Annotated in this window: 52 protein-coding genes and 1 pseudogene; 26 read left to right on the forward strand and 27 right to left on the reverse strand. The window is 59.2% G+C overall.

Annotation, left to right across the window (positions count from 1 at the left end; all coding sequences use genetic code 11):
• The 3 genes and pseudogenes from BLR16_RS15435 to BLR16_RS15445 all read left to right on the forward strand — a co-directional run.
• Positions 1-1,815: pseudogene (locus BLR16_RS15435) on the forward strand (hypothetical protein); the annotation flags it as partial.
• Positions 1,812-2,495 carry a hypothetical protein gene (locus BLR16_RS15440; RefSeq protein WP_003432856.1) on the forward strand — a complete coding sequence of 228 codons (684 nt, stop codon included), beginning with the start codon at positions 1,812-1,814 and terminating at the stop codon, positions 2,493-2,495. The pseudogene BLR16_RS15435 and the gene BLR16_RS15440, both read left to right, overlap by 4 nt.
• Positions 2,496-2,552: 57 nt before the next feature.
• On the forward strand, positions 2,553-3,128 hold the full coding sequence (locus BLR16_RS15445) for a GNAT family N-acetyltransferase (RefSeq protein WP_003367325.1): 576 nt from the start codon (positions 2,553-2,555) through the stop codon (positions 3,126-3,128).
• 70 nt (positions 3,129-3,198) lie between these two features.
• Here BLR16_RS15445 and BLR16_RS15450 read toward each other — a convergent pair whose 3' ends face one another.
• Positions 3,199-4,767: a TerC family protein gene (locus BLR16_RS15450; RefSeq protein WP_046270366.1), complete on the reverse strand. Its 1,569-nt coding sequence runs from the start codon at positions 4,765-4,767 to the stop codon at positions 3,199-3,201.
• A 648-nt stretch (positions 4,768-5,415) separates the two neighbouring features.
• Between BLR16_RS15450 and BLR16_RS15455 the strand changes: the two genes are divergently transcribed.
• The 5 genes from BLR16_RS15455 (at position 5,416) to BLR16_RS15475 (ending at position 8,316) form a co-directional block, all read left to right on the forward strand.
• On the forward strand, positions 5,416-5,697 hold the full coding sequence (locus BLR16_RS15455; RefSeq protein ID WP_002553776.1) for a hypothetical protein: 282 nt from the start codon (positions 5,416-5,418) through the stop codon (positions 5,695-5,697).
• A gap of 137 nt (positions 5,698-5,834) precedes the next feature.
• Positions 5,835-6,176, forward strand: a complete 342-nt coding sequence (locus tag BLR16_RS15460) for an FKBP-type peptidyl-prolyl cis-trans isomerase (protein ID WP_003432857.1) — start codon at positions 5,835-5,837, stop codon at positions 6,174-6,176.
• A gap of 129 nt (positions 6,177-6,305) precedes the next feature.
• Complete coding sequence (locus BLR16_RS15465; RefSeq protein ID WP_003317903.1) at positions 6,306-6,533, forward strand: hypothetical protein; 228 nt, start codon at positions 6,306-6,308, stop codon at positions 6,531-6,533.
• Between the two features lie 50 nt (positions 6,534-6,583).
• Complete coding sequence (locus BLR16_RS15470; RefSeq protein WP_032609373.1) at positions 6,584-7,288, forward strand: YoaK family protein; 705 nt, start codon at positions 6,584-6,586, stop codon at positions 7,286-7,288.
• Between the two features lie 65 nt (positions 7,289-7,353).
• Positions 7,354-8,316 carry a class I SAM-dependent methyltransferase gene (locus BLR16_RS15475; protein ID WP_074808104.1) on the forward strand — a complete coding sequence of 321 codons (963 nt, stop codon included), beginning with the start codon at positions 7,354-7,356 and terminating at the stop codon, positions 8,314-8,316.
• 45 nt (positions 8,317-8,361) lie between these two features.
• Here the strand turns inward: BLR16_RS15475 and BLR16_RS15480 are convergent, their stop codons facing one another.
• A complete protein-coding gene (locus tag BLR16_RS15480) occupies positions 8,362-9,201 on the reverse strand; it encodes an IclR family transcriptional regulator (protein ID WP_074808107.1) in 840 nt (279 codons plus the stop codon).
• Positions 9,202-9,442: 241 nt separating this feature from the next.
• Between BLR16_RS15480 and BLR16_RS15485 the strand changes: the two genes are divergently transcribed.
• From BLR16_RS15485 to moaA, 9 genes are all read left to right on the forward strand, one after another.
• Positions 9,443-10,471 (forward strand): ABC transporter ATP-binding protein, encoded by a 1,029-nt coding sequence (locus BLR16_RS15485; protein WP_058416664.1) that lies wholly within the window; start codon positions 9,443-9,445, stop codon positions 10,469-10,471.
• Positions 10,468-11,340: an ABC transporter permease gene (locus tag BLR16_RS15490; RefSeq protein WP_092194345.1), complete on the forward strand. Its 873-nt coding sequence runs from the start codon at positions 10,468-10,470 to the stop codon at positions 11,338-11,340. Before BLR16_RS15485 ends, BLR16_RS15490 begins: the two co-directional genes overlap by 4 nt.
• Positions 11,341-11,343: 3 nt before the next feature.
• Positions 11,344-12,138, forward strand: coding sequence for an ABC transporter permease (locus BLR16_RS15495; RefSeq protein WP_058416662.1), 795 nt, complete (start codon positions 11,344-11,346; stop codon positions 12,136-12,138).
• 17 nt (positions 12,139-12,155) lie between these two features.
• The gene (locus BLR16_RS15500) at positions 12,156-12,446 is read left to right on the forward strand and encodes a (2Fe-2S)-binding protein (RefSeq protein ID WP_003407557.1); all 291 of its coding nucleotides are present in this window, start codon (positions 12,156-12,158) and stop codon (positions 12,444-12,446) included.
• Positions 12,443-13,834 (forward strand): FAD/NAD(P)-dependent oxidoreductase, encoded by a 1,392-nt coding sequence (locus tag BLR16_RS15505; RefSeq protein WP_074808110.1) that lies wholly within the window; start codon positions 12,443-12,445, stop codon positions 13,832-13,834. The genes BLR16_RS15500 and BLR16_RS15505 overlap by 4 nt, the downstream gene beginning before the upstream one ends.
• Complete coding sequence (locus tag BLR16_RS15510; RefSeq protein WP_092194347.1) at positions 13,831-15,015, forward strand: NAD(P)/FAD-dependent oxidoreductase; 1,185 nt, start codon at positions 13,831-13,833, stop codon at positions 15,013-15,015. The genes BLR16_RS15505 and BLR16_RS15510 overlap by 4 nt, the downstream gene beginning before the upstream one ends.
• The gene (locus BLR16_RS15515) at positions 15,012-16,064 is read left to right on the forward strand and encodes an ABC transporter substrate-binding protein (RefSeq protein WP_074808117.1); all 1,053 of its coding nucleotides are present in this window, start codon (positions 15,012-15,014) and stop codon (positions 16,062-16,064) included. The genes BLR16_RS15510 and BLR16_RS15515 overlap by 4 nt, the downstream gene beginning before the upstream one ends.
• Positions 16,065-16,213: 149 nt before the next feature.
• A complete protein-coding gene (locus BLR16_RS15520) occupies positions 16,214-17,560 on the forward strand; it encodes a cation:proton antiporter (protein ID WP_092194349.1) in 1,347 nt (448 codons plus the stop codon).
• Positions 17,561-17,825: 265 nt separating this feature from the next.
• On the forward strand, positions 17,826-18,824 hold the full coding sequence (moaA, locus tag BLR16_RS15525) for a GTP 3',8-cyclase MoaA (protein ID WP_003317890.1): 999 nt from the start codon (positions 17,826-17,828) through the stop codon (positions 18,822-18,824).
• 39 nt (positions 18,825-18,863) lie between these two features.
• Here moaA and BLR16_RS15530 read toward each other — a convergent pair whose 3' ends face one another.
• The 7 genes from BLR16_RS15530 to BLR16_RS15560 all read right to left on the reverse strand — a co-directional run bounded on the left by BLR16_RS15530 (position 18,864) and on the right by BLR16_RS15560 (position 27,785).
• Complete coding sequence (locus BLR16_RS15530) at positions 18,864-19,397, reverse strand: DUF3833 domain-containing protein (protein WP_003367296.1); 534 nt, start codon at positions 19,395-19,397, stop codon at positions 18,864-18,866.
• 17 nt (positions 19,398-19,414) lie between these two features.
• A complete protein-coding gene (locus BLR16_RS15535; protein WP_058416658.1) occupies positions 19,415-19,933 on the reverse strand; it encodes a chalcone isomerase family protein in 519 nt (172 codons plus the stop codon).
• Between the two features lie 214 nt (positions 19,934-20,147).
• Positions 20,148-20,465: a hypothetical protein gene (locus BLR16_RS28615; RefSeq protein ID WP_003367294.1), complete on the reverse strand. Its 318-nt coding sequence runs from the start codon at positions 20,463-20,465 to the stop codon at positions 20,148-20,150.
• Positions 20,466-21,083: 618 nt separating this feature from the next.
• Positions 21,084-23,045, reverse strand: a complete 1,962-nt coding sequence (locus tag BLR16_RS15545) for a methyl-accepting chemotaxis protein (RefSeq protein WP_074808120.1) — start codon at positions 23,043-23,045, stop codon at positions 21,084-21,086.
• Between the two features lie 372 nt (positions 23,046-23,417).
• Positions 23,418-25,136 carry a ubiquinone-dependent pyruvate dehydrogenase gene (gene poxB, locus BLR16_RS15550; protein ID WP_074808123.1) on the reverse strand — a complete coding sequence of 573 codons (1,719 nt, stop codon included), beginning with the start codon at positions 25,134-25,136 and terminating at the stop codon, positions 23,418-23,420.
• 156 nt (positions 25,137-25,292) lie between these two features.
• The gene (gene mrdA, locus BLR16_RS15555; RefSeq protein ID WP_044308376.1) at positions 25,293-27,182 is read right to left on the reverse strand and encodes a penicillin-binding protein 2; all 1,890 of its coding nucleotides are present in this window, start codon (positions 27,180-27,182) and stop codon (positions 25,293-25,295) included.
• A gap of 138 nt (positions 27,183-27,320) precedes the next feature.
• Positions 27,321-27,785 (reverse strand): winged helix-turn-helix transcriptional regulator, encoded by a 465-nt coding sequence (locus tag BLR16_RS15560; protein WP_072364800.1) that lies wholly within the window; start codon positions 27,783-27,785, stop codon positions 27,321-27,323.
• An 88-nt stretch (positions 27,786-27,873) separates the two neighbouring features.
• Here BLR16_RS15560 and BLR16_RS15565 point away from each other — a divergent pair, with 88 nt between their 5' ends.
• The 3 genes from BLR16_RS15565 (at position 27,874) to BLR16_RS15575 (ending at position 30,139) form a co-directional block, all read left to right on the forward strand.
• Positions 27,874-28,731: an SDR family oxidoreductase gene (locus BLR16_RS15565; protein ID WP_054081802.1), complete on the forward strand. Its 858-nt coding sequence runs from the start codon at positions 27,874-27,876 to the stop codon at positions 28,729-28,731.
• Positions 28,732-28,828: 97 nt separating this feature from the next.
• The gene (locus BLR16_RS15570; protein ID WP_003367279.1) at positions 28,829-29,137 is read left to right on the forward strand and encodes an RcnB family protein; all 309 of its coding nucleotides are present in this window, start codon (positions 28,829-28,831) and stop codon (positions 29,135-29,137) included.
• Between the two features lie 168 nt (positions 29,138-29,305).
• Entirely contained in the window at positions 29,306-30,139 is an 834-nt protein-coding gene (locus BLR16_RS15575; protein WP_003367277.1) for an AraC family transcriptional regulator, read from the forward strand.
• A 9-nt stretch (positions 30,140-30,148) separates the two neighbouring features.
• Here BLR16_RS15575 and BLR16_RS15580 read toward each other — a convergent pair whose 3' ends face one another.
• Positions 30,149-30,733 (reverse strand): LysE family translocator, encoded by a 585-nt coding sequence (locus BLR16_RS15580; protein WP_161437861.1) that lies wholly within the window; start codon positions 30,731-30,733, stop codon positions 30,149-30,151.
• 210 nt (positions 30,734-30,943) lie between these two features.
• Between BLR16_RS15580 and BLR16_RS15585 the strand changes: the two genes are divergently transcribed.
• The 3 genes from BLR16_RS15585 (at position 30,944) to BLR16_RS15595 (ending at position 32,051) form a co-directional block, all read left to right on the forward strand.
• Positions 30,944-31,432 (forward strand): hypothetical protein, encoded by a 489-nt coding sequence (locus BLR16_RS15585; RefSeq protein ID WP_003432881.1) that lies wholly within the window; start codon positions 30,944-30,946, stop codon positions 31,430-31,432.
• Between the two features lie 63 nt (positions 31,433-31,495).
• A complete protein-coding gene (locus BLR16_RS15590; RefSeq protein WP_003367271.1) occupies positions 31,496-31,699 on the forward strand; it encodes a hypothetical protein in 204 nt (67 codons plus the stop codon).
• A gap of 154 nt (positions 31,700-31,853) precedes the next feature.
• Positions 31,854-32,051 (forward strand): hypothetical protein, encoded by a 198-nt coding sequence (locus BLR16_RS15595; protein WP_003367267.1) that lies wholly within the window; start codon positions 31,854-31,856, stop codon positions 32,049-32,051.
• 6 nt (positions 32,052-32,057) lie between these two features.
• On the opposite strand, the gene BLR16_RS15600 is transcribed toward BLR16_RS15595, so the two are convergent.
• Both BLR16_RS15600 and BLR16_RS15605 read right to left on the reverse strand, forming a co-directional pair.
• Positions 32,058-33,509 carry an MFS transporter gene (locus tag BLR16_RS15600; protein WP_074808125.1) on the reverse strand — a complete coding sequence of 484 codons (1,452 nt, stop codon included), beginning with the start codon at positions 33,507-33,509 and terminating at the stop codon, positions 32,058-32,060.
• Between the two features lie 61 nt (positions 33,510-33,570).
• Complete coding sequence (locus tag BLR16_RS15605; protein WP_161437878.1) at positions 33,571-34,878, reverse strand: Nramp family divalent metal transporter; 1,308 nt, start codon at positions 34,876-34,878, stop codon at positions 33,571-33,573.
• A gap of 315 nt (positions 34,879-35,193) precedes the next feature.
• Between BLR16_RS15605 and BLR16_RS15610 the strand changes: the two genes are divergently transcribed.
• A complete protein-coding gene (locus BLR16_RS15610) occupies positions 35,194-36,612 on the forward strand; it encodes an MFS transporter (RefSeq protein ID WP_074808130.1) in 1,419 nt (472 codons plus the stop codon).
• A gap of 22 nt (positions 36,613-36,634) precedes the next feature.
• Here the strand turns inward: BLR16_RS15610 and BLR16_RS15615 are convergent, their stop codons facing one another.
• The 5 genes from BLR16_RS15615 to BLR16_RS15635 form a co-directional block, all read right to left on the reverse strand.
• Positions 36,635-36,859, reverse strand: a complete 225-nt coding sequence (locus BLR16_RS15615; protein WP_054081804.1) for a DUF6555 family protein — start codon at positions 36,857-36,859, stop codon at positions 36,635-36,637.
• A 737-nt stretch (positions 36,860-37,596) separates the two neighbouring features.
• Positions 37,597-39,423 carry a glycoside hydrolase family 15 protein gene (locus BLR16_RS15620; protein WP_003367261.1) on the reverse strand — a complete coding sequence of 609 codons (1,827 nt, stop codon included), beginning with the start codon at positions 39,421-39,423 and terminating at the stop codon, positions 37,597-37,599.
• Entirely contained in the window at positions 39,416-40,216 is an 801-nt protein-coding gene (locus BLR16_RS15625) for an SDR family oxidoreductase (RefSeq protein WP_058397301.1), read from the reverse strand. The genes BLR16_RS15620 and BLR16_RS15625 overlap by 8 nt, the downstream gene beginning before the upstream one ends.
• A 66-nt stretch (positions 40,217-40,282) precedes the next feature.
• Complete coding sequence (locus BLR16_RS15630; protein WP_003367259.1) at positions 40,283-41,320, reverse strand: NADP(H)-dependent aldo-keto reductase; 1,038 nt, start codon at positions 41,318-41,320, stop codon at positions 40,283-40,285.
• 97 nt (positions 41,321-41,417) lie between these two features.
• Entirely contained in the window at positions 41,418-43,229 is a 1,812-nt protein-coding gene (locus BLR16_RS15635) for an ABC transporter ATP-binding protein (RefSeq protein ID WP_003367258.1), read from the reverse strand.
• A gap of 88 nt (positions 43,230-43,317) precedes the next feature.
• On the opposite strand from BLR16_RS15635, the gene BLR16_RS15640 reads away from it, so the two are divergent.
• Positions 43,318-43,743 carry a DUF1810 domain-containing protein gene (locus BLR16_RS15640; protein ID WP_058397302.1) on the forward strand — a complete coding sequence of 142 codons (426 nt, stop codon included), beginning with the start codon at positions 43,318-43,320 and terminating at the stop codon, positions 43,741-43,743.
• Between the two features lie 7 nt (positions 43,744-43,750).
• On the opposite strand, the gene BLR16_RS15645 is transcribed toward BLR16_RS15640, so the two are convergent.
• The 9 genes from BLR16_RS15645 to BLR16_RS15695 form a co-directional block, all read right to left on the reverse strand.
• A complete protein-coding gene (locus BLR16_RS15645) occupies positions 43,751-44,821 on the reverse strand; it encodes a DUF1615 domain-containing protein (RefSeq protein ID WP_074808643.1) in 1,071 nt (356 codons plus the stop codon).
• A gap of 87 nt (positions 44,822-44,908) precedes the next feature.
• On the reverse strand, positions 44,909-45,817 hold the full coding sequence (gene glsB, locus BLR16_RS15650; RefSeq protein ID WP_003367254.1) for a glutaminase B: 909 nt from the start codon (positions 45,815-45,817) through the stop codon (positions 44,909-44,911).
• A 70-nt stretch (positions 45,818-45,887) separates the two neighbouring features.
• The gene (locus tag BLR16_RS15655; protein ID WP_074808134.1) at positions 45,888-46,709 is read right to left on the reverse strand and encodes a class II aldolase/adducin family protein; all 822 of its coding nucleotides are present in this window, start codon (positions 46,707-46,709) and stop codon (positions 45,888-45,890) included.
• A gap of 593 nt (positions 46,710-47,302) precedes the next feature.
• A complete protein-coding gene (locus BLR16_RS15665) occupies positions 47,303-49,705 on the reverse strand; it encodes a TonB-dependent receptor plug domain-containing protein (protein ID WP_024661348.1) in 2,403 nt (800 codons plus the stop codon).
• 281 nt (positions 49,706-49,986) lie between these two features.
• Positions 49,987-50,388: an ExbD/TolR family protein gene (locus BLR16_RS15670; RefSeq protein ID WP_003432892.1), complete on the reverse strand. Its 402-nt coding sequence runs from the start codon at positions 50,386-50,388 to the stop codon at positions 49,987-49,989.
• A 1-nt stretch (position 50,389) separates the two neighbouring features.
• Entirely contained in the window at positions 50,390-51,118 is a 729-nt protein-coding gene (locus BLR16_RS15675) for a MotA/TolQ/ExbB proton channel family protein (protein ID WP_054081809.1), read from the reverse strand.
• 130 nt (positions 51,119-51,248) lie between these two features.
• A complete protein-coding gene (locus BLR16_RS15680; RefSeq protein WP_074808140.1) occupies positions 51,249-52,082 on the reverse strand; it encodes an energy transducer TonB in 834 nt (277 codons plus the stop codon).
• A gap of 393 nt (positions 52,083-52,475) precedes the next feature.
• Complete coding sequence (locus BLR16_RS15690; RefSeq protein ID WP_074808144.1) at positions 52,476-52,970, reverse strand: copper chaperone PCu(A)C; 495 nt, start codon at positions 52,968-52,970, stop codon at positions 52,476-52,478.
• Positions 52,964-53,569 (reverse strand): SCO family protein, encoded by a 606-nt coding sequence (locus tag BLR16_RS15695; protein ID WP_003367246.1) that lies wholly within the window; start codon positions 53,567-53,569, stop codon positions 52,964-52,966. Before BLR16_RS15695 ends, BLR16_RS15690 begins: the two co-directional genes overlap by 7 nt.
• A 390-nt stretch (positions 53,570-53,959) precedes the next feature.
• Between BLR16_RS15695 and BLR16_RS15700 the strand changes: the two genes are divergently transcribed.
• On the forward strand, positions 53,960-56,458 hold the full coding sequence (locus tag BLR16_RS15700) for a TonB-dependent receptor plug domain-containing protein (protein WP_092194351.1): 2,499 nt from the start codon (positions 53,960-53,962) through the stop codon (positions 56,456-56,458).
• 17 nt (positions 56,459-56,475) lie between these two features.
• On the opposite strand, the gene BLR16_RS15705 is transcribed toward BLR16_RS15700, so the two are convergent.
• On the reverse strand, positions 56,476-57,030 hold the full coding sequence (locus BLR16_RS15705) for a TetR/AcrR family transcriptional regulator (protein ID WP_003367243.1): 555 nt from the start codon (positions 57,028-57,030) through the stop codon (positions 56,476-56,478).
• Positions 57,031-57,034 lie beyond the last annotated feature (4 nt).

Here is a 57,034-nt window from a genome sequence, read left to right on the forward strand (position 1 = left end):
CCGTGGATGAAGGCGCTGAAACAACCCGTTCAGGACACCTTCAAAGCTCTCGGCCAACTGGCCAGCAGCGCAGGCAAGGCGACGTTCGAAAGCATCCTGCTGGCCTGGGTGCCCATCGACAGCCGCCTGGCGGTGGGCAAGCAGCAGAACATCGTTGCACTGATACGCACGCTGTTGATCGGCCAGATCCTGCTCGATTCGAAGGCGCGTATTGCGATCGATCACAACATGCTCGCGAAGCTGAAAACCTGGATCAGTGAGTGGCAGGTGCTCAACAAACAGATCAGCGACACCCGTCGCAGCTGGCTCTACCCAACCGCTTACAACCCCCGCAAAAGCATCGCCAGCCACCTGCGCACGCTCGAGCAAAAGCTTCGCCTGCACGAACTGAGCATGCCCGCCCTGCTCGACTTTCAGAACAACGAGTACGCCAGGCAGTTGCAGGATGAGATTCGCCTGCACTTCCAGTCCGGCAAAGCCATCGCCAAAGACTGGCTGGCGACCGCCAAACGCTGGCTCGATGGGCTGGGAGGGATTGCCGGCTCGATCACCTGGAGCGTGATCATGCTCAACTTCATCAACACCGCCTTCACTTATCGCGACCTTACTCGGGATGGAGACTTCAGCGCCAAGGACATCGGCAAGGTGACGTATGGGTTGGGGTATAGCTTTAACTTGTTGATGGCGGTGTTTGTTGAAGCGCCGTGGGCAATTATCAGGGATGCGACGCCGGTGCTGATCGATGGCAAGAATGTCGGGATTCTGGATCGCTCTGCGGGTTATTGGAGGGCGAAGGGAAATGCGGCGTGGAGTGATGCGATACGTGGGTTCAGGGTTTCGATGGTGGCTATGGGTGGGTTTGGGCTGGCGGCGGTTACGCTTGAACTATTTGATGTTACAAATGATTTTTACGCAGCGAAAACATCAGAGGAAAAAAACGCAATTATTGTAAAGGGCATTTCTATATTCGCAATGGGAGTAGGCTCAACTTTTCAATTGATGACAGGATTGTCCCCTGCAAGCACCTTTACAGTTGTTGCGATGAGTCCATGGTTCAGTGTGGCGCTGCTCGTAATAGGATCTATATATCTTTTTACTACGCTGGCTTTGAGTTATTTCAAGCAAGACAGTGTGGGCTGGTGGCTACGCAAGTGCTGTTGGTCGAGAACCCTGGACTATCGCTACCCCGAGACTGCCAAAGGCGAGAGTGAAGAAGTACGCGCATTGATGGAAATTCAATTGTCTCCACAGATTCATGTTAAAAGCACCGTGCATTATGAGAATCGTTATCTTGGCAAAGGCGATTACTACAGCGTAGCGGTACAAAATGGCGCTGGAGTGCAAGTACGCTTGCCAAAGCTGGTACGCGGGGAGTCCGTGCACTTCAACATCGTCAGCAGCAAGCGACCATGGGGAGTGCTACCTGTAGAAAAAATAGACGACCCGCTGCATCAAACATTTCTGGACAGCGGGCAATTCAGGAAGGCCGAACAGTTCGGGACGCTTACCAACAAGCCAGCTGGAAAGGCGAGTGAAGATTTCACCTATCCACTCATGCCACCTGAAAATGAAGACCTCATCTGGGAAACGTGGGTGCCGCTCCACAAGGACGCAACATATCTTGAGCTGCAAATCTGGTACCCGGCCAATCTGATCAATCCTGGCGAGGACGATAGAAGCTATCTGTTTCAAATGGAGCTTGGCACAAGAGGCGATACTACTATCGATGGTTTGGCTGCTGTGGAGCTTGAAGTGAAGGCATCAAGCAGGATTGGCACACTGACTCTGGAAGTAGCAGAGGGTACACCTGTATGAATCAACAAGAAAAAGCCTTGTATCTGCCGAAAAGTAAAGACGTTCTGAACTGGAAGATCAAAACATTTGCTAGATCGCCTAGAGAAATGAAGATAACTCAGTCCATATTCATTGCAGTCTACATGACAGGAAGTACACTTTACATGTGGGGAGGCTGGATAATGTTTTCAGACAGTCTCTACTCATTAGTGGGCACGATACTCGCGCTTGCCGGAATTCTTGCTTATTACCTATGCCTACTCATCCGCCAAAAAACCATCTACAACTACACCATCAAAACCGACAGAGCCCACCTTGAGTACTACCTCCACTACCCCGACTTCGCCTCCTCCTTTTTCAAAGGCATCGCCATAGCCGTCATCCTGTTGTTCGTCATGGTAGCCATCCTAACCGGCTCACTGCTCTTCCTGATCGGCCCCGTGGCCATGGCATTCATCGCAGCCATCAAGCTACTCAACTGGGAAAACCCCATCCACCACGAAAAAAGCCTGCCATGGGGCGAGTACAACTTCGTCACTGTCGACCGCAAACGCTTGATGATCATCACGCACCGCACTGACATCACACTCGGCTTCGAAGCCCGATTCCAGCACGAGCTACTGTTCAACAAGTACCTGAATTTTCTGCACACCGTGCTCCCGTCCACGGCCGAGTTCACCGAAAAAGCCTGGAAGTGGTAGCACACCCACGCTAACGTACACGCCGGAATTTCAAGCCCTACCCACCAAGGCCTCACCATGATCCAGATCCGCCCCATGACACCGGAAGATTTCGAGCGCTTCTGGCCCACTTTTCAGGCTGTCGTCATCGCTCAGGAAACCTACGCCTACGACCCTGCCCTCACTCAGGAGCAGGCCCGCGATCTGTGGATGAAGGCGCCCTTGCACACGTTGATTGCCGAGGAAGATGGCCAACTGTTGGGCAGCTACTACCTGAAGGCTAACGCGGCAGGTCCGGGCAATCATGTCTGCAACTGTGGCTATATGGTGACGGACGCGGCGCGGGGTCGTGGTGTGGCGCGGTTGATGTGCGAGCATTCGCAGCAACTGGCGCGCGACAGCGGGTTCCTGGCGATGCAGTTCAATTCGGTGGTCGCCAGCAATGAGGTGGCGGTCGGGTTGTGGAGCAAGCTGGGTTTCGAGACGGTCGGGCGGTTGCCCAAGGCTTATCGTCATGCCCGATTGGGCCTGGTGGATTGTCTGGTGATGTTCAAGTGGCTGGCTGATGAGCCGGTGGCTAAAGAGCCTGCGCAGCCCAAGTTGATTGGCCGCAAGAATATCGAATCCGTGGTGTCGCGTCCGCGTCGAAAATAAGCGCGACGCACACATGAAAACGGGGCCTGCTCAGCATGAGCAGGCCCCGTCTTGTATTACAGCTCGGTGCTTATTTGCCAGAACCCATATCGGGCTGTTTCTGCAGCAACACCCGAGTCACTCGACGCTCTTCCACGCCGACGACGTGCAGGTTCCAGCCCTGCCAGCTGAGGCTGTCGCCGGTAGACGGCAGGCGATCCAGCAGGCTCATGACCAGTCCGGCCAGGGTCTGATAATCCTCGGTCGCCTTGGCCTGGAAGCCAGTGCGCTCGCGAATCAGGCTCAGGTTCAAGGCTCCCGATACCACGAAGTCCTCGCCCTGCTCGACGATGTCCGGGCCTTCCACTTCGCTGGCGTCAGGCAGCTGGCCAGCGATGGACTCGAGAATGTCGGTCATGCTCAACACACCGATGAAGTCACCAAACTCGTTGACCACGAAGGCGATGTGCGTCGATTCCTTGCGCATCTGCTCCAGGGCATTGAGGATGGTGAAGCTTTCCAGCAGGTTGATGGCCTTGCGCGACATCAGTTTCAAGTCGGGCTCGTTGCCGGACAACAGTTCCTTGAACAACTCTTTCTTGTGCACGAAGCCCAGCGGCTCATCGATACCGCGCTCGCCAATCAACGGCAGACGCGAGTAGGACGAATGCATCAGTTTCAGACGGATCTTCTCGGCGCTGTCGTTCAGGTCGATACAGTCGACTTCGGCCCTCGGCGTCATCACCGTGCGAATCGGCCGCTCTGCCAGCTGCAGTACGCCGCTGATCATCACCCGCTCACGACGGTCGAACACCGGCTCGCTGCTTTCCCCATCCAGCATGTCGGTGATTTCCTCATCGACGTCACCAGACTCCAGCTTGCGACCGCCCAACAGGCGCATCACCGCATGAGCCGCACGCTCGCGGCGCGGCAGGTGACCATGGGCCGACTTCTTGCTGCGCTTGCGGGCGATCTGGTTGAACACCTCGATGAGGATCGAGAAGCCGATGGCCGCATACAGATAGCCCTTGGGAATATGGAAACCCAGGCCTTCGGCGGTCAGGCTGAAACCGATCATCATCAGGAAGCCCAGACACAGCATGATCACCGTCGGGCGGCTGTTGACGAATTTGGTCAGCGGCTTGCTGGCAATCATCATCAGGCCGATGGAGAAGATCACCGCGATCATCATCACCGACAGGTGCTCGACCATGCCGACAGCGGTAATCACCGCATCCAGCGAGAACACCGCATCCAGTACCACGATCTGCGCAACGATAGGCCAGAACAACGCATAGCCCGCATTACCGGCGCGCTGGGCGACGTGGCCTTCCAGCCGCTCGTGCAGTTCCATGGTGGCCTTGAACAGCAGGAACACACCACCAAACAGCATGATCAGGTCGCGACCGGAGAACGTCTTGCCGAATATTTCGAACAACGGCTCGGTCAGCGTCACCATCCACGAGATGCTCGCCAGCAGGCCAAGGCGCATGATCAACGCCAGCGACAGGCCAATGACACGCGCCTTGTCGCGTTGTTCAGGGGGCAGTTTGTCGGCCAGGATGGCGATGAACACCAGGTTGTCGATGCCCAGCACCAGTTCCAGCACGATAAGGGTCAGCAGGCCAAGCCATGCCGTGGGATCAGCGATCCATTCCATGGTTTATGCAGCCTCACGATAAAAATGGCAGGGGTGGGTATGGGTCACTGTAGACCAGACGCCATCGCTGAACGTCAGGCATGGCTTTGCAGCGTCAGAACGCGAAGGTCTGCCGGAATCCATGCAGTGCAAGAGGTTAAGTGGAGAGACGTTCGAATGAAGCGGCCTGCTCGGTAACAGTGAGATCACCGGCCAGCCATACGCGATGGAAGGAGGACAACTCGGAGGCTCCTGGAGGGTATTCATACAGTCCTGAAAATCAATACGGGCGCTGATCGTACAATACCCATAGATGTTTCGTACGTTGGGAAAGTATTACAAGACTTGACCACCGAGCGTGCTGCTTGCCGAGCAGTAAATGAGCATGGGGCGACGTTTTGTCACACCTCAAGGCACTACCAGTTGTCTGACAACAGAATGGCGCGGGTAGATGCGCCAATCCATTTGTTTTAAAATGTTTCCATAACGTCAGGCATACGCAGTGCTTCCCGCGATCCTTATTCAACGTCGCCCTTCACTGCTCGCCTGAACAGAATCATAAAAAGAAAGCCCGTCATAGACGGGCTTTTTTCGTTTTCAGCTTTTGCATTCGATGCCCTCGACGGCATCCCGGCAACCCGTTTTCTTAACCTTTGAGGTGATTTACCCATGCTGCGCATCGTTGTTGTTCATTTGTTTCAGTGGCTCAAGCGTCTGTCGTCTGCGCTGTTCTTCCGCAGCGCAGAGGACAACTATTCGCGCAGCTTCACACGCGAAAACGATGACGAAGGCCGCTGGACGTTTGTTTCGATCGTCATCGTTCTGACCCTCAGCCTTTATTGCCTGGCTGGCCTGGGTTACTACGCCAAGACCAATATTTGGGACGGCTTCACTCAAGAGCAGAAAGAGAACATCGCGCAGGCCATGGTGGTCAGCTCGCAGAATCTCTGACAGTTACTGGGTTCGACCAAACGGGGGAAGCAAAAGCTTCCCCCGTTTTTGTTTGACCGGCTTGTCAGGAAGCGGCTTTTCTGCGAGAAAGCCCGCTCGCGCCAATCACAGAGCGCGCTGCAACCGGAAGCATGGCAATGAGCAAAGAATTACAGATTACCGATCTGCACCCCGGCGAGGGCAAGGCAGCGGTAAAGGGTGCGCTGATCACCACGCATTACACCGGAACCCTGGAGGATGGCACGGTGTTCGATTCCTCCCACGAGCGTGGCAAGCCGTTCCAATGCGTGATCGGTACCGGGCGCGTCATCAAGGGCTGGGACCAGGGCCTGATGGGCATGAAGGTCGGCGGCAAGCGTAAATTATTCGTCCCCGCCCACCTGGCCTACGGCGACAGAAGCATGGGCGCACACATCAAGCCCGGTGCCGACCTGACATTCGAAATAGAACTGCTGGAAGTGCTGACCCGCGACGATTGAGCAGCTTGCCTTGCAGATCAGCCTGCGTCGGCCGATACCCTGACGCACGGGCACACGCCTGATTGCTTGTTATCGCAGAAAAAGCCATGCTCCGGGTATGGAATTCAAGGTCTTGTCACAGGAACACGTATGGCGCTCAATAAGTCGACTCAGGAGCTGAAGCGACACCTGAAAGGGACAGCAACCAATCTGGAAAACACGGCGGAAGAAATTCTCAAACTCGCCTCACAAATGAACGATGTGGATGTCACCGCAGTGCTGCAGATGGTCAACCGTCTTTACAGCGACGCCGACCAGCTCAAAGCCTATGCTGATGAGGTCAAGGCCAAGCGGATCGTGCGCGCCAAGCCGCTGTAAATCGCTGCACCCGAGTTCAGACGCGCTTTCTTCGCTCCAGAGGGCCTTCGATGCTGCCACAGCCCGCCACTTCCAGCGTCAGCCCCAGGCACCTGAACATGCAGAAATGGCGTGGCCGGGTCGGCATGGGCCTGGTCGCTAGCCTGTCGGTTCTGGCCGGCATGACCGATGCCATCGGCTTCATGGCCACCGGCGATTTCGTTTCGTTCATGAGCGGCAACACCACCCGGCTTGCAGTCGCAATCAGTGATGGCGACCTGAGCGTGACGGTGCGTCTGACCCTCGCAATCCTTGCCTTCATTGCCGGCAACGCGCTGGGCGTGGTGGTTGCGCGCCTTGGCGGGCGACGTGCCCTGCCCTTGCTGCTGGGCATCGCTACGCTGCTGTGTGCGGCTGCCGCATGGCCGCTGGAAAGCAACATGCTCGCACTGATCTGGGCGATTCTGGCAATGGGCATGCTCAACGCCGCCGTCGAGCAGGTCAACGGGCTGCCGGTCGGCCTGACTTACGTGACCGGCGCGCTGTCGCGCTTCGGTCGTGGCCTGGGTCGCTGGATGTTGGGGGAACGCCGGGACGGCTGGCGCGTGCAACTGGTCCCCTGGGTCGGCATGTTCATCGGGGCCGTGATAGGCGCGCTACTCGAGCATCGTCTGGGGCTCAACGCTCTGTTGATCAGCGGCAGCCTGTCGGCGTTGCTGGGGCTGGTTTCGCTGAAAATCCCGCACCGCTGGCAACGTCAATACATGCCACGCTGAACCCTGCGATGCCCATCTGCTGAAATACGTTTACCATACGCCGTTTTTCCTGACCGATCTGCGCCATGACCCCTGAAGCACTCGCGATTCTGCAACAGCACCTGATCGACGCGTTGAACAACGTCCCGAATGAAACCCGCCGCCTGTTTCATGGCCGGAGCCGTGTGTGGCCGGGGCTGGAGCACATCACCGTCGACTGGATGCAGGGCGTGGTGCTGGTCTCGGTGTTCAAGGAGCCTCTTGAATCCGAGCTGGCAGCATTGATGCAGCTGTTGCACGCGTTGATCGACACGCCCCAGTGGCAGCAGAGTCAGGCTCACACCTTGCTGCTGCAACACCGCTATCTGCCACAGAGCACCACGCAATGGCTGACCGGCGAGGTCGTGGATGAATGGGTGATCACTGAAAACGGCCTGCGCTACAAAGTCGATTTCGGCAAAAAGCAGAACAGCGGCCTGTTTCTGGACATGCGCTACGGCCGTGAATGGGTGCAGGCTCAGGCCAAGGGCAAGCGCATCCTCAATCTGTTCGCCTACACCTGCGGCTTCTCGGTCGCCGCCCTGGCCGGGGGTGCCGACCACGTCGTGAATCTGGACATGGCCCGCGCTGCATTGAATCGCGGCCGCGAGAATCATCGCCTCAATGATCAGGACCTCAGCCGCGTGACCTTTCTGGGCCATGACCTGTTCAAGTCCTGGGCCAAGGTCACCCGTTGCGGCCCTTATGACCTGATCATCATTGACCCGCCGTCCTTCCAGAAAGGCAGTTTCATGCTCGACAAGGACTACCAGCGTGTCCTGCGTCGATTGCCGGAGTTGCTGGACGAGAACGGTTCGGTACTGGCGTGCATGAACGATCCCGCACTGGGACCGGACTTTCTGATTCAGCACACCGCAATCGAAGCGCCCTGCCTGCGCTTCGAACAGCGCCTGGAAAACCCGCCGGAGTTCCCCGACGCTCGCGTTGAGGGCGGCTTGAAGGCGCTGGTGTTCAAGGCAGAAGGCCTGAGCCGCAGCGGATGGGCATAACGAACGACGACCGACAGCCGCTTCGGAGCTGAACAGGCATGCAGCCTATTCAACCTGCCCAAACACCTGGCTGGGCCGCCGCAGCGACGGGTCGAACGGGTTGATTCTGGCGCTGATGGCCGTGGCTTCACGCTTGAGCAATTCAACTACGGTCATCAGGCGATCGGGCCCCAGCCGGTCGGAGATGGTCGCCACACTGAGCGCAGCCACTGCACGACCGTTGCGGTCCAGGATCGGCACTGCCAGCCCGGCCATGCCCGGTAACGCGCCGGTGTTTCGCCCGGCGTAGCCCAGACGCCGCACGTTTTCCACCTCCGAACGCAGAAACACCTCGTCGTACAGGTGAAAATCCTTGAGCCGTGGCAGGTTGTAGGCAATGACCGTTTCCCGCTCGTCCTCGGGCAGAAACGCGAGAATCGCCAGACTGCCCTGCCCCACGCCCAAGGCAACACGACCGCCGATGTCGCCGGTGAACGTGCGGATCGGGTACGGGCCTTCGCTGCGGTCCAGGCAGATCGCATCGAAACCGCTGCGTGCCAGCAGAAACAGCGAGTCACCCAGTGACGCAGACAGGCGCAACAGGCTGGGGCGCACCACGTCACGCAGGTTGCCGGTATTACCCGCCTTGGCCGCCAAGGCGAAAAACTCAATGCTCAACCGGTAACGTTTGCTGAGCAGATCCTGCTCGACCATGCCCTCATCCATCAGGCTGCGCAGCAAGCGGTGCGTGGTGGGTTGCGACAGCCCGACACGCTGGGCGAGTTGCGTGACCCGCTCGCCGCCTTCATCACACTCGCCCAGGCAGCGCAGTACCGCGAACAGACGGGAAACGGCTCCCACACCGACTTCAGCTTTCGCAATATTCCGATCAGTGGAATTATCCATGACAATATCTCTTTATATTTCCACCAAAAGAATTAATTCAAAGAAAGATGTTATTCAGTGAAATTCCTTGTTGAGCCCATCCTAGCCTTCGCCCTACTCTCAGTCCACCGGGGCGATTTGAACAATCATCGGTAGCCGACTCAGAGCGAGCGCCAACGTCCACAGAACTGCATGACTTCACTTCGCATCTGCCCATGACAAACGCGTGCTTCGGCGCGCATGCACAAAGGTGGAAGCAGGCATGGCATTTCTGCAGCTCGAAGGTCTCTCCAAACGCTACGGCTCCATTGACGCGGTCGTTGCCACCAACCTGGCCGTCGACAAGGGCGAATTCGTTTCTCTGCTCGGCCCTTCCGGCTGCGGCAAAACCACCACCCTGCAAATGATCGCCGGCTTCGTCGAAGTCAGTGACGGACGCATTGTGCTCGACGGGCGCGATATCACTCACGCCAAACCCAGCAGCCGGGGCCTTGGCGTAGTGTTCCAAAGCTATGCGCTGTTTCCGCACATGACCGTGGCTGACAACGTTGCGTTTGGCCTGCGTATGCGCAAGGTGCCTGCCGCCGAGTTGCACCCGCGTGTCAAACGGGTGCTGGAGCTGGTGCGCCTCGGTCAGCATGCCGAGCGCTATCCGCGCGAGTTGTCCGGTGGGCAGCGCCAGCGGGTCGCATTGGCCCGCGCACTGGTCATCGAGCCGCCAGTACTGCTGCTCGACGAGCCGCTGTCCAACCTGGATGCCAACCTGCGCGAAGAGATGCAGTTCGAAATCCGCCGCATTCAGAACGAAGTCGGCATTACCACGCTGATGGTCACCCATGATCAGGCCGAAGCCCTGTCGATCAGCGATCGGGTGGTGGTGATGCAGGCCGGTCGTATCACCCAGATCGACGAGCCTTACAAGCTCTACGAACACCCGCGTACACGCTTCATCTCGGGTTTCGTCGGCAAGGCCAACATGTTGCAGGGAGATCTGGACAGCAGCGGCATCCCGCAGATTCGCCAGGTGCCCGGCGATGGCAGCCTGACCCTCAGCCTGCGTCCCGAGAAGATCGATCTGGTGTCACCTGGCTGCGGACGACTGTCCGGGCGCATCGTCACCCGTTACTTTCTTGGCAGCCAGTGGCTGTATCGCATCCAGACCAGCATTGGCGAAGTGACGGTAGTACGTCGCAACGACGGCCAGGCGCCGCTGGAACAAGGCGCGGCGGTCGACATGGACTGGCCCACCGAGTTGCTGCGCGTGCTGGATGCCGACGAGGTGCGCGCATGAGCCTGCTGAGCGAAATGCGTCAGGGCGGTCGCGGCTATTGGCTGTCGGCTCCGGCGCTGGCGCTGTATATCGGCTTGCTGGTGTTGCCGCTGGGGCTGACTCTGGTGCTGTCGTTCAACGTGTTCGACTATCAGGTCGGGGTGAAAAGCGACAGCTACACGCTGGCCAACTATATGGCCGTGGTCACCGACTCGTATTTCTATGAAATCTTCCTGCGCACCTTCTGGGTCAGCGCGCTGGTCACCCTGCTGTGCGTGCTGATCGGCGTCCCCGAAGCCTACATTCTCAGCCGCATGGGCACGCCGTGGCGCTCGATCTTCCTGATCCTGATTCTCACGCCGCTGCTGATCTCGGTGGTGGTCCGGGCGTTCGGCTGGAGCCTGCTGCTGGGCGCGGACGGCCTGATCAATCAGGTCATCCAGTTCATGGGCGGTCGCCCGGTGAAACTGCTGTACACCCCGTTTGCCGTGGTCATTGCGTTGGTCCACGTCATGTTGCCGTTCATGATCATTCCGGTCTGGACCTCGCTGCAGAAGCTCGACCCCACCGCCGAGCAGGCCGCGCTGTCGCTGGGCGCCAGCCAGACGAAAGTCATGCGCCTGATCGTGCTGCCGCAGGTCATGCCCGGCGTGCTGTCCGGCTCGCTGATCGTGTTCGGCCTGGCCGCCAGTTCGTTCGCCATTCCCGGCCTGCTCGGCGGACGACGTCTGAAGATGGTCGCCACGGTGATCTACGACCAGTACCTTTCGGAGTTGAACTGGCCGATGGGCGCGACCCTTGCCGTGGCGCTGCTGTTGGTCAACCTGCTGGTCATGCTGTCCTGGAACCGCATGATCGAAGGCCGTTACAAAAAAACTCTGGGGGAATGATCCATGTCCAAGAACGGTCCGTTGGCCCTCTCGTTTCATGCGCTGGTGGTGATCTTCATGATGGCCCCGCTGGTGGTGGTGTGCCTGGTGGCGTTCACCCCGGAAAACACCCTGAGCCTGCCCACCACCCATTTCTCGCTGCGCTGGTTCAAGGCCGTCTTCGAGCGCGCCGACTTTATCGATTCGTTCTACAACAGCCTGACCCTGGCGTTCGTATCAGCGACGCTGGCCACGCTGATCGCGGTACCTGCCGCACTGGCAATCACGCGTCATACATTTCCCGGTCGCAATTTTTTCAACGCCCTGTTTCTCTCGCCGATCATCATTCCTCATTTGGTACTGGGGGTGGCGATGCTGCGCCTGTTTGCGCTGATGGGTGTGAACGGCAGCTTCACCTGGCTGATCTTCGCCCATGTGCTGGTCATCACGCCTTACGTACTGCGCCTGGTACTGGCGGCGGCAATCGGCATCGACCGCAGCGCCGAGCACGCCGCCGAGTCCCTGGGGGCCGACCGTTTCACGCTGTTTCGGAAGATCACCCTGCCAATGATTCTGCCCGGCGTGGCAGGCGGCTGGTTACTGGCGTTCATCAACAGTTTCGATGAAGTCACGCTGTCGATCTTTGTTACATCGCCCGCGACGCAGACCCTGCCGGTGCGCATGTATGTCTACGCCACCGAATCCATCGACCCGATGATGGCCGCCGTATCGGCACTGGTCATCGCCCTCACCGCCGCCACCATGATCCTGCTCGACCGGGTCTACGGGCTGGATCGCGTGCTGGTCGGCAAACACTAATCCGGAGCTTTCACGTTATGGCATTGCTGAAACGACTGACCGAACATGATCGCCCGGTTCTGCCCTTCACCCTTGACGGCCAGCCGGCCAGCGGTCTGTTGGGCGATACCTTGCTGACCGCGGTACTGACCGCCAGCGAACACTTGCGCGGCAGTGACTTCAGCGCCGAACCTCGCGCCGGTTTCTGCATGATGGGCGCCTGTCAGGACTGCTGGGTGAGGCTGGGTGACGGTCAGCGCGTGCGTGCCTGTTCGACGCTGCTGGAGGCCGGTCAGGCGGTGATTCGTGAACCGGGGCGCTGCGTATGAGCGATCAGACAATTGCCATTGTCGGCGCAGGACCGGCCGGCATTCGCGCCGCCCAGACGCTACTGGCCCACGGCATCAAGGCCTGCCTGATCGATGAAGGGCTGCGCGGCGGCGGCCAGATCTACCGTCGCCAGCCGGACAACTTCCAGCGCTCGGCCAAGGCGCTCTACGGCTTTGAAAGCGCCAAGGCGGTCGCGGTGCACGACGCGCTCGACACGCTGGCCGCGCAGATCGACTATCGGCCGCAGACGCTGGTCTGGAACGCCGAAAATCACCAACTCGATACCCTGCAAAACGGTACCGCCGCCACTGTTGATTTCAGCCACCTGATCGTCGCCACCGGTGCCACTGACCGAATTCTGCCGGTGCCCGGCTGGACCCTGCCCGGCGTGTACAGCCTTGGCGCAGCGCAGATCGCGCTCAAATATCAGGGCTGTGCGATTGGCCAGCGCGTGGTGTTTTGTGGCAGCGGCCCGTTGCTGTATCTGGTCGCTTACCAGTACGCCAAGGCTGGCGCGAAGGTGCTGGCGGTGCTCGACAGCGCGCCGTTTTCGGCGCAATGCAAAGCATTGCCGGCGCTGCTGGGCCAACCGGCAACGCTGGCCAAAGGCATGTATTACCGGGCGTGGCTGAGTGCACACGGCATTCCCGTGCATCAAGGTGCGCAGCTCACACACATCGACGGGGAAAAACGCGTAGACGGCATTCAATGGCAACGCAACGGTAAGTCGGGCCACCTGGCTTGTGACGCGGTCGCTTTTGCCCATGCGCTGCGCAGCGAGACGCAACTGGCTGACCTGCTGGGCTGTGAATTCGCCTGGAGCGCGCTCAACCGCGCGTGGCTGCCGACCCGCGACGACTGTGGACGCAGCAGCGTGTCAGGTATCTATCTGGCGGGCGACGGTGCGGGAATCATGGGCGCAGACGCTGCGGAAATGGCCGGAGAACTGGCCGCGCTCGGGCTGCTGCAAGACATCGGTGTGGTGGCAGACACCGCCCGTACCGACACGCTTAAAAGTGCCTTGCGACGCATCGAACGCTTCCGCCACGGGCTGGAAACCGCGTTTCCGTTCCCTGAGGACTGGGCCGCCAACGTGGCGGATGACACGCTGGTGTGCCGCTGCGAAGAAGTCTCTGCAGGCGAGATTCGCAGTACCGTGCAGGATGGCCATTGGGAGATCAACCGGGTCAAGGCCATGTGCCGGGTCGGTATGGGGCGCTGTCAGGGCCGGATGTGTGGTCTGGCCGCGGCCGAAATCATCGCCCGCGAGAGAGGCCGGTCCGTCGAGCACGTCGGCCGCCTGCGCGGCCAGGCACCGATCAAGCCGCTGCCCTTCGGTCTGGGGATGCAGCCCATGGAGAAGCAATCGGTGGAGACGCAACCATGAGCACACTGATTGAAACCGATGCGATTGTCATCGGAGGCGGCATTGTCGGCGCCTCGGCAGCCTTGACGCTGGCCCTGAAGGGCAAGCGGGTCGCCTTGCTGGAACGCGATTTTTGCGGGTCGCACTCCAGCGGGGTCAATTACGGCGGCGTGCGGCGTCAGGGCCGTCCGTTGTCGCAGTTGCCCTTGTCGCAACGGGCGCATCAGATATGGGGCAACCTGCGTGAGCTGATCGGCATCGACGGCGAGTACCAGCGCTCGGGCCACCTCAAACTGGCGCGCAGCGAACAGGACATGAATGCCTTGCGCGCCTACGCCGAAGCCAGCCAGGGATTCGGCCTGAATTTGCAGCTGCTTGATCGCGATCAGCTGCGCGCGCGTTATCCCTGGGCCGGCGATGTCGCTGTCGGTGCATCGCTGTGCGCCGACGACGGACACGCTAATCCACGTCTGGTATCGCCGGCCTTCGCCCGCGCTGCTCGTCGGGCAGGCGCACAGGTGTTCGAGCAGGCGCCGGTCAGTGAAGTCAGCCACGACGGCAACGTGTTCGTCGTCACCACCGCCAGCGGCCTGACACTGCGCGCCACCTGGCTGCTCAACTGCGCCGGGGCGTGGGCCGCAGCGCTGGCAGCACAATTCAACGAACCGGTGCCGATGTATTCAGGGCACCCGGCAATGCTGGTGACAGAACCGCTGCCGATGTTTATGGACGTTAGCACCGGTGTCGAAGGCGGCGGCATTTATGCCCGGCAAGTGGCTCGCGGCAATTGCGTTCTGGGCGGCGGACAAGGCTTTGCCCTCGACCCGGCACGCACCAGACCGGGACAGGCAGCGGTGCTGGATATCCTGCGCAACGCCGTCGAACTCTACCCGCCACTCGCCGGCGCTCAGGCCATTCGCACCTGGAGCGGCACCGAAGGCTATCTGCCGGACCGTGAACCGGTGCTGGGTCCAAGCCTGACCCGTCCAGGTCTGCTGCACGGCTTCGGCTTTGCCGGGGCGGGCTTTCAGATCGGTCCGGCAGCGGGTGAAGCGCTGGCCGAATGGGTCTGCGAAGGCGCCTCACGGATTTCGCTCGATGCCTTTTCCATCGGCCGCTTTCAGCAAATCGCCCTGCAAACCCCTGCCATCGAACTTGTTACGAACGTCATCCCATTGCACAGAGGAAGGTCGTCCCTATGAAAAGTACCAAACGTCTCGCCCTCACCGGGCTGTCCTGCCTGCCGCTGGCCGTCGCACTCCTGTCCACGCCTGCCATGGCCGAAACCACGCTGTACCTGGGCATGAACGGTGGGACCATGGAGCGCCTGTATGCCGATCAGGTGCTACCGGCTTTCGAGAAGGCCAACAACGTCAAGGTGGTGATCGTGCCTGGCACATCGGCCGACATCCTCGCCAAGGTTCAGGCGAGTAAGGACAACCCGCAGATGCACGTCATCTTTCTCGACGACGGCATCATGTACCGAGCTATTTCCATGGGCCTGTGCGACACGCTGCAGCCCAGCGCCAGTCTGGCCGACCTGCCTGCCAAGGCCAAAATCAAGGAACAGGCAGCAGCCGTCAGCCTGGGCGTGACCGGCCTGGCCTACAACACACGGATGTTCAAGGAGCAGGGCTGGAGCGCGCCCACCTCGTGGATGGACCTGGCCGATAAACGTTTCAAGGACAAGGTGGTGTTCCAGTCACTGGCCTCCTCGACCTTCGGCCTGCATGGCTTTCTGATGTTCAACCGTATCCAGGGCGGCAGCGAGAAAGACGTCGAACCCGGCTTCAAGGCCTGGCCGAAGACCATCGGCCCGAACGTACTGGAATACATCGCCAGCTCGGCCAAGATCTCGGAAATGGTGCAGACCGACGAAGCCGCCCTGTTCCCACTGACACCCACCCAGGTCACCGCGCTGAAGATCAAGGGTGTACCGGTGGAATATGCATCGCCCAAGGAAGGCGGCGTGGTGTTGAACGTGGCTGAATGTGCCATAGCCAATAACAACCAGCCGGAGCTGGCCCAGAAGCTGGCGGCCTACCTGCTGACACCAGAAGCACAGGCGCCTGCGCTGGAGTTCGGTGACCAGATCCCGTCGAACCCGAAAACCCCGACCACTGACAAGACACGCAGTCAGGTCGAGGCCATGGAGAAGTACCTGGAAACGGCGGTGACCATCGACTGGGATCAGGTCAATCAGATCCGTCCCGAGTGGAACGCACGCTGGAGCCGCAGCATCGAGCGCTAGAGGTCCACGGCGACGCCGAAAGGCATCGCTGTGCGTAAAAGACGCATGCTGATTGCCATCCGGCAAATTATTTCAACTTATTACCGTGGACGGGAGTCCCACCGTTACGCCCTCTGCTTCGGGCGCATTTTGACGGTGGTTCTTTCTCTATGAGTTTTATTGTCTGCATGGGCGTGCTTGGCGTGCTGTTGATGCTATTGGCGCTCACTTCCTCTTACCTGCGCTGGATGCCAGTGACCACATCGGCCGTGTGCCTGGGATTCGGCTTCGGCATCGGCCCGATGGGCCTGGATATCGTCGATCTGGATTTCGAGAAATCCTACGAGTGGCTGGAACGCCTGACCGAAGTGGCGGTGCTGTTTTCGCTGTTCGGTACCGGCATCAAGTTGCGCCTGCCCTTGCGCGGCAAAGCCTGGCATTCAGCCTATTGGCTGGCCGGGCCGGTGATGCTGGCGACCATCGCTGGCGTGACGGTCGCGGGGCACTACATCATTGGCCTGGACTGGGGCGTGTCGTTGTTGCTCGGCGCGATGCTGTCGCCGACGGACCCGGTACTGGCCGGGATGGTCCAGGTCAACAATGCCCGGGATCAGGACCGCCTGCGCTTCGGCCTGTCCGGCGAAGCGGGCCTCAACGACGGAACCGCGTTTCCATTCGTGATTTTTGCCTTGCTGTACCTGAGTTCCGGGGGCGCGATGGGCGACTGGGTCCAGGGATGGCTGATCAAGGATTTGATCTGGGCGGTGCCGGACGGTCTGTTGATTGGTTACGGGATGGGCCGCGGGGTCGGCCATCTGATGATCTTTCTGCGCATCAAGAACGCCGACAGCACCACCTCGCCCAATGACTTTCTGGCGCTGGCACTGATCGCCCTGGCTTATGTCGTTGCGCAAAGCGTGGGTGCCTTTGGCTTTCTTTCGGTATTTGCCGCCGGATTCGGGCTGCGTCAGGCTGAGGTACGTGTCACGCGGTCAGAGCTGCCGTCCGAGCATGTCGCGCAGCCGGTCCTCGGGCATATGACGTCCTCCCTTGAGCAGGGCACGGTCGCGCAGGTCGACGACATGAGCGACTCGCAACTGGCTGCCGGCGTGATGATGGGCGATATGCTGGCGTTCGGTAGTCTGGTGGAGCGCGCCATGGAAGTCCTGCTGATCACCCTGCTGGGCGCGGCGCTGGCGATGTACTGGGACTGGCGAGCCATTGGCCTGGGTATCGCGCTGTTCTGCGTGATTCGTCCTGCCAGCGTCTGGTTGCTGGTGAGTCGTCGCCTGCTCAATGTCCGACAAAAAGCACTGGTTGGCTGGTTCGGTATTCGTGGGATCGGCAGTCTTTATTACCTGTGTTTTGCCTTGTCGCATGGTCTGGCACACGATGTCGGCCACGTCGTCGTTGGCATGACCCTCTCGGTCGTCGCCCTGAGCATTCTGGTACACGGCATCAGTATCCAGCCTTTGCTGGAGCGTTACGAGCGCAGTTCCGCCGCCAGGCCTGATTGATCAGTCATCAAGGCAAAGCGCCATAGAGCGTGTCGATGAGCGTATTGGAACAAGCAATTGGACTGCGGCATTTCGACTCGGTTAGCGTGGCGTCATCCGGCCAGTGCAAACCGCAATGCGTGCGGCTACTATGTTTATACGCACAAGGCACTTTGCCAGCCTGCGATCAGGTGTGAAATTGGCGCATTACAAATTGGCTGAACCCTTGTCACGCACTGGCCTCCAAACCCGGTAATACAGCCCACTCGATTATTTAGAAGGTGAAATGTCAGAACCCGTCCTGATGGACCGCTTTGCACGTAAGGTCGATTATCTGCGCATGTCGGTCACCGACCGCTGCGATTTTCGCTGCGTGTACTGCATGGCCGAAGAGATGACGTTTCTGCCTCGGCAACAGATTCTGTCGCTGGAGGAGATCCTCCAGGTGGCCGAGCGCTTCGTGGCACTGGGCACGCGCAAGATTCGTCTGACCGGTGGTGAACCGCTGGTACGCGCAGGTGTGGTCGGGCTTTGCGAGAAGATCGCCGCCCTGCCCGGCCTGCGTGAATTGTGCATGACCACCAACGGTTCGCAGCTGGACAAACTGGCTGCCCCGCTGTTCAAGGCCGGCGTCACGCGCCTGAACATCAGCCTGGACAGCCTCGATCCACAGCGTTTCCGCGAGCTGACCCGCACAGGCGATCTGCACAAGGTGATTGCCGGCATCGATGCCGCCAACGCCGCCGGTTTTGTGCACACCAAGCTCAACTGCGTGGTGATGCATGGTCGCAACGATGATGAGATCAACGACCTGCTGGCGTTCGCCATCGATCGCAACCTGGACGTTTCGTTTATCGAAGAAATGCCGCTGGGCATCATCAGCGAACACAGCCGCGCCGAATCCTTCTACTCCAGCGATCAGGTGCGCGAACGCATTGCCGAACGTTACACGCTGGTGCCTTCCACTGACTCGACTCAAGGGCCATCGCGCTACTGGCGCCTGGCCGAGGCACCGGGCATTCGCATCGGCTTCATCTCGCCGCACAGCCACAACTTCTGCGGCACCTGCAATCGCGTGCGCATGACCGTCGAAGGTCGCTTGCTGCTGTGCCTGGGCAACGAGCATTCCGTGGATTTGAAGGCGGTATTGCGCGCCAATCCCGGCCAGCCGGAAAAGCTGGAAAAAGCCATCATCGACGCCATGCAGCTCAAGCCGTGGAGCCACAACTTCACCCACGACGATGGCGTGCAGGTGGTGCGCTTCATGAATATGACGGGCGGCTGACAGCCGCCCTGAAGGATGACGCCTCGTATGAGGCGTTATTTATTTACCGGCCTTGCGAAAGAACAAGGTGATCTGCCCGACTTCGACACCCAGCTTGGTCATCGACGAACGATTGGCCATGGTCTGCTTGTCGATCAGGTACATCCAGTCATCCAGGCTCACGTCATACTCGGTGCCATCCACCGGCAACCTGAGCACATAGTTCCAATGGAAGCTGTTGCCTGACACTTCGCCATAGGCCTCGCCAACCACGTCACCTGCCGTGCCCTTCCAGCGCCCCGGACCATCGGGACGCAAGCGCCACTCCCGGACCTGTTTGGTGCCATCGCTGTAGCTGAAGGCCTCGTGCATGACCAGCACTTCGCCTTCACTGTGCCCGTCGATCACCACGGTAAAGCGCTTGGTGACTTCACCGGAGCGCTTTTGAAACATTCCCCAGGCCTCGACACGCCCGGTGAAGTACTGTCGCAGATCGAGCTTGGGCTCTTCCTGACTGTAACGGGTTACCGGCACACCGCCGCAGCCGCTCAGTACAAGCCCTGCACACAACATCAACATCCACTTTCTCAGCATGCGCCCTCCTTGATGGGTCATGAGCCGGTACTGCCGAGCAACTGCTCGCGAAGCTCCGGGTTACGGGTTTTCGGGTCAAGCCAGATGGAAAAGAAAGCCTTGGCGAACTGGCTGTCGGGCACCACATGCTGGAGCTTGTCGCCAACATAAAACCGCGCTTCGCGGCCAGGCAGGTACACACCGGTAATCTTCATGCCCGGCTGGACGTCGACAAATGACTGGTTCATCTGCTGGCGCCATTCAGTCAGTTGCTGTTCGTTCACCTTCGCACCGGAAATACGCTTGATCTCATCGATACTGGCATCGACGAGGTCTTCACGATCAATGGCTCGGTGGTAAGTCAGCTCAAGGGCCAGCGGTGCATCCGCGACGAAAGGCTTGGCGGGGCTGAGCAACCTGGCCGTATAGATGCGAAAACCGAACAGACTGAGGTCACCGCCACCGACGACCTGAGCATTGGGCAATGCCTCACGCCAATCCGCCGAAGCGCCAGCGCTGAGCAACATCATCAACCATAACCATCGTGGCGCACGCATCGGCAACCTCTGTTTATGTCATGTGCAGGCACTGCCGTGACAGTCACCACAGTCAGCGAGTGAGAAGAGTCAGAATCGCTGACTCATGGCCGGAATCTATACCACCAAAAACGCTTTGTACAACCTGTAGGCCCTCGCCGTCCCGGTGACGAAAACCAAAAAGCCTGTTCCCGATCAGTATCGGGAACAGGCTTCAGGACCTGCGATGCCCTACTCAGGCAACCTGCGAGTGCGCCTGCCGACGGGTCTTCTGCCACTCACCTTTCAACGCCTGCAGCGTGTTCTCCATGTAGGCACGATCGGCAGCGGCTTTCTTGCCGACATAACCCTGGCCACGACGGAACATCTTCAGGGATGCGCGCAGTTGCGGGTGCGCATCACGAAACTCGTGCTCTTGCGTGAACGGCGACATGGCGTCGACGCGAACTTCACCCGACTCGGCCACCCAGGCGATATGATTATCCAGCGTGTCTTTGCACGCAGCAAACAGACGAGCCAGTTCATCAATAGTCGGTTGTGTGTTGATATTCATGTTGATGCCCCTTCGCTCGTAGACTGTTCAATAATTGATACATCAAGTTCATGCGCCAGAACTTCAGCAATGCACACGATTGAGTGTGCGTCGAATACCGTTCCAGCCCTCAAGGACATGCAGGTAGCCTTGATGAAGAGCCGCTACACAGCGGCATCAGCGTAGAGAGAAGAAGTCACGAAACCCAAAGACCCGGCCCAGGATCGGCAATCGATCCGTTACAAGCATCATGAGGACATTTCGCCAGCTTCTCGCCCTTATCGACGACAAATGCCAGTTCAGCTCCATCAATCTGCCTTGTGGGCAGCCTACATCCGGGAACATCTCGACGGCTTGCCGAGCCTGTTCATCACACCTTTTGCAGCGCTCCCGATCGGGGAGACAGCTGCATAATGCAAAAGGAAAATGGGCACGTCAACGATTATGTAGTGATTATTTTTTATCACTACATAATCGTATGAGGGACGTGGGGTTACGTAAAAAGGTGACTGAATGGTCATGGGGGTACAGGTTATCAAGGGTGGTCAGGGACATCGGCACGACGGCCTCTGAAGACCAGCAAAAAGGCCTGAAAGCGTTCGCTTCCAGGCCTTTTCACAACACACAAACAGCTGACTGTCAGCTCACCTTGAAGCGCCCCACCAGGCCCTGCTGCTGCTCCGCCAGACGCGCGAGTTCGCGGCTGGTGACGGCGGTCTGCTCGGCACCTGCACTCACCTGAATGACCAGCGAGTTGATGTCGTCGACGTTGCGGTGGATCTCTTCGGCCACCAGGCTTTGCTCTTCAGCGGCCGAAGCGACCTGGATGTTGCGGTCGCTGATGGTCGCAATGCCTTCGGCGATCTCTTCCAGCAGTTCACCAGCGCGCACGACGTTGCTGGCACCCTCCTGCGCCTTGCCCAGGGTTTCCTGCATCGACGCGGCAGCGCGTTCCGAGCCGGACTGCAGGTTGGCGATCATTTTCTGGATGCTGACGGTAGAGTCCTGAGTCTTCTTGGCCAGATTGCGCACTTCGTCGGCAACCACCGCGAAACCACGCCCCTGCTCGCCGGCACGTGCAGCCTCAATGGCTGCGTTGAGCGCCAGCAGGTTGGTCTGGTCGGCGACGCCACGAATGACATCGAGCACCGAGGAGATCGAGTTGCTCTCGCCCTTGAGCTCGTCAATGATCCGTGAAGTCTCTTCTGCCTGCACCGAGAGCCCCTGAATCAGGCCGATGGTGTTGTCGATTTCGGTCTTGCCCTGCAGGGTGCTGTTGTTGACGCGCTGCGACATCTCGGCCGCGTCAGTGGTGCTGCGTGCTACATCCTTCACCGTGGCACTCATCTCGCTGATGGCAGTGGCGACCTGATCAGTGCCCTGGCGTTGTTGCGCCACGTTCTGATTGGTTTGCAACGCCACTGCGGAAGACTGCTCGGCGGCGGTGGCAACCTGTGCCGTGGCGCTGCCGATGTCGCGGATGACATCACTGATCTGTTGCGCCATGTTGTCCAGATTGCGCGAGATCTCGCCGAACTCGTCCTTACCGACATAACGGGTCCGGGCCGTCAGGTCACGTGTGGAGAGTGCCATCAGCGTGCGGTTCACATCGACAACCGCAACCTTGATGTTGCGGATGATCACCGACGCCAGCCACAGCACCACGATCAGCATCAGAACGACAGTGGCAACAGCCACGTACAGGCTGCTTTGAGCGGAGCTACGCGCATCCGTTGCCAGGCCGACGACGTTCTGGCCAAGCTCTGCTTCTACATTGGCCATCATGTCGATACGCGCGGTGGAAAGGTTGAACCAGTCTTCCGGATTGACGTTGAGCGGGTCACCCAGCGGAGTATCGAAGCCCAGACGCTGCAAGCGCGCCACTTCGAGCGATCCTGGTTGCTGCAAAACGGCATTGAGTTTGGTTTTGAAGGCTTCAGGTGACCAGCGCTGGAACGCTTCGAAATACCCCGAGAACTCGCCCAGGTTGCGGCTGAAGCGTGATAACAGTGCGGCGTCAAACCGGTTCTGATTGAATGCCAGACCAAGCAATACACGCTCGCGACCGGCACGTTCCTTCATATCCACGAACTGATTGAGCGAGCTCAGGCCGCGCAATATTTCCGGATCCTCGATACTCGATTCCATTGAGTAAGAGAAGCCTATGAGTGTCTTGATAATGTCGGTGAAGCGCGTACCGGATTCTGTATTGTTGATCCCGAGCGAATCGACCTTGAGGCGCAGAGCGATCAGCTCCTCGAATGCGCGGTTGACCTTATCAGGTCCGGGAATACCGTCGGTGGACTGGGCGCGCATCTCACTTATCGCCTTGTCGGTTTCCTGACGAAACGTTTTCAGCTTGTCCTGCATGGACTTGCCGCCGCTACCCAGAAATACGCCGCTGGCGCCACGTTCGCGCTGGAGAGTGGTGACTACGTCACTCACTTTCTGTGCGGCGCTGGTGGCTGTCACTGCGCGCCTCATATCACCGAGGTTTTCACTTTTGTCAGCGACGAACAAACCTGCAAAGGCAAGGAAGCCCAATAGGGGGAATATTAAAATAAGCAGCAGTTTCATACTCAAAGGAGCATTTCTAAGCATTGCAGACCTCATGACGTGCAGACTTTTCTATAAAGAATATCCAGGGCGTAACGTTCTGTAGCGTCGACGTTTTTTTTCGCCAGGGACTGTTCGGTAATCAGCCTGCCGTAGCCGATCTTGCTTCCGTATCACTGTCTCGGCTGTCTTCCGGGAAGCTTTACCCACTATTTGAATTTGTTAGTTCAAACAGCGAACTCAATAAAGCACAGGGTGCAAGAAGTTTGGATCCACAAAGAAATGACCGCCTTGGGCGGTTATGATGAGAAGAGAAATATAAATCCACCGAGAGCGTCACCTGTAACGGCGAAGACAATCTCGATGGATAGAAGTTGCAACTTTTTTCTATTCAACCCATACGTTTTTTATAACTGATTAACGCAGGTTGGTTTTCGCCAGCTCCAGCACTTCACTGCCGCGCCCGCTCATGATCGCGCGCATCATGTACAGGCTGAAGCCCTTGGCCTGGGCCAGCTTGATTTTCGGTGGGATGCCCAGCTCCTGCTTGGCAGTGACAACGTCGATCAGCACCGGACCGGGATGATCGAACGCCTTGCGCAAGGCGGCAGGCAACTCTTCGGCGTTCTCGACACGCAGGCCCAGAATGCCTGCGCCCAGGGCAATCCCGGCGAAGTTGGTTTCATGCAGGTCAGTGCCATGCGGCACGTAGCCGCTGGCTTTCATTTCCATGTCGACGAAGCCCAGCGAGCTGTTGTTGAACACCACCATCTTGATAGGCAGGTTCAACTGACGAATGCTGAGCAAGTCGCCCAGCAACATGGACAGACCGCCGTCGCCACACAAGGCTACGACCTGACGATCCGGATGTTCAGCCTTGGCCCCCAGAGCTTGTGGCAAAGCGTTGGCCATCGAGCCGTGGTTGAACGAGCCGAGCAGACTGCGCCTGCCATTCATGTGCAGATAGCGTGCAGCCCACAGCGTCGGCGTACCGACGTCGACGGTAAAGATCGCATCGGCATCCGCCTGCTCGTCGACCAGTCGAGTGAGGTACTGCGGATGAATCGGCGTACCATCTGGCGTCGGGGTGGCCAGTTCGTCCAGTTCCTCACGGGCCTTGGCGTAGTGCTTCAGGGCCTTGTCGAGGAAACGGCGATCGGTGTGCGGCCTGAGCTTTGGCTGAAGCGCCTCCAGGGTTTCCCGCACCCCGCCCACCAGACCCAGCGCCACCGGCGTGCGACGCCCTAGCTGGGTCGGATCGAGATCGATCTGGATGATGTCGGCTTTTTCGGGGTAGAAATTCCGATAGGGGAAGCTGCTGCCGAGAATCACCAGCGTGTCGCAGGACAGCATGGCGTGGTAGCCGGAGCTGAAGCCGATCAGGCCGGTCATGCCGACGTCGAAGGGATTGTCGTATTCGACATGCTGCTTGCCGCGCAATGCGTGAACGATCGGCGCGCCCAGCGTATCCGCCAACGCCAGAACCTGCTCGTGGGCACCCTCGCAACCCGCACCGCACAGGAGTGTGACGGCTTTGGAATCGTTGAGCATGTCGGCCATCGACTGCAGATCGTTTTCGGCAGGCACCACGCTGGGCGCTGTAGCCTCGATCCATTTTGCCGCGACATCCGGCGCAGCGCTGAGCGCCACGTCGCCCGGCAAGACGATTACCGCCACACCTTTCTGACTGATCGCAGCACGCATGGCACGTTCCAGCACACGCGGGAACTGCTCGGGATTGCTGACCAGTTCGACGAAGTGGCTGCACTCCTTGAACAGCTCCTGCGGATGAGTTTCCTGAAAATAATCCAGACCGATTTCCGAAGACGGAATATGCGCAGCAATTGCCAGAACCGGCACCCGGTTGCGATGGCAGTCGTACAGGCCATTGATCAGGTGCAGGTTGCCCGGTCCGCAGCTGCCGGCGCAGACCGCCAGCTTGCCGCTGGACGCCGCCTGCGCACCGGCAGCAAAGGCTGCGACTTCTTCATGACGGGTGTGCATCCAGCGAATCGAATCGGTGCGTTCCAAGCTGTCGGTCAGGCCGTTGAGGCTGTCTCCGGACACCCCCCAGATGTGCGAAACACCCGCCGCTGCGAGGGTTTGCGCGAGATGGTCGGCAATGGTCTTGGACATTCCGGGTTCCTTGTCGAGGCAATGATAATGAGTTCGGTAAAACGCGCGCAGCGCTCTGCCACGCCTGTTGTGGTCGACCCGATGCATTCTCGACAGTTCAGAAAACCTGAGCCCTGTTCAGGGCTCGGTCGTTCGGCAAGCGTTTTAAAACGCTGATCAGGCGTGCGGGTTGCCCGGCGCCTTGGTGGGTGTGGCGTACTCAGGCTTGAGCTTGCCCTCGCTGTCCAGCAGCCAGGCATCGAGAATCTCCCGCACCACGGGGCCTGCTACCCGGCCACCCGCCTCGCCGTTCTCGATTGTCACCGACACGACGATTTTCGGATGGTCGGCCGGCGCGAAACCGACGAACAAGGCGTTGTCGCGGTTACGCTCAAGGGTCTTCAGACGGTTATAGCGCTCACCCTGCTTGATCGCCACCACCTGCGCCGTACCACTTTTGCCGGCGATGCGGTACTGAGCGCCCTTGGCCGCATCCCGCGCAATGCCGCGGGGATCGTGCATGACCATCTGCATGCCGGTATTGACCTGATTCCATTCATTGGGATCGCGCAACACGATATTTGGCATCGGATGCTCGTCGACGGGTGCCTTATCACCGACTTCCATCGCCAGATGCGGTCGATGCCAGACACCCTTGCTGGCAATCAGTGAAGTGGCCTGAGCCAGTTGCAACGGCGTGACCTGCATGTAGCCCTGGCCAATGCCGAGAATCACCGTTTCGCCGGGGAACCATGCCTGGCGACGCGTGGCCCGCTTCCATTCGCGGGACGGCATAAGCCCTGCAGACTCCTCGAACATGTCCAGCGACACCTTCTGGCCGATACCGAACATGGTCATGTAGTCGTGCAGGCGGTCGATGCCGAGCTTGTGCGCCACCGTGTAGAAATAGGTGTCATTGGAACGCATGATCGCCGTGTCCATGTCCACCCAGCCATCGCCACTGTGGTTCCAGTTACGGTATTTGTGGTCGAAGTCCGGCAACTGGAAGTAGCCGGGATCGAAGACCTTTGTCGAGGCGGTCATCACGCCGCTGTCGAGACCGGCAATCGCCACTTCCGGCTTGACCGTCGAGCCCGGTGCGTACAGGCCACGCAGCACTCGGTTGAACAGTGGCCGGTCAATGGAATCGCGCAGCGCCGCATACTGTTTGAAGCTGATGCCGGTGACGAACAGGTTGGGGTCGAAGCTTGGCTTGCTGACCATCGCCAGCACGTCACCGGTTTCCGGGTCCAGTGCAACCACGGAGCCGCGTCGATCACCCAGCGCGTTTTCCGCCGCAGCCTGCAAATGCGCGTCCAGCGTGAGGGTAATGTTCTTGCCCGGCACCGGGTCAGTGTGTTTCAGCACGCGCAGCACGCGGCCCTGGGCGTTGGTTTCGACCTCTTCATAGCCTACGTGGCCGTGCAGCTCAGACTCGTAGAAGCGCTCGACGCCGGTCTTGCCGATGGACTGCGTGCCGCGATACTCGTTATCGAGATGGGCCGCTTCCTTTTCGTTGATGCGGCCGACGTAGCCGATCGAATGCGCGAAATGGGCGCCCAACGGGTAATGGCGAACGAACTGCGCCGCCACGTCCACGCCCGGCAGCAGGTACTGATTGACCGCTAGAATAGCGATCTGCTCTTCGGTGAGTTCATAGAGCAATGTTGCCGGTTCGAACGGATGACGGACCTGCTTCAGTTCTTTGTCGAACAGAATCCGGTCTTCGTCGGGCAATTCCAGCAGGGTCATCAGTTCGTCGATCACCTTGTGCCAGTCGCCGGCGCGTTCACGGGTCAGGGTCAGGTTGAAACTGGGGCGATTGTCGGCAAGCACTTCGCCATTGCGGTCAAAGATCAAACCGCGCTCGGGCGGGATCGGCAGCACGTGAACACGGTTGTTTTCGGAAATGGTCGAGTGATAGTCGAACTCGGTGACTTGCAGGAAATACATGCGCGCGACCAGACAGGCAGCCAGCAGGCCGACCAGCACCGCGCAGGCAATCAGGCGCTGATTGACCAGCCGCGTCTCTTTTTCGTGGTCTTTCAGGGGAATTGGATTGGGCATTTCTACAGCTTCTCGGTGAAGGGCAAACGGCGCAACTAAACGTGTATATAAAGATTTCGGCGCGCACCATACCAAGAAGCGGCTGATTACAGGCGATCAAGCCGACAATCACAGGATGAAAAATCTGTCAGAAAAGACTCATTCGGGCGTGATCTGCAGCGTATTCGACGCTTCGCGGGCCTGCATGATGCGCGGCAGATTGGTCTCGATCCAGGTGACGAGGGTTTCAACCTGCAAGGCGACCTCTTCGCCCATTGGGGTCAAGCGGTACTGAACATGCGGAGGCACTATCGGCAACGACTTGCGGCTGACGAAACCATCATGCTCCAGATGTTGAAGCGTTTGCGCGAGCATTTTCTCGCTTACCCCGCCGATCTTGCGGCGTACTTCGCTGAAGCGATGCATGCCACCCCGCAACACCACCAGCACCAGCACGCCCCAACGGCTGCAGACATGATTGAGCACCACCCGCGAAGGACAGTCAGTGGCCAGCACCTGGCCCTGACGGACCAGCGCCAATAGCGTCTCGGCCGCTTCCGGCGGGAAGCCTTGCTGCATAACACCTGATTGCCGGGTACTTGATTGCGAAGCGGATTCGCTCATGACACTTACCTTTTTGTACGTACTCACTAAAGGTAAGCATCATGACTATGCTGGCGCTTCCTTTCAACCTGATTCAAGGAATCATTCCATGATCGTTGTCACCGGTGCCACAGGCCAGCTTGGCCGCCTCGTCATTGAACAGTTGCTCAGCCGCGTACCCGCTTCGCAAATCATCGCCGCCGTGCGCAGTCCGGAAAAGGCCGCCGATCTGTCCAGGCAGGGTACTCAGGTTCGTCAGGCCGACTATTCACAGCCTGCGACACTCGACAGTGCATTTGCCGGTGCCGACAAAGTGCTGCTGATTTCCTCCAGCGAAGTGGGTCAGCGCCTGCCGCAGCACAAGGCGGTGATTGATGCGGCCAAGCGCGCCGGGGTCAAGCTGCTGGCCTACACCAGCGTTCTGCGTGCCAAGACCTCGGCATTGAGCCTGGCCAGGGAGCACAGCGAAACCGAAGAGTACCTGAGCGCCAGCGGCCTGCCGTTCGTGTTGCTGCGCAATGGCTGGTACACCGAAAACTACACCGCAGGCATTCCGGGCGCACTGACCCATGGCGCGGTCATGGGCAGTGCCGACGAGGGTCGTATCAGCTCTGCTTCGCGTCTGGATTACGCCGAGGCGGCCGCAGTGCTGCTGACATCGGAAACGACACAGGCTGGTAAGGTGTATGAGCTGGCAGGCGACGAGTCCTACACGCTGTCCGAATTTGCAGCGCAGTTGTCGACGCAGAGCGGCAAGTCCCTGCCTTACGTCAACCTGCCACAGGCCGAATTCGAAGCCGCGCTTATCCAGGCAGGCCTGCCTGACTTCGTGGCCCGGTTGCTGGCAGATTCCGATGCCGCTGCTGCCAAGGGCGCCCTGTTCGATGACAGTCGCCAGTTGAGCGCGCTGATCGGCCGCCCGACCACCCCGCTTTCGGCAACCATCGCCGAGGCACTGAAAGGCTGAGCACAGCAAACCCGATCGAATGATTTGCCACGGTGAAGGTCCGAGTTATTACGAGGCATTAAGCCATCGCCTGATACCAAAGACTGGGAGTCTTCACATGAACAGCAAATCGTTGATCGCCTGCATGACCTTGCTCGGCTGCTTTTCCGCCGTCACCCTGCCCGTTCACGCGGCAGAGACGGCGGACCCGAAAGTCACCGAATCCAAGGACAACGTCCATGAGCTGGAAGTAGGCTCCCGCGTTCCGGAAAAATATCGCCGCAGCGACCTGGAAGTGAAGGACTGGAAAAGCAAAGGCCTGGAAACACCCGCCAAGGAAAGCGAATGGGTAAAGATTAACGACAAGTACGTGCGTTTCCAGAAGGTCAATGGCCAGATCATGGACATCGTGCCGGTCAAGAAGTAAGGCGCAGCCTGCTTCGCCAGTGCTCTGCGTGAACATGTCCGAGCGCCGCAGGGCGCCGTGCAGGGCATGCCAGCGCAGAGTTCGTCTCGACAGGCCAACATCGCATGAGCGATGGCCAATATCGCTCAGCATCCGGTACTCTCGTCGCTCTGCCGACGGGATATCAGCATGAACCGCAACGAACCCAGCAAATCGACCGCAACCCCTTTTTTCTGGCGCGATGAGCACCTTTCGTTCATCGAAGCCCGTTCTGTAGAGGATGGCCGACGGGTCTGTTACGCGCCTCACTCGCATGAAATCTTTTCCGTCGGCGCGATCACTGCTGGACAGAGCACCTATGTGCATGAAAAGACCTCACAGTGCGTCACGTCAGGCACTGTAGTGTTGATGAATCCGGGCGACGTGCATGCCTGCAACCCGATCAATGACCAGGCCTGGTCGTATCTGATGCTCTATGTGGACAGCGGCTGGCTGGGCGACATTCAGGGCGAAACGGGGTTGAATGCCGGGCACGGTTTTCAACCATTGCCCCATACGCACAGCGATGATTCGATCCTGTTCGCTGCATTGACTGCGCTGTTCCAGACGCTGACTGATACGAGAATCGATACGCTGCAAAAACACTGCTCAGCCGTGGCCTTCTTTACCCTGATGCTGGAGTCACTCGGCACGGCACCGGCACGGCCCCGCCCACCATCACCTCGCGTTGCCCGAGCCGCCGAATACATCAACGACAATTTCACCCGGCCCATCAGGCTTTCCGACATTTGTGCCGCAGCCAATCTCTCGGCGTCCTACCTGATTCGCTCGTTCGAACAGCGCTATCATCTGACTCCGCATGCCTACCTGCTCAATCGGCGGATCCAGCATGCCCGCAGACAGCTGAAAAGCGGCAAGATGATCGCCGATGTTGCTCAGGAGGCAGGCTTTGCCGATCAGGCGCACTTTCAACGTGAGTTCAAAAAGCATCTGGCAGCAACGCCAGGGCAGTATCGGCTGTGATGACACGGGTCAGATCAGCAGATATACCGCGCAGCCAGCCAGTAGTAGCGCCATGATGCGGTTGAAGACGCGCACACTTGCCGCGCTGCGCAAGCAATGCCCAAGAAAGCTTCCGGCAAAGACCCAGCAGCCCAGCGACAGATAGCACACCACGCAGTAGATTCCTGCGAATTGCCAGATCAAGGCAGCCTCGCCGTTGGCGACAAAAACTCCCATGCCGGCTATCGAAGCCAGCCAGGCTTTGGGGTTGAGCCACTGCATGATTGCTCCGTGCACCAGCGAAGGACCAGCGCCCTGCCCGCTCATGTTCAGTTGTCCACTGTCGATGGCTAGTCGAAACGCCATGTACAGCAGAAATATCACGCCGGACCACTGAATGATTCGGGTCAGAAAGGGCCATTGCTGCAAGGTTTCATGCAGGCCAAAACCGATGAGCAGCAACAAAAGGGTAAAGCCCAGCGTGGCACCCAACACATGGCGCATGGCTGGTCTGACGCCATAGCGTGCACCGGCACTCAGCGCCACGATGTTGACCGGCCCGGGAGTGATGGAAGAAGCCAGTGCAAACGCGGCCATGGAAATCAGCAGACTCATGGAAAACCCCCTTGAATACGATCGGAAATGACCGGATCAAGGTAGTGACGGCAGCGAACCGCGTATTGAATGAAATTACCCTCAATTCGGTTCAGCCTGCCCGACCCTCTGATGCGTGACCAAAACCATTGCTTTTTTGTCCACTTGGCTTACAAATGCACTGTCATGTGCCTGTCACTCTCACTGCCACCTTTTCTGCGAGCCCGCTCCATGTCCAGAACCGTCGCCATTGCCTTCGCTTGCCTGCTTTCAACCACTGCCCATGCGGCCTGCCCGGCTGCGACCCCGGTCGACACGGCGCGCTGGATCTACGAGAAGCACCAGGATTTTTATCTGAATGGCAAAGGCAGCGCTGATTATTTGTCCAAACCTCTGCTGAGCCTGCTCAAGAAGGACTGGGCTTGCCAGAACGGCGATCAATGCGCCGTCAGTGCCAACCCGTGGACCGATGCGCAGGACGGGGATGTGCAGAAGCCGATCGACTGGAAGCTGGTGTCCAACTCGGACAAGCAGGCGGTGGTCGAAATGACCTATAACCTGGGTTACAAGGATGCCCCGCAGCAGCCGGTCGCCAGCCAGACGACACGCCTGCTGCTGGCAAAAAATGCCAGCAGTTGCTGGGTGCTGGAGAACCTTCAGGGGCCACAGGGCGTTGCCTTGATGCAGAGCCTGGAGGAATTTCCCTACGAAGGTGATTGATCGGCCTTGAAACAATCCGCCATTCTCGGTATCACAGGCACTTGAATTTCACGAGCGAGCACCATGAATACCTTTGAGCAATCGATTATTGAGGCTGCGCAGGCCGCCACGCCCAATAACACCGATGCCGAACGCGAAGCCGCCAGAGTCGCCGCCACGCAGGCGGTAGCCGAAATCATGTCCACGCGCAGTGGACTGGACCGCACGCTGGCACTGGCCGAGTTGCTGGATTCCTATTCGGAACACGATGATCAGGAAGATGATTAGGCTGATCGGCACGATGCGAAAAAATGATTGGCCTGTTTATTTATCTGCGGCATTAAAGAAAGCCGACCTTGCCGCCGACAACTCGGTTGGGTGGATTGATGATAGCCACCCGTTCATTTAGTGCGCTCGGATGCGACCTATAAGGGCACCATCCGTGCAGATCGAACAAATGCAAGACATCCAGGCCTACGTCAGGCGCACCGCCGACGAGCTAGAGCGAGTTTCGGCCAACCTCGCCGGGCATCTCCTCTACCTCGAGCGAACCTCCCGTGCACATGAAGCGCAAGAAGTCAGTGAGCGGATCATCGGCCTGCGTGCATCCGTAGATGGCCTTCGCGGTGTGTTCCGTTAACCGCCACTAGTTGTCCACGGCCTGCGACAGCGGTCTCGCTACGTCCTCCAGAGACTTGCGCTCGGCAGCCGCACCCCATATCGCCTGCACCAGCGCCGCCAGCAACATCAGCCCGGCGCCGATCAGATAACCGATCAACACATTGCTGCGCTCACCTGTTTCAATCAACTCCCCAAACAGGGTCGGGCCAATCATACCGCCCAGCCCCGTACCGAACGCGTAGAACACTGCGATTGCCAACGCGCGGATTTCCAGTGGAAAGGTTTCCGCCACTGTCAGGTAGGCCGAGCTGGCCGCTGCCGACGCAAAGAAGAAAATCACCATCCACGCAATGGCCTGCTGGGTCACGTCCAGCACACCTTGCTGGAACAGGTAGCCACTGATTGCCAGCAGTACGCCCGACAGGCCATAAGTGAGGCTGATCATCACCCGCCGGCCAATCACGTCAAACAGTCTACCCAGCAGCAGCGGACCGCAGAAATTACCCAGCGCCAGCGGCAGCACGTACCAGCCGACGCGCTCGGCCGGCACGCTATAGAAGTCGGTCAGCACCAGAGCGTAGGTGAAAAAGATCGCGTTGTAGAAAAACGCCTGGGCGGTGAGCAGCGTCAGGCCTACCAGCGAACGCTGACGAAACGTCACCAGCAACGTCCTGGCGACCTCGCCCAGCGGCGTGTGGTCTCGTGCGTGCAGGCGCAGGGGCTTGCCTGCTACGGCGGGCAATACGTGGCCCTGGCGCTGTAAGTCGGCTTCTATTTGCTCGACGATCTGCTTCGCCTGTTCAGCCTGGCCGTGTATCAACAGCCAGCGCGGGCTTTCCGGCAGCCACAGTCGCATCAGCAGAACCAGCAGACCCAATACCGCACCAATGCCGAAACACAGGCGCCAGCCCAGCTCGGCCCCGATCCACAGGGGGTCGAGCAAGACAATCGAGCCAATCGCACCGAGCGCGGCACCCAGCCAGAACGTGCCGTTGATGGTCAGGTCGACCCAGCCCCGGTAGCGGGCCGGGGTAAATTCCTGAATGGTCGAGTTGATTGCAGTGTACTCGCCACCGATGCCCATACCGGTCAGAAAGCGGAACAGCATGAAGCTCCATACGCTGAAGGAGAACGCCGTAGCGGCCGTCGCACCGACATACAGCAGCAAGGTGATGAAGAACAGCTTGCGGCGCCCGAGACGGTCCGCCAGCCAGCCAAAGAACAACGCGCCCAACACGGCACCGGCAATGTACGCGGCGCCCGCCAGGCCAATGTCGCTATTGGTGAGATTGAGCGCCGGGCTGGCTTTCAAGGCGCCGGCTACCGACCCTGCAAGGGTGACTTCCAGGCCGTCAAGCAGCCAGGTGATGCCCAGCGCCACGACCAGCAAGGTATGGAACCGCCCCCAGGGCAGTCGGTCCAGTCGGGCGGGCAAATCGGTTTCGAAGACGCTGCCCTTGTCGCTCGGTGTGCTCATGTCGGGCTACCTGACGGCTGACATTGGTGTCAGGCTTGAGAGTCGCTGCCGCCGCCCAAGTTCAGCTGATCCAGAACCACAGCAATGTAAGATTGGCCGCCAAGATCAGCCCGAACAGACCCCAGGCAGCCGTTTTCACCAGCCGGCTGTTGACGAACGGCCCCATCAGTTGTGGGTCGCTGGTAAAGCGAATCAGCGGCCAGAGCGCGAATGGCAGCTGCAGGCTCAGCACAACCTGGCTGAGCACCAGCATCTGCCCCACCGAGCTGTCACCCAGCCAGACCACACCGATCAGCGCCGGAATCAGTGCCAGCGCCCGCGTGATCAAGCGCCGCTGCCAGCACGGAATCTTTGCCTGCAGAAAACCTTCGAGCACCACTTGCCCGGCAATCGTGCCGGTAAATGTCGAGCTTTGCCCTGCCGCCAGCAGCGCGATACCGAACAGCACGCTGGCGATCGCGCCACCTACCAGCGGATCGAGCAGGTGATAGGCGTCCTGAATCTCGACCACCTCGGTATGCCCGGTCTTGTGAAAAGCGGCAGCAGCGAGGATCAGAATCGCCGCATTGATCAGCAGTGCCAGGCTCAGCGAACCGATGGTGTCGAGGCGCGCATAGCGAATGGCGCTGGCCTTGCTGGCCTGGTCCGAACCGTTGACCCGCGTCTGCACCACAGACGAATGCAGGTAAAGGTTATGCGGCATGACGGTGGCGCCCAGAATGCCGATGGCGATGTACAGCGGCTCCTGGCTGCTCAATACATCCCAACTCGGCTTCAGACCCGCGACGACGTCCGGCCAGAACGGCTTGATCAGAAACAGCTCGACGGCGAAGCAACTGGCGATGGTTGCAATCAGCCCCAGCACGATGGCCTCCAGACGGCGAAAATTGGCGCCCTGCAAGGCCAACACGATCAGCGTATCGAAGGCGGTCAGCGCCACACCGGTGGTGATGGAGACGCCGAGCAACAGATGAAACGCCAACGCTGCCCCCAGCACTTCGGCCAGATCGGTGGCGATGATCGACAACTCCGCCAGCAGCCACTGGCCCTTGGCGACCTTACGGCTGTAGCGGGCGGCCGACAGCTGCGCCAGATCACGGCCGGTAGCGATGCCCAACCGCGAACAGAGGTTTTGCAAGACCATTCCCGAGAGGCTGGCCAGCACCACCACGAACAGCAGTGAGTAGCCGAAGCGCGACCCGGCCTCGATGGCTGTCGCCCAGTTGCCAGGGTCCATGTAGCCGATGGAAACCAGCAGGCCAGGCCCGACGAACAGCATCATCTTGCGCAGCAAGGACGCGTTCGGCGGAATGGCCACACTGTCGGTAGTCGCCGAGGGGCAGAAAGGAGCGGTGGCAGTAGTGGGCAGTTTGTACGTCACGGGAACCCGGAATGCAGAAAGTTAAGGCATCATCCTAAGGTTTTACGACACATGTTGATACATCATTGCTGGCGTCATGCCTGCTGTTTTTCGCCTGCCTCTCTGCCTGACTAGGTCATCACTGCGCCGTTCTCATTTCCACGCAATTCCATCGCTTTAATGGATCCGATATAAAAAATCGAAAAATTGATCCGGTAAACAATTTTTCATCTTTTAGAGCTCGATAACCGCATTAAAAGACCAATGATTACAAATTGTAAGGAGTAGTATTCAGGCCTTAACAAGAACTCAGGATGGCCATCCATGACCTCATTACCTCATGCCGAGGCAGCCGCGAACGAGCCGTTGCGGGCAGCGTATATCTCGGCGCGCATTGACCGACTGCCTGCGGTCGCGACTATCTGGCGACTGGTCGCCCTGCTGTCTCTCGCCGGTTTTTTCGAGCTTTACGACCTGTTCCAGACCGCGTACATCAGTCCCGGCCTGATCCGCGACGGGATCTTCGCCACAGGAAGCCAGGGTCTGTTTGGTTTCTCCGATCAGGCGGCCTTCGCCTCGGCGACCTTTCTGGGGCTGTTCTTCGGTGCCAGCCTTGTCAGCCCGATTGCCGATCGTTACGGACGCCGTGCGATCTTTACCTTCGCGCTGATCTGGTACACCGTGGCCACCGTAATCATGGGCCTGCAAACCTCTGCACTGGGCGTGATAGGCATGCGCTTCGTCGTGGGTATCGGCCTGGGGGTCGAGCTGGTCACCATCGACACTTACCTGTCGGAACTGGTGCCCAAGCGCATTCGCAGTTCGGCATTCGCCTTTGCCTTCTTCATTCAGTTTTTGTCAGTCCCCAGCGTCGCGCTGATGTCGTGGTGGCTGGTGCCCCAGGACCCTTTCGGTTTTTCCGGCTGGCGTTGGGTAGTGATCAGCAGTGCAGTCTTCGCCCTGTTTGTCTGGTGGCTGCGCTCGGCGCTGCCGGAATCGCCGCGCTGGCTGGCGCAGAAGGCACGCTTCGATGAAGCCGAGCGAATCATGGACGGCATTGAGGCACGCTGCATCAAGGACCACGGCAAACCACTGGATGAGCCTGAACCGGAAAACGTAGCGCTGTCAGGCAACGGCCGATTTGCCGACATGTGGCAGCCACCCTATCGGCGCCGCGCGCTGATGCTGATTGTGTTTCATGTGTTCCAGGCCATCGGCTTCTTTGGCTTCGGCAACTGGCTGCCTGCCCTGCTCTCGGGTCAGGGCCTGAGCGTTACTCACAGCCTGGGGTATGCGTTCGTGATCACGCTGGCTTATCCGCTGGGGCCGCTGCTGTTCGTGAAATTTGCCAACCGCTTCGAAAACAAATGGCAAATCGTCGGTTCGGCGTTGGGGGCGATGATTTTTGGCAGCCTGTTCGCCTTTCAGACCAGCGCGGCAGGACTGATTTTCTGCGGGATCATGATCACGTTCTGCAACGCATGGCTGAGCTTCAGCTACCACTCGTATCAGGGTGAGCTGTTCCCGACCAACATCCGCGCCCGCGCGGTAGGCTTCTGCTACTCGTTCAGCCGACTGTCAACGGTGTTCAGCAGCCTGCTGATCGGGATATTTCTAGACCACTTCGGCACGCCGGGCGTGCTGGCCTTCATCGTCGGCAGCATGTTGATCGTGATCGTCACCATCGGCCGATTCGGGCCACGCACACGCAATCTTGCGCTGGAGCAGATCGCTCACCGATGACAGGGTGCAGGGTTGAGTGGGTTCAGGCCTGAGCCCACTCAACATTGGTGACACCAAAGTGCTCGGCATAGGGTTTCGATACCCGAGCGACCTTCTCCAGTCGATATTTCGGTATGCGTGCGAGACCTGCATCGACACTTGCGTAGTGCCATGCTTCAGCGTTATCCATATTCTCGGTTCGTATATAAAAGCTCTTGAACGAACCATTCAGCAGATAATCAATGCGGTAATGCTTTGGAAGTGCCATTGAAAGTCTGATCCTTTTTCAGCAGTGGCTTGAAGTATAGGTGACTCTATTCGTGGCGAAGAAATTCATTATTTTTTTGATGTCTGCGACCAATGAACTCTTCTTTTGGCTATATCTGTGGATCCCCAACCGCCTGGCAAGTCGTTTGGGATTGGCCCTGTCGGCACATAACTCGCGCGTGACTTCCACACACCGGCGCTTCCAGGATCCCCTGAAGCACGGACGTTGCAGTGGGTAGCGGCGCGCCGGCCAGTTGTCGACCAGTACGATCTCCTGCCGCACACGCTGGTGAGCTGCACGCTGGCAGATAAGTTCACGGGGCGCCAACCCGCCATCACCGTCGCCGCCGCGAAGTTGGCGAAGGCCTGCAGAGTATCCAGATAACGCTGCCGAAGCTCGCGGGGGCCCAACGAATCCAGGAGCGGCCTTCGGCAGACAGAATCACTGCTTAACTACCGGCCCTTCGCGCCGCGCATGGCTGATAACGTTGAAGTTGTACCGCGCGATCCGGTTATTTGATTGAACCATGAATCAATACTTGTCGCAGCGTAGAAAGTGTCAGACAACCGAATGGTATAACGCCCTCGGCGCGGCTGATGGGTTGATAGCGTTTAGCTCATGATTCAAGTAGTCAATATCGGCCATCGTTTCAAAACCACCGGCCGAAAGAACAGCCGGTGGCATTATTCATTGCGACAACGTGGAGCCGCTTGTGATTGATGCGTTTCTGTACCTTTTCAGGGCTGCCAAAGCGCCTGCCCGCCGCCCAGTTTGCGGTCCAGAAAACTGGCCGCACTGATCAACGCCAGATGGCTCAAGGCCTGTGGCGTATTGCCCAGATGATGAGCATGCGCGTCGAACTCTTCGGCGTACAAGCCCAACGGATTGGCGTAACGCAGCAACTGCTCGAACTCCAAGTGCGCCTGTTCGACCCGACCGGCGCGAGCCAGGCATTCGACGTACCAGAACGAGCAAGCCACGAAGGCGCCCTCCTCACCTGCCAGGCCATCATCATGATCGTCGTCGTTGCGGTAACGGAACACCATTCCGTCACGCACCAGCGCGGCCTCGATGGCATCCAGCGTCGCAAGCCATTTGGGATCATTGGCACCGACGAAGCGCACCAACGGCATCAGCAACATCGAGGCGTCCAGATTGCGACTGCCCTTGTGCTGCACGAAGTGCCCCAGGTCGTCGTTCCAGAAGTTCTCCCAGATATCGTTGTGGATCTCCTCGCGCACCTTGGTCCAACGCTCGAACGGCCCCGACAGTGAACGCTTGAAGGCAAGACGCAGTGCCCGGTCCAGCGCTACCCAGCACATAAGCCGGGAGTGCAGGAAGTGCTGATCGCCGCCGCGCATTTCCCAGATGCCCACGTCCCTGTCGTTCCAGTGCTCGCACACATAGTCGACCTGACGCACCACATGTTGCCAACCGTCGTGCGAGATGGCGTCGCCGTACTTGTTGGCCAGGTACACGGCATCCATCAGCTCACCGTAGATATCCAGCTGAACCTGCTTGTACGCTTCGTTGCCGATGCGTACCGGCTGCGCACCGCCGTAGCCGGACAAGTGATCGAGATTATCTTCCGGCAGCTCGGCGTGGCCATCCAGCGCATAGAGAATGCCGAGTTTCTCGGTCTGTTCGCAGCAGTCATCCAGTCGCCCACGCACCCAGCTCATGAAGGCATTGGCTTCATCGGTGTACCCCAGGCGCATGAACGCATACACGGTGAACGACGCGTCACGTATCCAGGTGTAACGGTAATCCCAGTTACGTTCGCCGCCCTCGGTTTCCGGCAGCCCGAACGTCGCGGCCGCGACAATGCCGCCGTGCTTGCGCGAGGTCAGCAGCTTGAGCGCCAACGCCGAACGGGTGACCATTTCACGCCAGCGCCCGGTGTATTGCGATTGCCCGGACCAGCGCCGCCAGAACTTCAAGGTGTCATCGAAATAGCGCGAGCATTTGCCCGCAGCAACGTTCGGATCGTCAATTCCGCCAAGGATGAACTCGATGGTCTGGCCCTTGTGCATATGAAATTCGGCCACGGCGTCGTGCTGCTCGAGACGCAACGGCGTCGCCGCCGACAGGCGCATGCCCGGTTGCCCGGCGGCTTCGAAACAGATGTCCTCACCCTCGACCCGCGCGGTGGTGTCGGCGCGGCTGTAATCCATGCGCACTCGGCAGCGCATGCGCAGCGTGGCTTGGCCAAAGCGCACCTGAACGCGGCGCACGATGCGCGGCAGATCGTCCTTGTCCTCGCCGATCGGCATCAGGTCGGTGACTTCCACCACCGCGTCCTCGGAAATCCAGCGGGTTTGCAGGACGTTGGTGTCCGGCAGGTAGATTTGCAGCCGCCTGGCGTCAGGCAGATCGGGCGCCAGCTGAAAGATCCCGGCGTCGGGCGTGTCCAGCAACGCGGTGAAAATCGACGGGCTGTCGAAGTCCGGCCAGCAACAGAAATCGATACTGCCGGTGTCGGCGATCAGGGCAGCACTGCGCATGTCGCCGATGATGCCGTGATCCTCGATACGGTTTTGCGCCTCTGCGGAAAAATCAGCCATTGCCTCGGAACTCCGGATAGAGGGTCATGCCCCCGTCGATGAACAGGGTGGTGCCATGCACATAATCCGAGGCATCGGAAGCCAGCCAGAGCACAGCATTGGCGACATCTTCCGGCTCGCCTATACGACCATAAGGGATCAGCTTGAGCATTTCCTTCTCGGCGTCGCCCTTGCGTGCATCGGCATTGATCGGCGTACGGATGGCACCTGGGGCAACACTGTTGACGCGAATTTTCAGCTCGCCGACTTCCTGAGCGATGCTGCGCATCAACAGGTCGACGCCGCCCTTGGACGCTGCGTAATTGACGTGCCCGGCCCATGGAATCAACTGGTGCACTGAACTCATGTGAATGATCTTGCCCATTGCCCGCGACACACCGGGGCGCATGCCCTGCTTGATGAACTGGCGCAATGCAGCGCGGGCGCAGAGAAACTGCCCGGTCAGGTTGACGTTAATGACGGTATTCCAGTCTTCCAGCGTCATGTCGACGATCGACGCGTCCTTCTGCAAGCCGGAATTGGCGACCAGAATATCCACGGCGCCGAAATGTTCGATGGTCTGTGCAAACAGCCGCTCGACGTCTTCTTCTTTCGAAACGTCGGCACCCACAGCCAGCGCCTTGCCCCCGGCCGCGCGAATCTCTTCGGCCAGCTTCTCGGCAGGTTCAGGCTTGGAGTTGTAGTTGATCACGACGGCGGCACCGGCCTCTGCCAGCGCGCGCGCGGCACCTGCGCCCAGACCGGAACTGGCGCCGGTAACGATTGCGACTTGTTGCTTGAGTGAGATGTGCATCAATTTCAGCCTCGGAGTAAGCGTATTAGTGCTGACTGGCGAGGCTGAAATTAAGTTCAGTGCAGGTTATGGCGCGGGGTTTGGCTGCGAGGTGTGAATGGCCTCGATACCGGCGATGACTTCATCGGACAGCGTGACGTCGATGCTCTCCAGATTGATCTTCAGTTGATCGAGTTTCGTGGCGCCAATGATGTTACTGGTCACGAACGGCCGACTGGTCACGTAGGCCAGCGCCATCTGCGAAGGATCCAGACCATGCTCGCGGGCCAGCGCGACGTACCTGGCTGTAGCCGTGACGGCCTGCGGATTGTTGTAGCGCTGAAAACGCTCGAACAGGGTCAGACGGCCATCGGCCGGACGTGCGCCATCCAGGTACTTGCCCGCCAGCACACCGAACGCCAGTGGCGAGTACGCCAGCAGGCCGATCTGTTCGCGAATGGCGATTTCCGCCAGACCGACTTCAAACGTGCGGTTAAGCAGGTTGTAGGGGTTCTGGATCGAGACGGCACGTGGCAGATCGAGGGTTTCGGCAAGGTGCAGAAAACGCTGAGTGCCCCATGGCGTTTCGTTGGAGAGGCCGAAGTGACGAATCTTGCCCGCCTTGACCAGATCGCCCAGTACCGACAGAGTCTCTTCGATTTCGACGGCCTGATCATCCGGGTCGTGGGTGTAACCGAGTACGCCGAAGAAGTTGGTCTTGCGATCCGGCCAGTGCAACTGGTACAGGTCCAGGTAATCGGTATTAAGGCGCTTGAGGCTGGCTTCCAGCGCCGCAGTGATGTTCTTGCGGTCGAGGCGCGGATTGCCATCGCGGATATGATCCATACGACCTGGACCGGCGACCTTGCTGGCCAGTACCCAGTCGTTGCGGTCGCCGTACTTCTTGAAGTACTCGCCGATGATGCTTTCGGTCTTGGTGTAGGTCTCGCCACGCGGCGGCACCGGGTACATTTCTGCGGTGTCGAGGAAGTTGACCTTGGCATCCTTGGCCATACGAATCTGTTCGAATGCTTCATCCTGGGTGTTCTGCTCGCCCCAGGTCATGGTGCCCAGACAGATCGCGCTGACCGACAGATCGGTTTTGCCCAATTTACGAAATTGCATCGATGTCTCCGTTTGATTCAAAAAGATACAGCCTGAAACAGGGCTCCCATAAAACGCCGACTGGTCATTCACTGCAACACTTTTTATCCGGTTTCACCTAGCGATAACCCTGCGCCTGCAGATCGAACAGCGCGGCGTAGCGCCCTGCGGTGGCGATCAGGCTGTCATGATCACCGCGTTCCAGCACTCGCCCGTGCTCCAGCACCACAATGTGTTCGGCGTTGCGCACGCTGGAAAACCGATGCGATATGAGTAGCGTCATGCGCCCTTTGGCGTACTCGCGAAAATGCTCGAATACTGCCGCTTCTGCGCCTGCGTCCAGCGCGGCAGTCGGCTCGTCGAGAATCAGGATATCGGCGTCGCGGCGCATGTAAGCGCGTGACAACGCGATTTTCTGCCATTGCCCGCCGGACAGCTCCTGGCCTCCCGCAAACCAGCGACCCAATTGTGTGGCGTAGCCTTTGTCGAGCTGTTCGATGAACTGCGCGGCCATGCCCTGCGCCGCCGCTTCGCGCCAACGGCCTTCATCATGGAAGGCCTGAGTGTCGCCAACGCCGAGGTTCTCGCCGACCAGAAACTGATAGCGAATGAAGTCCTGAAAAATCACGCCGATGCGCGAGCGCAAGGCGTCTTCATCCCACTCCTGCAGGTCGCTGCCGTCCAGCAGAATGCGGCCTTGATCAGGTTGGTAAAGACGCGTCAGCAGCTTGATCAAGGTGGTTTTTCCCGAGCCGTTCTCGCCCACCAGGGCGACGCTGCGCCCCGGCGCCAAGTGCAGATCGATGTTTTCCAGTGCCGGACGGCTGGTCCCCGGATAAGTGAAACTGACGTTCTCGAAGCGCATGCCATCACCGGGCTGCGCGCCCACGGTCAGGCTGCCGGCAGACGGCGTAACCGGCTGACCGAGGTAGACATACAGGTCGGCCAGATACAGCCCGTCCTCGTATAAACCACTGATGGCGCTGAGACTGCTGCTTACTGCGGCCTGCCCCTGCTTGAACAGCACCAGGTACATGGTCATCTGCCCCAGGGTGATCCGCCCGTGCACCGCATCGACCACCACCCAGGCGTAGGCCAGGTAAAACGCAGCCGTGCCGAGCAGGCCGAGCAGGAAGCCCCAACCATCACGGCGCACCGTCAGGCGCCGGTCTTCGGCATACAGACGCTCGAAGGTGTCGCGGTAACGCTTGAGCAGCAGCGGCGCGAAGCCGAACAGCTTGACCTCTTTGATGTAGCCCTCGTGGGAGAGCAGTGTTTCGATGTAGTTCTGCCGACGGGTTTCCGGAGCACGCCGGGTAAACAGGCGGAACGCGTCGCCGGAAAAATGCGCCTCGGCAAAGAACACCGGCAATGCGCCGAGCACCAGAATCAGCAACGCCCAGGGCGAGAAATGCACCAGCAGTACGGCAAAGCTGATCAGCGAAATGAGGTTTTGCAGCAATCCCAGGGATTTGGTCACCAGTGCCAGCGGCCGGGTCGAGGCTTCACGCCGGACGCGCACCAGCTTGTCGTAAAACTCCGAGTCTTCGAACTGCGACAGCGACAGGGTCTGGGCCTTCTCCAGAATCAGGGTATTGACCTTCTGCCCCAGCAGCACGCGCAGCAACGCCTGCTGCACGGAAAGCCCGCGCTGTGCTGCCGCGAGCAAAGCCAGCACACCGGCTTCGAACAACACATAGCGCAACACCGGCCATAACGGTGCTTCGCCTGCGCTGGCGTGCAACTGCATGGCAGCGACCACCGCATCGACGATGCGCTGGCCTAACCAGGCGGCCAGCGCCGGCAGCAAGCCGGCGATCAGCGTGGCGACGATCAGGCCGATGGACAGCGCTCGGGAAGTGGTCCAGACCAGATGCATCGCGCGCAAGGCCTGGTGCATGAACGAAATGAAACGCTTGAAAACCGGCATACGCTTAAAAACTCTTCAGACAGGTCGAACCCCCATGTCGGGCGGCCATCATACGACCACAGGTTCGTTGAAAAACAGGAAACTCATCATGAAAGATGCTTACAACCTGCAACGCTTTGTCGATGCCCAGCAACCGCTGTTCCAGCACGTATTGACGGAACTCGAAGCCGGGCAGAAACGTTCCCACTGGATGTGGTTCGTGTTCCCGCAGATCCACGGGCTGGGGCGCAGCGACACGGCGCGACACTACGCAATCACCGACATCGACGAGGCCCGGGCTTACCTGCAACATCCTGTATTGGGCCCGCGTCTGGAACAGTGCGCCGGCATCATTGCTCCTCAGGTAGAACGTTCGGCACGACAGATCTTCAGCTCGCCTGATGACATGAAACTGCATTCGAGCATGACCCTGTTCAGCATCGCAGCGCCTGAGCGACCTGTGTTTCAAAAGGTGCTGGATACGTTTTTCGAGGGCAAGCGGGATGCGATGACGGTGAAACTCCTGTCACGTTGATTCAAACTCACTTCGGTGCGCGCTGTACGCAACGCTCGCGTCGGTCGTCGACGCGCTCGGCAAACCAGGCGGTGGTGAGGTTACGGGTGATTTTCGGGCTTTTCAGGTTGATGCCTGGCAGGATCGCTCTGGGCAACGGTTTGCCAGCTGCCCTGTCCGCCAGTGCGAAGACCTTGCTGTACAGGTCGGTCTCCTCGAATTCCAGCGTGTCGCCCTGCTTGAGCTGGCTCCATATCTGCGACTTGTTCATGCCCAGTCGATCGCCAAGGGTGCGCACCGCAAGCTCGGTGGAGCCCGGCGAGGTGGAGTCAAAGCGGATCAGATCGCCATCCAGCGCCAGCTCGATGCCGGTCGCCCGACTCACGGCATTCTGGAAGGCAGCATTGCGGCTTGCGTACCAGCCGGCATTGAAGTCGGCAAAACGGTACAGCGACTGGGTGTAGTTGACCGGGTAGCCCAGCAGGTGGGCGATACCGAAGTACATGCCGCCACGGCGGGTGAAGACTTCGCGACGAATCGAACCATCGACCGTGTAGGGGTAATCCTCGGCGTGTTTCTCGGCAAAGGCGATGCTGACCTGCATCGGCCCGCCGGTCTTGACCGGATTGAAGTTGCCGAACAACGTCTGCCCCAGCGGCACCATGCCGATGAAATCATCGAAGATCGCGCTGAGGTCTTTCTCGGTGCGCGCAGAATCGAGGCGTTTGCCGTAAGTCTTGCCGTCCGGCGAGCGCACGCGCAATGCAGTGGCGATCAGCGCATTGGGAATGTGCAGCCGCGCCGCGCGGCGGTTGATTTCGGCGCGGGCGATGCGGCCCATGTCCGGCACCGCAGGATCGACCTGAAAGGTCGACTCCTGCTCGGTAACGGCCATCACCGAACACAGGTTTTCGGTGGTCAGCGGGATCTTCTGCGCAGCAAACGCGGCATGAATATCCGTAGCCCACGCCTGGCGATCCGTCACATTGGCAGGCATCAGACGCACGATCTGCGCACGCGCCTGTTCAGGCGTCAGTTCGGGTTCCTGGACGCGCTGCGTGCCACAGCCTGCCAACACCAGTAGCCCGACGCTCAGCAGGAGCGATTTGCATAGCCTTCGATTCAATCCATGACTCCTGTCTGGTTCGCGCTTCGACGCGCTGTTCACTTCAGAAGGCTTTTTATCTCAAAAGACCGACCAGTCGACCCGCGCGCTGAGTTTCTCCAGCGCAGCCATACCGACAAGGGAATTGCCCGCTGCGTTCAACTCCGGGGACCATACACAGACCGAAGCACGTTCGGGCACGATCGCAACGATACCACCGCCTACCCCGCTCTTGCCCGGCAGGCCTACGCGATAGGCGAAATTGCCGGCTTCGTCGTACAGGCCGCTGGTGGCCATGATCGAGTTGACCTGGGTGGCCTGTCGCGCCGTAAGGACCTGCTCGCCGCTGTGCGCGCAAAAGCCCTGATGGGCCAGAAACCCGAACGCCTTGGCCAGGTCGATGCAGTTCATGCTCAGCGCACAATGATGAAAGTAGCTGCGCAGCACGTCTTCCACATCGCCGTGAAAATTATCGAAGGATTTCATCAGATAGGCCGCCGCAGCATTGCGCGAACGGTGCTGGTATTCGGAGTCAGCGACTTTGGAGTCGGAGGTGATCGCCCGATTGCCGCACAGGCGTCGAACGAAGTCGCGCATTGACAGTGACGGTGCTGCAAACCGCGCCTGGTTGATGTCGCAGATCACCAGCGCACCGGCATTGATGAACGGGTTGCGCGGCCTGCCCTGCTCGAATTCCAGTTGCACCAGCGAGTTGAACGGCTGGCCGGAAGGCTCGTGCCCGAGGCGCTGCCAGATCTCCTCGCCCGAGTGACCGATGGCTTGTACCAGGCTGAACACCTTGGAAATGCTCTGTATCGAAAACGCTGTTTCGGCGTCACCGGCGCTGAACACCTGACCATCGTTGCCGTACACCGCGATGCCCAGCTGATCTGGCCGGACCTCGCCCAGCGCCGGGATGTAATCGGCTACCTTGCCCTGGCCAAGCAAAGGTCTTACTTCATCGAGGATTTCGTTCAGCAGGTCTTGCATGTGTGCGCCCCTTGTTTTGGCTGCGCACACTACACCAACCTCAAGCGCCTCGCATCACTGCGTTGCAGGCTCAGGTCTTGTAGTCGGTGTCGTTACGCTCCAGCTCGCGAATCAGGGCATTCCAGTGCCGTGCGACACCCGGCGCATGCCCGTCCTTGATGGCCTTTGCCTGCTGCTCCACCCTGGCAATGACCTCGCGCGGCGGGAACACCAGTTCGGCGTTACCCGCCGACTGCGCTGCAATCTGAATATTGCAGGCGTACTCGAGGGCATGAAGCTGCTGGAACGCATGCTCGACACTCACCCCGCCGGTCAGCAACCCATGGTTGCGCAGGATCATCACGCTTTTGTCACCCAGGTCGGCGACCAGCCGTTCGCGTTCACTCAAGTCCAGCGCAATGCCTTCATAGCCGTGGTAAGCCACCCGGCCGGAGAAGGCAATCGAGTGCTGAGAGATAGGCAGCAGCCCGTCCTTTTGGGCCGACACGGCGATACCGTCACGGGTGTGGGTGTGCAGCACCGCTTGCAGGTCGTGGCGTGCAGCATGAATGGCGCTGTGGATCACGTAACCGGCGTAGTTGATACCCAGCCCGGTGGGGTCATCGACAATCGTCCCGTCAGTATCGACCTTGACCAGGTTGGACGCGGTGATTTCATCGAACAGCAGCCCGAACGCGTTGATCAGAAAGTGCTCGTCGGGGCCCGGCACGCGTGCCGAGAAATGCGTATAGATATGATCGGTCCAGCGCTTGAGCGCCGCCAGCCGATAGGCCGCCGCCAGCTTGACCCGGACTTCCCATTCCTCCGGCGACACTCTGTCGCGCACGCTGCCGCTGCCGCTACCCGACGGCGTCGTACCTGAGTGGGCTGGCAAAGCGCTGACATTGCTCATGGTATTGCTCCTGGATGACTGCTGACTGATCAGCAAGACTAGGCGTATGGGGATTCAATTAAAAATCACATTTACTTCTAAGCTAATTATAAAAAATGAGAATATTAAAGTCTGTCCTGCTACCGGGTTTTCATGTGTCCACGAGGGTCTATTAATGTTCCTAAAGGGTATTTAAATAAATTTTTATATAGCGATATGCTCCAGTATTGGCACCCCCCATGGAGCATCGCATGTCCAATACCGCAAGATTTCTGCTCCTTATCAGCGCGTCACAGCGGCCGACGCTCCGCGTCACACAGCGGTTTTTTGATGTCAGGTAGATTGGGGTTCGACTCAGGTCACCTTTTCGCCACTCGGCGAGTCACTTTGATGGGGCCAAAGTGACCAAAGCCCCTGGCTCCGTTTCCGGCCCGACTTCGTAGGGTTCCTTCGCCCTGTCACTGACGTCGCAATTTGCGTCGTCAGTGCCATCGCGCCAAAAAAGCGCTTTCGTTTATGTGCAGTGCCCAGGAGCAAGGCATAGCGTCGTATTGCAGCATCACGAGCTTTATGCAAACGCAACGTATTGGAACGACAGTCAGCGGCAAATCGCGCTACCAGTTATACGTCACCTTGCCGTAGTAATAAGCGCCGCTGTACCCGTAGGGAGAGAATGTGCTGTAGGCCAGGTTGCCGCCGCTGGAGGAGAAGTCGTTGAGCTTTTCCGGGTATTTGTCGGTGACGTTGTCGCCGCCCAGAGTGAAGACCCAGCTCTTGAGTTTGTAGTCGACCGCCAGGTCCAGCAGCCAGGCGGCGCTGAAGGTCTGGTCGTTGACCTTGTCGGCCTGATAGCTGGTGAACTCGCCGTAGCGGACCAGGTTGGAGTGCAGCGCCCAGTTGCCGAGCGTCAGGTCATTGCCCAGTGTCAGTTTGTGTTGTGGCGTGGTGTCACCCAGCAAACCGATGCGCTCCCTGCGATCTACCCGCACCAGATTCACTCCCAACTGATCGAGAATCGCCGGGTTGGCCTTCACGTCGGTGACTTTGGTGTGGTTGTAGTTGTAACCCACCGTGCTGTTCCAGCGCACACCGTTGTCGAACTGGTAGCGGTAATTGGCGACCAGATCGACGCCATCGGTGCTGGTGTCCGTGGCGTTGGTGAAATAGCGGGCACTGGTGTAGTTGATATCGCCTACGCCATTACTGCGCAGGTAATTGATGGCGGTGTTATTGAGCACCAGATTGGAGGACAGCGAGATACGGTCCTGAATGTCGATGCGGTAGACGTCGGCAGTCACGGTCAGGCTGTCCAGCGGCTGGAGTACCAGGCCCAGGCTGTAGTTGCGGGACTTTTCCGGCTTGAGGTCTTCGGCACCCAACAGTTGTGCAACGTTACTGCCGGCCGGAAACGTGCCCGCTTCCTGGATGGTGTTGCCAATCAGTTGCGACGACGTGAAGGTAAAGTTCTGTTGCGCCAGCGAAGGCGCGCGGAAGCCTGTCGATACGCTGCCTCGCAAGGCCACCTGCGGAGTGAAATCGTAGCGCGCTGACAGCGAACCGCTGACATTGGACCCGAAATCGCTGTAGTCCTCGTGGCGGACGGCAGCCGACACACCGAGCTTTTCGGTCAGATTGGTTTCCAGGTCCAGGTACTGTGCGAAGTTATGCCGCGAGTAACTGCCTGCATCCGCCGAGCGGAAACCGCCCAGCCCGGAACTGCCGGTCTGGAAATACGACTCCGCCTGCCCTGCCTCGATCTGATAGCCCTGACGCAGGTATTCCGCGCCAAACGCAACCGATACCGGATAAGGCAACCACGCTGCATTGAATTCTCTGGAAAGGTCGAGGCTCAGTTGCTTCTGATCATTGGTCAGCGTGCCGTTGTAGAAGGAACGCGGCGTGTTCAGTCCCAATGAGGTGTTGATGGTTTTGGTGCGCAGCTCATAAGCGTTTTTGCCATAGTTGGCGGACACGTCGTAGTGCCAGTCATACGCCAGCTCTCCCCGCAGGCCAGCGACCAGCGAGGTGTCTTCGAGCGTGCCGTTGATCAGCGGCAGATAGCCGTTGGGATAAATCGCCGCAATGTTATTTGAAGCATTGCTCGGCCGATAGAACGCGGCGGTTTCGCCACGCCGCTTGCTGTAGCCCCCGAAACTGTAGAACTCCGCCGCGTCATTGAAGCTGTATTCAGCGTTGTACTGCAGCTTGCCCTCATGCGTCTGCGGCTCACCCTGGCGGAACACCTGCTGACCGTAAGTGGTGGACCCGATACTGGACGCTCGAAAGTCGTCACCGGCGCGGTTGGTGTAGTCGTTGTTGACCCCTTCACCGGAAAGGTTGAACGCGCCATTGTCGCCCAAGGCAAAACCGGTATTGCCCGACACCTGACGCTGGATACCGTCGCCCTTCTTGTATTGGCCGTACTGGCTGGAAATCGACCCGCCATGGTCCGCGCTCTTGAGAATGATGTTGATCACCCCGGCGATGGCGTCGGACCCGTAACGTGCCGACGCACCGTCGCGCAGGACTTCGATATGGTCGATGGCCGACAGCGGAATGGCATTCAGGTCGGCAGGTGCCGAACCACGTCCGACCGCCCCGCCCAGATTGACGAAAGCAGATGTGTGGCGGCGCTTGCCATTGACCAGCACCAGCACTTGATCCGGCGACAGGCCGCGCAGTTGCGCCGGACGCGTCAGCTCCGCACCGTCCACCAGGCTCGGCCGGGGGAAATTGATCGAAGGGATCAAACGTGCCAGCACGGTACCCAGTTCGCTGGAGCCGGAACTGCGCAGGCTGTCACCGGATATCACATCGATGGGCGAAAGAGAGGCGCTGGCGGTACGCTCCTGCGCACGGGTGCCGGTGACGATCACTGTACCCAGGGTGGACGCGCCCTGAGTGTTTTGCTCATCTGTCGCTTCTGCGCCGAATGCACTTGCACTGATGCCCGTGACGCTCAGCAAATTGGCTGAAAAAATCGCCGAGGCCACTACACTGCGTTTGAAATACCCCATACCACTACCCCTTGAAAATCCCTGATCCAGAAACTCTGCTCTGGTTACAACGAGCGATCCGTGCGGCGGACGGTGGCGATCATTACGGTGTCTGATTGATGTTCCGGTGGCCCGATGCGTTATAGCTTAATGAAATTGATTTAAATATTTAAATATCAATAACGAATAAGAATCTGCATTTGTGTCAGTACTGAAAAATGCCTGCGATGCAGACAAAAAAAGGCCGCACCTGCCTGAGGATGCGGCCCAAAACCGTTGAAGCTGTAGATGGTATAAATCTGTTACCTGGCAGTGATCACCGACAATTTGGTAATCCCGGCACGCTCAATGGAGGCCATGGCGCGCGCGACTTCCCCGTAATTGACGCCATTGTCCGCCTGCAATTGCACGCGTACGTCAGGCGCCTTTTCCTTGGCCGCCTTCAGGTTGGTTTCCAGCAAGTCCGGCTGGATTTCGTCCTTGTTGATGAACAGCTTGCCCTGCCCGTCGATACTCACCACCAATGGGTCTTTCTGCTCCACTGGCGCGACCGATTCGGTCTTGGGCAGGTTGATCGGGATTGAGTTGGTCAACAGCGGCGCGGTGACGATGAACACCACCAGCAGCACCAGCATCACGTCTACCAGCGGCGTGACATTGATCTCGCTCAGCACTTCATCGGTGTCTTGTGTGGAAAAAGCCATCTCAGGAGGCCTCCTTCACGTTCTGCCCGACGTGCGCGCCCGCAGTGCCCGACTTCAATACCGGATGCAGCAGCACACGGAAGGCGCTCTTCTGCGCCAGGCTGTAGAAGTCATGGGCGAAGTCATCCAGATCGGCAGCGGTCAGTTTCAGGCGTCGCAGAAAGTAGTTGTAGACCAGCACTGCAGGCACTGCGACGGCAATGCCGACGCCGGTTGCCACCAGCGCCGCGCCGATCGGCCCGGCTACCGTTTCCAGGCTTGCCGAACCGGCCGCACTGATGCCCTTGAGGGCTGACATGATGCCCCAGACCGTACCGAACAAACCGATGAAAGGCGAAGTGCTGCCGATGCTGGCGAGGATGGCCAGACCGGTTTCCAGCGACCGCCGCTCGCGGACGATCTGCTGACGCAAGGCGCGCTCAAGGCGGTCCTGATGGTTGATGGACTGACTGAGGTCATTGGCCTGCGCGCCATCCGGCACCTGAATGGCGGCGTAACCGGCCAGGGCGACCCGAGCGGCAGCGCCCGGTTGCTCCTGGGCCAGCTGAGCGGCGGAATCCAGGCTCGATGCGGCCCAGAACTGTTTGTGGAACTTGCGATCCTGAGACTTAAGGCGCGAAAACTGCACGCCCTTGAGCAGGGCCAAGCCCCAGGTAGCGACGGAAAAAATGACCAGCAGCCAGATGACCGCGTGTTCGATGGATTCAAAAGGCGAAGCAATCAGGTTCATGGCGCAGCTCTCTCTGAACAAAGTCTGAACAAGGCATGGGGTGTGTCGCGATGCGCCTTTGGTTCAGGTAGCTCGCCAGGTCAATCGAATAGCCGGGTTTGGTCTTGAAACGTTATTTGATCTTGAATCCTTATTTGATCCTGAAATCAATGGGCACGCTGACCCAGCCATCCTGGGCTACATCGCCCTGCCTGGCCGGAACGAAACTCCAGCGTTTCACCGCCGCCAGCGCGGCATCGTCAAGCTGGTCGCGACCACTGCTCTTCTGTATCTGAATCTCGCCGGGCTTGCCGCTGGCCAATACATGTACGCGCAACAGCACAGTGCCTTCCCAACCGCGACGCATGGCCAGCGATGGGTATTCCGGGGCCGGGTTGCGCAGGTAGCCCGCGCTGGCCGAGGCCGGGGTTACCGGCTTTGGTGCCGGCGGAGCGGGTGGCGCAGGCGCAGCGACAGGGGCTGCAGGCGCCGGAGGCGCGGGTGGCTGCTCAACCGGCTTGGCTACTGGTTTCACGACCGGCTTGACCACCGGTTTGGGCGGTTGTGGCTTGGGCTTGAGAATCGGTTTTGGCGGTGGTGGCTTGACGGCCAGTTCGTCCTCGATCGGAGGCGGCGGTTCGACCACCGGCTGCACGACAGGCTCGGGCGGTGGCGGCGGTGTTTCCACAACCGGTGGCGCAGGCTGGGAAAACTCGATGGTCATCGGCGGAATTTCAGGTGGCACCACTGGCAGTGTCGGCGTCGGGTTCTGGCTAAGCCAGTAGATGACTGCGCCATGAAATACCAGCGCCAGCGCACCGAGCAAAATGGCTTCGCGCCGCCCGAGAATGGGCTTGGGGGTGCGTTGCAGCCGCGATAACGCCAGTGGCGCACGGAAAGGACGCCCCAGATCGACCAGGTCGCCACTCGGCGTCTGGCGCCAAGGCACATCATGTGCACTGGCTGCGGTCTGGACATTGCCCATTGATACACTCCTGCATTTTCATGATAAAAATCCAGGTTCTGTTGGTATCAGTCACCTTCCTCAGGCCGATATGGCGAGGCAATCATCGCCGAAAAAAGCTTGTTCCTGAAAAGAATATTTGGTTCGCCGGTTAGATCCTAAATGCATATAGGAGGCGGACGTTCCGGGTTCGCTTTTGAACGTGCAGTGAGGCACAGAGTTGTGACGCGTAGCATCACGAAAGGCATTCCCACGCTGGAGCGTGAGGAACGATAGGCGTCATGTAGATCACTCTCTTGCCGATGCATCGAGCACCCTGGTTGCTGGGGGGCTGTGCCGGCCTCTTCGCGAGCAAGCTCGCTCCCACAAGACCGGTTTATAACGATGAGTGCCCAGCGTCCGATGCTGCAAGCCTCAATGGCCGCTGTGATCGCCGTGGCTGCTGTGCTCGTCGCTGGTCAGTGACTTGGCGACTGCAGTGACCTGGATCGATTGCTTCGCGCCCTTGGCATCTTCCACGGTCAGGGTCAGAGGCACCTGATCGCCTTCTTTGACCTGGGCAGCCAGGCCCATGAACATCACGTGGTAGCCGTCGGAATCGAGCATCACCGGTTTGCCGGCCGGCAGGTCGACCGAGTTGACGCGCTGCATGCTCATCACGTCGCCTTTCATGTTCATCTCATGGATCTGCACGGTTTTCGCAACAGGTGAAGCAACGTCGACCAGCTTGCTGTCCGTGTCCGAGGTGATACGCATGAACGCACCCGTAGCGGACTGGCCCGGCACGGTGGCGCGAACCCAGGCATCATCGACGTGTGTTTCGGCCAGGGCCTGAGCGCTCAGGCCCAACAGCGAAAGGCTCAGCAGCAGCGGCTTTGCGACATTACGAATCAAAACGGTCATCAGCATACTTCCATCAAAGTGAGCAGATCTTCAGTGCATTGTTGAGCGGACAGCCGGTGCGACAACCCCAGGCGCAATACACCGCGGGTGTCGTAGACGTAACTGGTCGCGGTGTGCGAGATCGTGTAGGTGTCACCCAGTGGGACCTTCTCGAAGAATACGCCGAACTCCTTCGCCGTTGCCGCCGTTTCTTCAAGCGTGCCGGACAGTGCGACGAACGTCGGATCGAAGGCCTTCACATAGGCGTCGATCACTTCGGGCGTGTCGCGCTCCGGGTCCAGGGTAATGAACACCACCTGCAGCGTCTTGCCCTCCTCGCCCATCAGCTTCCTGATTTGAGCAGCCCGCGCCAGCGCCGTGGGGCAGATGGCCGGGCACTGGGTGAAACCGAAGAAGATCATCGGCATCAGGCCGCGAAAGCTGGACAAGGTCTTGACGTTGCCTTGCGAATCCTTGAGCCGGAAGTTGCGGCCGACAATCTCGTTGCTCATGTCCTTGCCATGCTTGAACGGCAACGCATTGGAGCTGCCGCAGCCGGTCAACAGGCCAAGGCTCAGCAATGAGAGGCCAGTGACCACCTCGCGGCGTGTCAGATGTTGCGTCATGTCTTGCGTCCCCTGAGGATAAGGCGCGTGGGTTCAGACAAATTCAAAGGCGGCGAATTTACCACTCAAGGACAATGGGGAATACCGCCAATCCTGTATCAAGCCATGAGCAGACGCGCAAACGTCGCGCTCATGGGCTGCCATACGTCGTGCGACAAAACAGCACAGGCGTTGCAACCCTTCCAACAGCCTCCCTTGCAGCGGTCGACACGCAAAGCATTAAATGCAAATAACGCATCAATATTTAAAATATAATTCCATAAATTAATAATTAGCATATAGCCAAAAGGCCTTTCACAGGTCCGTTTCATAACTCTATATTCGCCAGCAAACCGACCCTTGCCGTGTGGAGGTGCCCAGGATTTTTCAGCATCCAAGGATCACTTCGCTATGGCCTTATTCGCTAACGCCCCTCGTCTTGCCCTGCACAACCCGTTGATCAAAAGCATTGCGCTTGTCGGCCTCGGTCTGATGAATCCGGCTCAGGCTGCCGATGAAGCGACCGACGAGGAGGCACGTCTGGAAAAGGTTACGGTAATTTCCACCGGCATTCGCGGCGCTCAGCGCACGGTGACTGAAAGCCCGGCCCCGATTGATATCGTGACCAGCGATCAGTTACTGAAAACCGGTCGCGCCGACCTGACCGAAGCCATCGCCAAACTGCTGCCATCGTTCAACTACGGCACCAACGTCGCAGGCTATAACTCGACCATCCGCCCCCTGTCCAACCGCAGTCTGGCACCGGCTTACACGCTGGTGCTGGTCAACGGCAAACGCCGTCACAACAGTGCTCTGCCTGCCAACGGCTCGACCGACAGCAGCGGCGCAAACTCGGTGGACATTGACATGATCCCCATCAGTGCGGTGGAGCGTATCGAGGTCCTCAAGGACAGCGCCGCCGCGCAATACGGCTCGGACGCGATTGCTGGGGTGATCAACGTGATTCTGAAGTCCGGCGCCGAGGGCGGTCATCTGGGGGTGACTTACGGCAAGCTGTACAGCGGCGAAGGCGAAGTGACCAAATTCGAAGGTGATACCGGTTTCGAACTGGGTGACGGCGGCTTTCTGCACCTCTCGGCGGACGCCCGCAAACGTGGTGATGCCAGCTGGAACGAGAAAGCCACCAATAATGCCTATTTTCCCGGCGACCCTCGGGAGGCGAGCTGGGACCGGGTCGGCGTGAAGAATGGCGACCCGCAGATCAAGGCGTTCAACCTGGCCTACAACGCCGAACTGCCGCTGGATGATCAGACCACACTGTATTCCTACGGCACCTATGGGCAGCGTGACGCCATCATCAACAACTACTTCCGCTACCCCAACGGCAACGCCAACATTCCCGAGTTGTTTGCCGATGGCTATTACCCGTTGAACAATCTGGACGACACCGACTACCAGTATCTGATTGGCGGCAAGGGTGAAGCACTGGGCTGGAACTGGGACCTGAGCACCACGTACGGGCGCAATAACAATCATCAGTACAGCGATAGGACCATCAACCCGTCGCTGGGCCCGGCCTCCCCGACTTCATTCGATGATCTGGCGACCTATCGATTCGAACAGTGGGTCAACAATATCGACGTAACCCGCGCATTCAACGGACTGTTTGGCGTACCGCTGCAAGTTTCTGCAGGCCTTGAACATCGCTGGGAGCGTTTCCAGACTTTTTCCGGTGACGCGCAGGCCTATCAGGTCGGCGGCTATCGTTTTCCGGCCATCCTGCCCAACGGTCAGGCCAACCCCCTGGCCGGGCAACTGGCGTCGATTGCCGCCCAGGCCGCAGCGGTTATCTCGCCGCAGGATACGACCAGCCTGCAACGCAACAACTACGCAGCCTACGTCGATTTCGGTATCACCCCGATAGAACCGCTGTTTGTCGATCTGGCCCTGCGCGCCGAGCACTTCGATGATGACTCGGGCAACACGGTCAGCGCCAAGCTCAACTCGCGCTACGAATTCACTGACACCTTCGCCGTGCGCGGCACCGTCGGCACCGGCTTTCGTGCTCCTTCACTGACCCAGATCGGCTACAGCATCTCCGACAATAGGGTCGGTGCTGCGCCAGACGGCACCATTGTTCCCGCCGTGACGCGCATTGCGCCGGTCAACTCGGCGCTGGCCCAGGCGCTTGGCGCAACCAGCCTGGACCCGGAAAAATCGCGCAACCTGGGGTTTGGCGTGACCTGGCAACCGGCACCTCGCACCAGCCTGACAGCGGACGCCTACTGGATCGAGATTGCCGATCGCATCGCCCGAACCGAAAGCCTGTACGGGCCGGCGCTTGCACCGATTCTTGCCGCACAGGGCGTGGACACCAGCACCTGGACCTCGTATTACGCCAATGCCTTCGACACGCGCACGCGCGGTCTGGATATCGTTATCGACCACTCCAGTCAGTACGGCGCATGGGGTGATGTGCGCTGGAGCGCCGGGTTCAATTACAACAAGACCGTCATCACCGACGTCAAGGATGCACCGGCAGCCCTGCAGGGGCTGGGCAGTAACCCCGGTGGCAGCCTGACCTGGGTCGGCCGGGCCCGCGAAGGCGATCTGACCGATGCGCAACCGAAAACCAAATGGGTGCTGGGCGGCAAATGGACGCTGGGGGATTTGGGCGTGAACCTGCAAACCATTCGTTATGGCAAGGTCAAGACGCTCCAGCAACTGGAAAGCGGCGACCGCAGTTTCGGTGCCAAGTGGATCACTGACCTGGAGGTGTCCTACACCCTCTACGACAACATCACCCTCAGTGTTGGCGGCACCAATATCTTCGATGTGCGCCCGGACAAAAACGCGATCCCCTCCGCCGTCGGACTCAACCTGTACGGCAACTCGCCGTTCTATCCGGGCGGTGGCTTCTGGTACAGCAAGATTGCCTACGATTTCTGACGTCTGCACAGACCTGCCTATCGTGCCGCCGCTCCGTGCAGGAAGAACTGGGTCACCAACGCGCCCATACCGGCGCGTGCCACACGGCCACGGCGTTCGGCGTCGACCATCCCGGAGAGCAGCGCAGCGAACATTTCGGTCAGGACGGCGGCACCGACGTCGATCCGGAACAGGCCTTCACGCTGACCACGCAGGAAAAATGCGTCAAGGGCGTCGGAGTAAGGCAACCAGCGGCGCCCTCCGCTGCTTTCGTCGAGCGAATCCGGACGCCACTGAAACACCAGAAAAACCAGCATTTCGCGGTGCATGAGGTGGTTGTCGACCAGCCGCTGAAGCGCTTCCAGCGGCGGAGCCGTCTGCAGATCCGCGTCGGCGACCATCTGATTCATCAGGTCCGAGGCATGATTGAGCAGCAATTCCACGAGGTTGGCGCGAGTGCCGCAAAAGCGGTTGAGCGTCGCCTTGCTGACGCCGGCCGCCTGAGCAATATCCTTGAGCGTACCGTTGGAGTGGTCGACCAGCGCAACGGCCAGGGCCTTCAGAAATTTGTCGTCAGCAGCAGGTAATTCCATTGGG

It is taken from the genome of Pseudomonas sp. BS3767 (assembly GCF_900099665.1).
GTDB lineage: Bacteria > Pseudomonadota > Gammaproteobacteria > Pseudomonadales > Pseudomonadaceae > Aquipseudomonas > Aquipseudomonas cerasi.

What these genes read in the sequence shown, in the direction of transcription:
- BLR16_RS15440 (WP_003432856.1), top strand. Translation starts at nt 1,812, where the DNA reads ATGAATCAACAAGAAAAAGCCTTGTATCTGCCGAAAAGTAAAGACGTT.
- BLR16_RS15445 (WP_003367325.1), top strand. Translation starts at nt 2,553, where the DNA reads ATGATCCAGATCCGCCCCATGACACCGGAAGATTTCGAGCGCTTCTGG.
- BLR16_RS15450 (WP_046270366.1), bottom strand. Translation starts at nt 4,767, where the DNA reads ATGGAATGGATCGCTGATCCCACGGCATGGCTTGGCCTGCTGACCCTT.
- BLR16_RS15455 (WP_002553776.1), top strand. Translation starts at nt 5,416, where the DNA reads ATGCTGCGCATCGTTGTTGTTCATTTGTTTCAGTGGCTCAAGCGTCTG.
- BLR16_RS15460 (WP_003432857.1), top strand. Translation starts at nt 5,835, where the DNA reads ATGAGCAAAGAATTACAGATTACCGATCTGCACCCCGGCGAGGGCAAG.
- BLR16_RS15465 (WP_003317903.1), top strand. Translation starts at nt 6,306, where the DNA reads ATGGCGCTCAATAAGTCGACTCAGGAGCTGAAGCGACACCTGAAAGGG.
- BLR16_RS15470 (WP_032609373.1), top strand. Translation starts at nt 6,584, where the DNA reads ATGCTGCCACAGCCCGCCACTTCCAGCGTCAGCCCCAGGCACCTGAAC.
- BLR16_RS15475 (WP_074808104.1), top strand. Translation starts at nt 7,354, where the DNA reads ATGACCCCTGAAGCACTCGCGATTCTGCAACAGCACCTGATCGACGCG.
- BLR16_RS15480 (WP_074808107.1), bottom strand. Translation starts at nt 9,201, where the DNA reads ATGGATAATTCCACTGATCGGAATATTGCGAAAGCTGAAGTCGGTGTG.
- BLR16_RS15485 (WP_058416664.1), top strand. Translation starts at nt 9,443, where the DNA reads ATGGCATTTCTGCAGCTCGAAGGTCTCTCCAAACGCTACGGCTCCATT.
- BLR16_RS15490 (WP_092194345.1), top strand. Translation starts at nt 10,468, where the DNA reads ATGAGCCTGCTGAGCGAAATGCGTCAGGGCGGTCGCGGCTATTGGCTG.
- BLR16_RS15495 (WP_058416662.1), top strand. Translation starts at nt 11,344, where the DNA reads ATGTCCAAGAACGGTCCGTTGGCCCTCTCGTTTCATGCGCTGGTGGTG.
- BLR16_RS15500 (WP_003407557.1), top strand. Translation starts at nt 12,156, where the DNA reads ATGGCATTGCTGAAACGACTGACCGAACATGATCGCCCGGTTCTGCCC.
- BLR16_RS15505 (WP_074808110.1), top strand. Translation starts at nt 12,443, where the DNA reads ATGAGCGATCAGACAATTGCCATTGTCGGCGCAGGACCGGCCGGCATT.
- BLR16_RS15510 (WP_092194347.1), top strand. Translation starts at nt 13,831, where the DNA reads ATGAGCACACTGATTGAAACCGATGCGATTGTCATCGGAGGCGGCATT.
- BLR16_RS15515 (WP_074808117.1), top strand. Translation starts at nt 15,012, where the DNA reads ATGAAAAGTACCAAACGTCTCGCCCTCACCGGGCTGTCCTGCCTGCCG.
- BLR16_RS15520 (WP_092194349.1), top strand. Translation starts at nt 16,214, where the DNA reads ATGAGTTTTATTGTCTGCATGGGCGTGCTTGGCGTGCTGTTGATGCTA.
- moaA (WP_003317890.1), top strand. Translation starts at nt 17,826, where the DNA reads ATGTCAGAACCCGTCCTGATGGACCGCTTTGCACGTAAGGTCGATTAT.
- BLR16_RS15530 (WP_003367296.1), bottom strand. Translation starts at nt 19,397, where the DNA reads ATGCTGAGAAAGTGGATGTTGATGTTGTGTGCAGGGCTTGTACTGAGC.
- BLR16_RS15535 (WP_058416658.1), bottom strand. Translation starts at nt 19,933, where the DNA reads ATGCGTGCGCCACGATGGTTATGGTTGATGATGTTGCTCAGCGCTGGC.
- BLR16_RS28615 (WP_003367294.1), bottom strand. Translation starts at nt 20,465, where the DNA reads ATGAATATCAACACACAACCGACTATTGATGAACTGGCTCGTCTGTTT.
- BLR16_RS15545 (WP_074808120.1), bottom strand. Translation starts at nt 23,045, where the DNA reads ATGCTTAGAAATGCTCCTTTGAGTATGAAACTGCTGCTTATTTTAATA.
- poxB (WP_074808123.1), bottom strand. Translation starts at nt 25,136, where the DNA reads ATGTCCAAGACCATTGCCGACCATCTCGCGCAAACCCTCGCAGCGGCG.
- mrdA (WP_044308376.1), bottom strand. Translation starts at nt 27,182, where the DNA reads ATGCCCAATCCAATTCCCCTGAAAGACCACGAAAAAGAGACGCGGCTG.
- BLR16_RS15560 (WP_072364800.1), bottom strand. Translation starts at nt 27,785, where the DNA reads ATGAGCGAATCCGCTTCGCAATCAAGTACCCGGCAATCAGGTGTTATG.
- BLR16_RS15565 (WP_054081802.1), top strand. Translation starts at nt 27,874, where the DNA reads ATGATCGTTGTCACCGGTGCCACAGGCCAGCTTGGCCGCCTCGTCATT.
- BLR16_RS15570 (WP_003367279.1), top strand. Translation starts at nt 28,829, where the DNA reads ATGAACAGCAAATCGTTGATCGCCTGCATGACCTTGCTCGGCTGCTTT.
- BLR16_RS15575 (WP_003367277.1), top strand. Translation starts at nt 29,306, where the DNA reads ATGAACCGCAACGAACCCAGCAAATCGACCGCAACCCCTTTTTTCTGG.
- BLR16_RS15580 (WP_161437861.1), bottom strand. Translation starts at nt 30,733, where the DNA reads ATGAGTCTGCTGATTTCCATGGCCGCGTTTGCACTGGCTTCTTCCATC.
- BLR16_RS15585 (WP_003432881.1), top strand. Translation starts at nt 30,944, where the DNA reads ATGTCCAGAACCGTCGCCATTGCCTTCGCTTGCCTGCTTTCAACCACT.
- BLR16_RS15590 (WP_003367271.1), top strand. Translation starts at nt 31,496, where the DNA reads ATGAATACCTTTGAGCAATCGATTATTGAGGCTGCGCAGGCCGCCACG.
- BLR16_RS15600 (WP_074808125.1), bottom strand. Translation starts at nt 33,509, where the DNA reads ATGAGCACACCGAGCGACAAGGGCAGCGTCTTCGAAACCGATTTGCCC.
- BLR16_RS15610 (WP_074808130.1), top strand. Translation starts at nt 35,194, where the DNA reads ATGACCTCATTACCTCATGCCGAGGCAGCCGCGAACGAGCCGTTGCGG.
- BLR16_RS15615 (WP_054081804.1), bottom strand. Translation starts at nt 36,859, where the DNA reads ATGGCACTTCCAAAGCATTACCGCATTGATTATCTGCTGAATGGTTCG.
- BLR16_RS15620 (WP_003367261.1), bottom strand. Translation starts at nt 39,423, where the DNA reads ATGGCTGATTTTTCCGCAGAGGCGCAAAACCGTATCGAGGATCACGGC.
- BLR16_RS15625 (WP_058397301.1), bottom strand. Translation starts at nt 40,216, where the DNA reads ATGCACATCTCACTCAAGCAACAAGTCGCAATCGTTACCGGCGCCAGT.
- BLR16_RS15630 (WP_003367259.1), bottom strand. Translation starts at nt 41,320, where the DNA reads ATGCAATTTCGTAAATTGGGCAAAACCGATCTGTCGGTCAGCGCGATC.
- BLR16_RS15635 (WP_003367258.1), bottom strand. Translation starts at nt 43,229, where the DNA reads ATGCCGGTTTTCAAGCGTTTCATTTCGTTCATGCACCAGGCCTTGCGC.
- BLR16_RS15640 (WP_058397302.1), top strand. Translation starts at nt 43,318, where the DNA reads ATGAAAGATGCTTACAACCTGCAACGCTTTGTCGATGCCCAGCAACCG.
- glsB (WP_003367254.1), bottom strand. Translation starts at nt 45,817, where the DNA reads ATGCAAGACCTGCTGAACGAAATCCTCGATGAAGTAAGACCTTTGCTT.
- BLR16_RS15655 (WP_074808134.1), bottom strand. Translation starts at nt 46,709, where the DNA reads ATGAGCAATGTCAGCGCTTTGCCAGCCCACTCAGGTACGACGCCGTCG.
- BLR16_RS15665 (WP_024661348.1), bottom strand. Translation starts at nt 49,705, where the DNA reads ATGGGGTATTTCAAACGCAGTGTAGTGGCCTCGGCGATTTTTTCAGCC.
- BLR16_RS15670 (WP_003432892.1), bottom strand. Translation starts at nt 50,388, where the DNA reads ATGGCTTTTTCCACACAAGACACCGATGAAGTGCTGAGCGAGATCAAT.
- BLR16_RS15675 (WP_054081809.1), bottom strand. Translation starts at nt 51,118, where the DNA reads ATGAACCTGATTGCTTCGCCTTTTGAATCCATCGAACACGCGGTCATC.
- BLR16_RS15680 (WP_074808140.1), bottom strand. Translation starts at nt 52,082, where the DNA reads ATGGGCAATGTCCAGACCGCAGCCAGTGCACATGATGTGCCTTGGCGC.
- BLR16_RS15690 (WP_074808144.1), bottom strand. Translation starts at nt 52,970, where the DNA reads ATGCTGATGACCGTTTTGATTCGTAATGTCGCAAAGCCGCTGCTGCTG.
- BLR16_RS15695 (WP_003367246.1), bottom strand. Translation starts at nt 53,569, where the DNA reads ATGACGCAACATCTGACACGCCGCGAGGTGGTCACTGGCCTCTCATTG.
- BLR16_RS15700 (WP_092194351.1), top strand. Translation starts at nt 53,960, where the DNA reads ATGGCCTTATTCGCTAACGCCCCTCGTCTTGCCCTGCACAACCCGTTG.
- BLR16_RS15705 (WP_003367243.1), bottom strand. Translation starts at nt 57,030, where the DNA reads ATGGAATTACCTGCTGCTGACGACAAATTTCTGAAGGCCCTGGCCGTT.